General features: G+C 71.3%; 54 protein-coding genes, 2 pseudogenes and 1 riboswitch (1 of these 57 running past the window's edge). Of the genes and pseudogenes, 11 read left to right on the top strand and 45 right to left on the bottom strand.

Annotated elements, in window-relative coordinates:
* From nuoL to paaA, 22 genes and pseudogenes are all read right to left on the bottom strand, one after another.
* On the bottom strand, nt 1-1,522 hold the 5' portion of the coding sequence (gene nuoL / locus HAV39_RS16470; RefSeq protein WP_191840102.1) for an NADH-quinone oxidoreductase subunit L. It extends 443 nt beyond the left edge of the window; only the first 1,522 of its 1,965 coding nucleotides appear in the window; its start codon is at nt 1,520-1,522; its stop codon lies off the left edge, out of view.
* A 7-nt stretch (nt 1,523-1,529) separates the two neighbouring features.
* On the bottom strand, nt 1,530-1,829 hold the full coding sequence (nuoK, locus tag HAV39_RS16465) for an NADH-quinone oxidoreductase subunit NuoK (protein WP_120317851.1): 300 nt from the start codon (nt 1,827-1,829) through the stop codon (nt 1,530-1,532).
* A gap of 4 nt (nt 1,830-1,833) precedes the next feature.
* Nucleotides 1,834-2,622 carry an NADH-quinone oxidoreductase subunit J gene (locus HAV39_RS16460; RefSeq protein ID WP_191840101.1) on the bottom strand — a complete coding sequence of 263 codons (789 nt, stop codon included), beginning with the start codon at nt 2,620-2,622 and terminating at the stop codon, nt 1,834-1,836.
* A gap of 5 nt (nt 2,623-2,627) precedes the next feature.
* Nucleotides 2,628-3,146 (bottom strand): annotated as a pseudogene (nuoI, locus tag HAV39_RS16455) (NADH-quinone oxidoreductase subunit NuoI); the annotation flags it as partial.
* A 10-nt stretch (nt 3,147-3,156) separates the two neighbouring features.
* Nucleotides 3,157-4,539, bottom strand: coding sequence for an NADH-quinone oxidoreductase subunit NuoH (gene nuoH, locus HAV39_RS16450; RefSeq protein ID WP_120317848.1), 1,383 nt, complete (start codon nt 4,537-4,539; stop codon nt 3,157-3,159).
* Nucleotides 4,536-7,007, bottom strand: a complete 2,472-nt coding sequence (locus HAV39_RS16445; protein WP_191840100.1) for an NADH-quinone oxidoreductase subunit G — start codon at nt 7,005-7,007, stop codon at nt 4,536-4,538. The genes nuoH and HAV39_RS16445 overlap by 4 nt, the downstream gene beginning before the upstream one ends.
* 2 nt (nt 7,008-7,009) lie before the next feature.
* Nucleotides 7,010-8,326: an NADH-quinone oxidoreductase subunit NuoF gene (gene nuoF, locus HAV39_RS16440; protein WP_191840099.1), complete on the bottom strand. Its 1,317-nt coding sequence runs from the start codon at nt 8,324-8,326 to the stop codon at nt 7,010-7,012.
* 26 nt (nt 8,327-8,352) lie between these two features.
* Nucleotides 8,353-9,024 (bottom strand): annotated as a pseudogene (nuoE, locus tag HAV39_RS16435) (NADH-quinone oxidoreductase subunit NuoE); the annotation flags it as partial.
* 17 nt (nt 9,025-9,041) lie between these two features.
* Nucleotides 9,042-10,367, bottom strand: a complete 1,326-nt coding sequence (locus HAV39_RS16430) for an NADH-quinone oxidoreductase subunit D (RefSeq protein WP_191840098.1) — start codon at nt 10,365-10,367, stop codon at nt 9,042-9,044.
* Entirely contained in the window at nt 10,364-11,005 is a 642-nt protein-coding gene (locus HAV39_RS16425) for an NADH-quinone oxidoreductase subunit C (protein WP_191840097.1), read from the bottom strand. Before HAV39_RS16425 ends, HAV39_RS16430 begins: the two co-directional genes overlap by 4 nt.
* Before the next feature lie 73 nt (nt 11,006-11,078).
* Nucleotides 11,079-11,735: a NuoB/complex I 20 kDa subunit family protein gene (locus tag HAV39_RS16420; RefSeq protein ID WP_120317843.1), complete on the bottom strand. Its 657-nt coding sequence runs from the start codon at nt 11,733-11,735 to the stop codon at nt 11,079-11,081.
* Nucleotide 11,736: 1 nt separating this feature from the next.
* Entirely contained in the window at nt 11,737-12,105 is a 369-nt protein-coding gene (locus tag HAV39_RS16415; protein ID WP_120317842.1) for an NADH-quinone oxidoreductase subunit A, read from the bottom strand.
* A 79-nt stretch (nt 12,106-12,184) separates the two neighbouring features.
* Nucleotides 12,185-13,453: a geranylgeranyl reductase family protein gene (locus tag HAV39_RS16410; protein ID WP_191840096.1), complete on the bottom strand. Its 1,269-nt coding sequence runs from the start codon at nt 13,451-13,453 to the stop codon at nt 12,185-12,187.
* Between the two features lie 187 nt (nt 13,454-13,640).
* Nucleotides 13,641-13,862, bottom strand: a complete 222-nt coding sequence (locus tag HAV39_RS16405; RefSeq protein ID WP_191840095.1) for a hypothetical protein — start codon at nt 13,860-13,862, stop codon at nt 13,641-13,643.
* Nucleotides 13,863-13,911: 49 nt separating this feature from the next.
* Nucleotides 13,912-14,607, bottom strand: coding sequence for a demethylmenaquinone methyltransferase (locus HAV39_RS16400; protein ID WP_191840094.1), 696 nt, complete (start codon nt 14,605-14,607; stop codon nt 13,912-13,914).
* A gap of 54 nt (nt 14,608-14,661) precedes the next feature.
* Nucleotides 14,662-15,477, bottom strand: a complete 816-nt coding sequence (locus tag HAV39_RS16395; protein WP_191840093.1) for a hypothetical protein — start codon at nt 15,475-15,477, stop codon at nt 14,662-14,664.
* A gap of 162 nt (nt 15,478-15,639) precedes the next feature.
* A complete protein-coding gene (gene mqnC, locus HAV39_RS16390) occupies nt 15,640-16,830 on the bottom strand; it encodes a cyclic dehypoxanthinyl futalosine synthase (protein WP_120317838.1) in 1,191 nt (396 codons plus the stop codon).
* Between the two features lie 187 nt (nt 16,831-17,017).
* Nucleotides 17,018-18,067, bottom strand: a complete 1,050-nt coding sequence (locus tag HAV39_RS16385; protein WP_191840092.1) for a 2Fe-2S iron-sulfur cluster-binding protein — start codon at nt 18,065-18,067, stop codon at nt 17,018-17,020.
* 10 nt (nt 18,068-18,077) lie between these two features.
* Nucleotides 18,078-18,554 (bottom strand): 1,2-phenylacetyl-CoA epoxidase subunit PaaD, encoded by a 477-nt coding sequence (gene paaD, locus HAV39_RS16380; protein WP_191840091.1) that lies wholly within the window; start codon nt 18,552-18,554, stop codon nt 18,078-18,080.
* 28 nt (nt 18,555-18,582) lie between these two features.
* The gene (gene paaC, locus HAV39_RS16375) at nt 18,583-19,287 is read right to left on the bottom strand and encodes a 1,2-phenylacetyl-CoA epoxidase subunit PaaC (RefSeq protein ID WP_191840090.1); all 705 of its coding nucleotides are present in this window, start codon (nt 19,285-19,287) and stop codon (nt 18,583-18,585) included.
* A gap of 64 nt (nt 19,288-19,351) precedes the next feature.
* Entirely contained in the window at nt 19,352-19,636 is a 285-nt protein-coding gene (gene paaB / locus HAV39_RS16370) for a 1,2-phenylacetyl-CoA epoxidase subunit PaaB (RefSeq protein ID WP_155388353.1), read from the bottom strand.
* A 64-nt stretch (nt 19,637-19,700) separates the two neighbouring features.
* Entirely contained in the window at nt 19,701-20,723 is a 1,023-nt protein-coding gene (gene paaA, locus HAV39_RS16365) for a 1,2-phenylacetyl-CoA epoxidase subunit PaaA (RefSeq protein ID WP_191840089.1), read from the bottom strand.
* Between the two features lie 223 nt (nt 20,724-20,946).
* Here paaA and HAV39_RS16360 point away from each other — a divergent pair, with 223 nt between their 5' ends.
* A complete protein-coding gene (locus HAV39_RS16360) occupies nt 20,947-21,963 on the top strand; it encodes a hypothetical protein (RefSeq protein ID WP_191840088.1) in 1,017 nt (338 codons plus the stop codon).
* 51 nt (nt 21,964-22,014) lie between these two features.
* Nucleotides 22,015-22,959, top strand: coding sequence for a serine hydrolase (locus tag HAV39_RS16355; RefSeq protein ID WP_191840087.1), 945 nt, complete (start codon nt 22,015-22,017; stop codon nt 22,957-22,959).
* A gap of 1 nt (nt 22,960) precedes the next feature.
* On the opposite strand, the gene HAV39_RS16350 is transcribed toward HAV39_RS16355, so the two are convergent.
* Together HAV39_RS16350 and HAV39_RS16345 are read right to left on the bottom strand one after the other, a co-directional pair.
* On the bottom strand, nt 22,961-23,809 hold the full coding sequence (locus tag HAV39_RS16350; RefSeq protein WP_373311789.1) for a menaquinone biosynthetic enzyme MqnA/MqnD family protein: 849 nt from the start codon (nt 23,807-23,809) through the stop codon (nt 22,961-22,963).
* A 75-nt stretch (nt 23,810-23,884) separates the two neighbouring features.
* Nucleotides 23,885-24,454: an ArsR/SmtB family transcription factor gene (locus HAV39_RS16345; protein WP_239120655.1), complete on the bottom strand. Its 570-nt coding sequence runs from the start codon at nt 24,452-24,454 to the stop codon at nt 23,885-23,887.
* Between the two features lie 133 nt (nt 24,455-24,587).
* Here HAV39_RS16345 and HAV39_RS16340 point away from each other — a divergent pair, with 133 nt between their 5' ends.
* The gene (locus HAV39_RS16340) at nt 24,588-26,687 is read left to right on the top strand and encodes a HelD family protein (RefSeq protein WP_191840086.1); all 2,100 of its coding nucleotides are present in this window, start codon (nt 24,588-24,590) and stop codon (nt 26,685-26,687) included.
* Between the two features lie 62 nt (nt 26,688-26,749).
* Here the strand turns inward: HAV39_RS16340 and HAV39_RS16335 are convergent, their stop codons facing one another.
* Nucleotides 26,750-26,947: a hypothetical protein gene (locus HAV39_RS16335; protein ID WP_191840085.1), complete on the bottom strand. Its 198-nt coding sequence runs from the start codon at nt 26,945-26,947 to the stop codon at nt 26,750-26,752.
* A complete protein-coding gene (locus HAV39_RS16330; protein ID WP_191840084.1) occupies nt 26,944-27,120 on the bottom strand; it encodes a hypothetical protein in 177 nt (58 codons plus the stop codon). Before HAV39_RS16330 ends, HAV39_RS16335 begins: the two co-directional genes overlap by 4 nt.
* A gap of 124 nt (nt 27,121-27,244) precedes the next feature.
* On the opposite strand from HAV39_RS16330, the gene HAV39_RS16325 reads away from it, so the two are divergent.
* Nucleotides 27,245-28,564: an aminotransferase class V-fold PLP-dependent enzyme gene (locus tag HAV39_RS16325; protein WP_191840083.1), complete on the top strand. Its 1,320-nt coding sequence runs from the start codon at nt 27,245-27,247 to the stop codon at nt 28,562-28,564.
* Here the strand turns inward: HAV39_RS16325 and HAV39_RS16320 are convergent.
* The 6 genes from HAV39_RS16320 to mqnE form a co-directional block, all read right to left on the bottom strand.
* Entirely contained in the window at nt 28,557-29,324 is a 768-nt protein-coding gene (locus tag HAV39_RS16320; protein WP_191840082.1) for an ABC transporter ATP-binding protein, read from the bottom strand. The genes HAV39_RS16325 and HAV39_RS16320 overlap by 8 nt on opposite strands.
* Nucleotides 29,324-30,352 (bottom strand): FecCD family ABC transporter permease, encoded by a 1,029-nt coding sequence (locus HAV39_RS16315; protein WP_191840081.1) that lies wholly within the window; start codon nt 30,350-30,352, stop codon nt 29,324-29,326. Before HAV39_RS16315 ends, HAV39_RS16320 begins: the two co-directional genes overlap by 1 nt.
* A gap of 1 nt (nt 30,353) precedes the next feature.
* Nucleotides 30,354-31,271: an ABC transporter substrate-binding protein gene (locus tag HAV39_RS16310; protein WP_191840259.1), complete on the bottom strand. Its 918-nt coding sequence runs from the start codon at nt 31,269-31,271 to the stop codon at nt 30,354-30,356.
* 129 nt (nt 31,272-31,400) lie between these two features.
* Nucleotides 31,401-31,465, bottom strand: a riboswitch (cobalamin riboswitch).
* Nucleotides 31,466-31,549: 84 nt separating this feature from the next.
* On the bottom strand, nt 31,550-31,852 hold the full coding sequence (locus HAV39_RS16305; RefSeq protein WP_191840080.1) for a DUF4229 domain-containing protein: 303 nt from the start codon (nt 31,850-31,852) through the stop codon (nt 31,550-31,552).
* Nucleotides 31,853-31,910: 58 nt separating this feature from the next.
* Nucleotides 31,911-32,342, bottom strand: a complete 432-nt coding sequence (locus tag HAV39_RS16300; RefSeq protein ID WP_191840079.1) for a hypothetical protein — start codon at nt 32,340-32,342, stop codon at nt 31,911-31,913.
* Between the two features lie 3 nt (nt 32,343-32,345).
* Nucleotides 32,346-33,515, bottom strand: a complete 1,170-nt coding sequence (gene mqnE, locus HAV39_RS16295; RefSeq protein WP_191840078.1) for an aminofutalosine synthase MqnE — start codon at nt 33,513-33,515, stop codon at nt 32,346-32,348.
* A gap of 149 nt (nt 33,516-33,664) precedes the next feature.
* Between mqnE and HAV39_RS16290 the strand changes: the two genes are divergently transcribed.
* Together HAV39_RS16290 and HAV39_RS16285 are read left to right on the top strand one after the other, a co-directional pair.
* Nucleotides 33,665-35,059 (top strand): C40 family peptidase, encoded by a 1,395-nt coding sequence (locus HAV39_RS16290; RefSeq protein ID WP_191840077.1) that lies wholly within the window; start codon nt 33,665-33,667, stop codon nt 35,057-35,059.
* 432 nt (nt 35,060-35,491) lie between these two features.
* Entirely contained in the window at nt 35,492-37,147 is a 1,656-nt protein-coding gene (locus HAV39_RS16285; RefSeq protein ID WP_191840258.1) for a DEAD/DEAH box helicase, read from the top strand.
* Nucleotides 37,148-37,257: 110 nt separating this feature from the next.
* Here the strand turns inward: HAV39_RS16285 and cds1 are convergent, their stop codons facing one another.
* Nucleotides 37,258-38,349 carry an L-cysteine desulfhydrase Cds1 gene (gene cds1 / locus HAV39_RS16280; protein ID WP_191840076.1) on the bottom strand — a complete coding sequence of 364 codons (1,092 nt, stop codon included), beginning with the start codon at nt 38,347-38,349 and terminating at the stop codon, nt 37,258-37,260.
* Between the two features lie 30 nt (nt 38,350-38,379).
* Entirely contained in the window at nt 38,380-38,829 is a 450-nt protein-coding gene (locus HAV39_RS16275) for an Lrp/AsnC family transcriptional regulator (protein ID WP_120317818.1), read from the bottom strand.
* Between the two features lie 224 nt (nt 38,830-39,053).
* On the opposite strand from HAV39_RS16275, the gene HAV39_RS43515 reads away from it, so the two are divergent.
* Together HAV39_RS43515 and HAV39_RS16265 are read left to right on the top strand one after the other, a co-directional pair.
* Nucleotides 39,054-39,329, top strand: a complete 276-nt coding sequence (locus tag HAV39_RS43515; RefSeq protein WP_120317817.1) for a BldC family transcriptional regulator — start codon at nt 39,054-39,056, stop codon at nt 39,327-39,329.
* Nucleotides 39,330-39,506: 177 nt separating this feature from the next.
* On the top strand, nt 39,507-40,823 hold the full coding sequence (locus HAV39_RS16265; protein ID WP_191840075.1) for a hypothetical protein: 1,317 nt from the start codon (nt 39,507-39,509) through the stop codon (nt 40,821-40,823).
* 18 nt (nt 40,824-40,841) lie between these two features.
* Here HAV39_RS16265 and HAV39_RS16260 read toward each other — a convergent pair whose 3' ends face one another.
* Nucleotides 40,842-41,303: an SRPBCC family protein gene (locus HAV39_RS16260; protein WP_191840074.1), complete on the bottom strand. Its 462-nt coding sequence runs from the start codon at nt 41,301-41,303 to the stop codon at nt 40,842-40,844.
* A 72-nt stretch (nt 41,304-41,375) separates the two neighbouring features.
* On the opposite strand from HAV39_RS16260, the gene HAV39_RS16255 reads away from it, so the two are divergent.
* On the top strand, nt 41,376-42,002 hold the full coding sequence (locus HAV39_RS16255) for a UbiX family flavin prenyltransferase (protein WP_191840257.1): 627 nt from the start codon (nt 41,376-41,378) through the stop codon (nt 42,000-42,002).
* Nucleotides 42,003-42,016: 14 nt separating this feature from the next.
* Here the strand turns inward: HAV39_RS16255 and mqnP are convergent, their stop codons facing one another.
* Both mqnP and HAV39_RS16245 read right to left on the bottom strand, forming a co-directional pair.
* Nucleotides 42,017-42,985 (bottom strand): menaquinone biosynthesis prenyltransferase MqnP, encoded by a 969-nt coding sequence (gene mqnP / locus HAV39_RS16250; protein ID WP_373311788.1) that lies wholly within the window; start codon nt 42,983-42,985, stop codon nt 42,017-42,019.
* Complete coding sequence (locus HAV39_RS16245) at nt 42,931-44,424, bottom strand: menaquinone biosynthesis decarboxylase (protein WP_191840072.1); 1,494 nt, start codon at nt 44,422-44,424, stop codon at nt 42,931-42,933. The genes mqnP and HAV39_RS16245 overlap by 55 nt, the downstream gene beginning before the upstream one ends.
* A 102-nt stretch (nt 44,425-44,526) precedes the next feature.
* On the opposite strand from HAV39_RS16245, the gene HAV39_RS16240 reads away from it, so the two are divergent.
* Nucleotides 44,527-45,372, top strand: coding sequence for a hypothetical protein (locus HAV39_RS16240; protein WP_191840071.1), 846 nt, complete (start codon nt 44,527-44,529; stop codon nt 45,370-45,372).
* A 144-nt stretch (nt 45,373-45,516) separates the two neighbouring features.
* Here the strand turns inward: HAV39_RS16240 and HAV39_RS16235 are convergent, their stop codons facing one another.
* The 8 genes from HAV39_RS16235 to HAV39_RS16200 form a co-directional block, all read right to left on the bottom strand.
* Entirely contained in the window at nt 45,517-46,116 is a 600-nt protein-coding gene (locus HAV39_RS16235) for a GNAT family N-acetyltransferase (protein WP_191840070.1), read from the bottom strand.
* A 293-nt stretch (nt 46,117-46,409) separates the two neighbouring features.
* Complete coding sequence (gene ccsB, locus HAV39_RS16230) at nt 46,410-47,411, bottom strand: c-type cytochrome biogenesis protein CcsB (RefSeq protein WP_191840069.1); 1,002 nt, start codon at nt 47,409-47,411, stop codon at nt 46,410-46,412.
* A complete protein-coding gene (resB, locus tag HAV39_RS16225) occupies nt 47,411-48,964 on the bottom strand; it encodes a cytochrome c biogenesis protein ResB (RefSeq protein ID WP_191840068.1) in 1,554 nt (517 codons plus the stop codon). Before resB ends, ccsB begins: the two co-directional genes overlap by 1 nt.
* A 16-nt stretch (nt 48,965-48,980) precedes the next feature.
* Entirely contained in the window at nt 48,981-49,760 is a 780-nt protein-coding gene (locus HAV39_RS16220; protein WP_191840067.1) for a cytochrome c biogenesis CcdA family protein, read from the bottom strand.
* On the bottom strand, nt 49,760-50,326 hold the full coding sequence (locus HAV39_RS16215; RefSeq protein ID WP_239120653.1) for a TlpA family protein disulfide reductase: 567 nt from the start codon (nt 50,324-50,326) through the stop codon (nt 49,760-49,762). The genes HAV39_RS16220 and HAV39_RS16215 overlap by 1 nt, the downstream gene beginning before the upstream one ends.
* An 8-nt stretch (nt 50,327-50,334) precedes the next feature.
* Entirely contained in the window at nt 50,335-50,964 is a 630-nt protein-coding gene (locus HAV39_RS16210; RefSeq protein WP_120317806.1) for a histidine phosphatase family protein, read from the bottom strand.
* A 68-nt stretch (nt 50,965-51,032) separates the two neighbouring features.
* A complete protein-coding gene (gene hemL / locus HAV39_RS16205; protein WP_191840066.1) occupies nt 51,033-52,358 on the bottom strand; it encodes a glutamate-1-semialdehyde 2,1-aminomutase in 1,326 nt (441 codons plus the stop codon).
* Nucleotides 52,359-52,368: 10 nt separating this feature from the next.
* Complete coding sequence (locus HAV39_RS16200) at nt 52,369-53,553, bottom strand: FAD-binding oxidoreductase (RefSeq protein WP_191840065.1); 1,185 nt, start codon at nt 53,551-53,553, stop codon at nt 52,369-52,371.
* 206 nt (nt 53,554-53,759) lie between these two features.
* On the opposite strand from HAV39_RS16200, the gene HAV39_RS16195 reads away from it, so the two are divergent.
* Complete coding sequence (locus tag HAV39_RS16195) at nt 53,760-55,883, top strand: S9 family peptidase (RefSeq protein WP_191840064.1); 2,124 nt, start codon at nt 53,760-53,762, stop codon at nt 55,881-55,883.
* The last annotated feature ends 618 nt before the right edge of the window (nt 55,884-56,501 follow it).

The raw sequence follows: 56,501 nt of genomic DNA, 5'->3' as shown, positions 1-56,501 counted from the left end.
CGACCGGCGAGGCCATGAGCCAACCGGCGAAGATCGAGCCGAGCGCCAGGAAGATGAGCGGGATCGTCATCACCAGCGGGGACTCGTGCGGGTGCTGGTCGACCGAGCCCTCCTTGGCGGTGGTCCAGCGCTTCGGGCCGTGGAAGGTGAGGATGAACAGGCGGGTCATGTAGAACGCGGTCAGACCCGCACCGATCAGCGCCGCCAGGCCGAAGAGCCAGCCGGTCCAGCCGGGGCGCGCGAACGCGGCCACGATGATCGGCTCCTTGGTGAAGAAGCCGCTCAGCGGCGGGATACCGATGATCGCCAGCCAGCCCATCATGAACGTGAGCCAGGTGATCTTCATGTACTTCCACAGCCCGCCGAAGCGGCGGATGTCCACCTGGTCGTTCATGCCGTGCATGACCGAACCGGCGCCGAGGAACATGTTGGCCTTGAAGAAGCCGTGCGCCAGCAGGTGGATGATGGCCAGCGCGTACGCGCCGCCGCCCAGCCCGACGCCGAGGAACATGTAGCCGATCTGCGACACGGTCGACCAGGCCAGCACGCGCTTGATGTCGTCCTTGGCCGAGCCGATGACGCAGCCCAGCAGCAGGGTGAGCGCGCCGACGCTGACCACGACCGTCTGCAGCGTCAGGTTCGCGGAGAAGATCGGGTTGGAGCGGGCGATCAGGTAGACACCGGCGGTCACCATCGTCGCGGCGTGGATCAGGGCCGAGACCGGGGTCGGGCCCTCCATCGCGTCGGGCAACCACGCCTGCAGCGGGAACTGGCCGGACTTGCCGCACGCGCCGAGCAGCAGCAGCAGGCCGAGCACGAGCACCGTGGTGCTCGGCAGCAGGCCGGCGTTGCTGAACACGACGTCGTAATTGACCGAGCCGAGCTGCGCGAACATCAGGAAGATGCCGAGCACCAGACCCGCGTCACCGATGCGGTTCATGATGAACGCCTTCTTGCCGGCGGTGGCCGCGGACGGCCGGCCGTACCAGAAGGAGATCAGCAGGTAGGACGCGAGACCCACGCCTTCCCAGCCGAAGTAGAGCATCACGTAGTTGTTGCCGAGCACCAGCAGCAGCATCGCCGCGATGAACAGGTTGAAGTATCCGAAGAAGCGGCGGCGGCCCTCGTCGTGGGCCATGTAGCCGGTCGCGTACACGTGGATCAGGAAACCCACGCCCGTGATCAGCAGGACGAAGCAGGCGGTCAGCGGGTCGAACAGGAAACCGAAGTCGACCTGCAGGTTCCCGACCGGGATGAAGCTGTAGAGCTCCTGCTGCACCGCCCGGTTGGGCAGGTCGCGCAGTTCGAAGAACATCCCCGCGCCCAGCAGGAAGGAGAACAGCACCGACGCGCAGCCGAGCCAGTGTCCCCACTTGTCGGCCCAGCGCCCGGTCACCAGCAGGATCAGCGCGCTGACGGCCGGGACGGCGATCAGGAGCCACATGTAGGACAGCAGGCCAGTGGCAGAGGCGAAGACGACAGGCGCCGGTGCCCCTTCGGCGAGCATCAGAGTTGGTTGCATCTCCGCCTCAGTACTTCAGCAGGTTCGCGTCGTCGACGCTCGCCGAGCGTCGCGTGCGGAAGATCGACATGATGATGGCCAGACCGACGACAACCTCGGCTGCCGCGACCACCATCGAGAAGAACGCCATGACCTGGCCGTCCAGCGTCCCGTTCATCCGGGCGAAGGTGACCAGTGCGAGGTTCGCGGCGTTGAGCATCAGCTCGACGCACATGAACAGCACGATGGCGTTGCGGCGGATCAGCACGCCGACGGCGCCGATGCTGAACAGCACAGCCGACAGCACGATGTAGTACATGGGGGTCATCGCTTCACTTCCCCTCGGTGTGCTTGTTGGCGATCTCCGCCGAGGTGAGCTCGCGCGTCGGCAGGATCGGCGAGATGCTCCGCTCGGCGGGGGTGCCGTCCGGCAGCTTCGCCGGGGTGGCCACCGAGGTGGAGTTCGCGAAGACACCCGGGCCGGGCTTGGGGCCGGGGTAGTTGCCCGGCTCGAAGCGCGCCTTCATCGCCGCGACCTGACCGACCCGCTCGCCCTTGGCGCGCTCGCGGTGGGCCAGCAGCATCGCGCCGACCGCCGCGGTGATGAGCAGCGCGGAGGTGACCTCGAAGACGTAGACGTACCGGGTGAACAGCAGCGAGGCGATGCCCTGCACGTTGCCGTTGGCGTTGGCCAGCTCCAGGCCGACCACCGGCATGTCCCGGGTGGCCTGGTAGACGCCGGTGCCGAGCAGGCCGGCCAGGCCGAGGCCGAGCAGGACCGCGACGACCTTCTGCCCGCGCAGCGTCTCGATCACCGAGTCGGACGCGTCGCGCCCGACCAGCATCAGCACGAACAGGAAGAGCATCATGATCGCGCCGGTGTAGACGATGATCTGCACCATGCCGATGAACGGCCCGGCCTGCACGATGTAGAAGACGCCCAGGCTGAGCATGGTCAGCACCAGCCACAGCGCGGAGTGCACCGCGTTGCGCGCGGCCACCATGCCCAGCGCGCCGATGACCGCGAGCGGGGCCAGCAGGAAGAAGACCCACTTCTCCCCGCCGGACACCTGGCCCGCCGTCTCGGCCGCCGCGGCGAGCACCTGAGTCGAAAGGGTCATCGGGTCTCAGCTCCCGCCGACGTCCCCGGGTTGGCCGGAGCCCCCAGGTAGTAGTCCTTCTCGGTGTCGCCGAGCCGCATCGGGTGCGGCGGCTGCTCCATGCCGGGCAGCAGCGGCGCGAGCAGCTGCTCCTTCGTGAAGATCAGATCCTGCCGGTTGTCCCGGGCCAGCTCGTACTCGTTGCTCATGGTGAGCGAACGGGTCGGGCAGGCCTCGATGCACAGGCCGCAGAAGATGCACCGGGCGTAGTTGATCTGGTAGTTGGCCGCGTACCGCTCACCGGGCGAGAAGCGCTCGGTGTCGGTGTTGTCGCCGCCCTCGACGAAGATCGCGTCCGCCGGGCAGGCCCAGGCGCACAGCTCGCAGCCGATGCACTTCTCCAGGCCGTCCGGGTAGCGGTTGAGGATGTGCCGGCCGTGGTAACGCGGGGCCGTCGGGTCCGGCTTCTCCGGGTAGTGCGTGGTGACGGTCTTCTTGAACATGTGAGAGAACGTCACGCCGAAGCCTTTGACGGCATCCGTCATCGAACCCACGTCACACCTCCTTGTATACGTCGTCGGTGGCGGGCACGGTCTCGCGCTCGGCGGTCAGCCGCTTGGCGCGCGGGCTCACCGGCACCTGCAGGTCCATCGGCGGCAGCGGGAAGCTGCCCTCAGGACGCCGGGCCACCTGCTCCTCGACGGGCAGGGCCGGCTCCTCCTTCTTCTGCGGCCACAGCAGGGCCAGCAGCAGGATCACGACCAGCGGCACGGCCACGAACCAGACCTTGGTCCAGCCGTCCATCTGCTGCTTCTGCATGGTCTTGATGAAGGCCAGGGCCAGGATCCACACCAGGTTGACCGGGATGAGGACCTTCCAGCCGAAGCGCATGAACTGGTCGTAGCGCAGCCGGGGCAGCGTGCCCCGCAGCCAGATGAAGACGAACAGCAGCAGCAGCACCTTGATGGTGAACCACAGCAGCGGCCACCAGCCCGAGTTGATGCCCGGCCAGAAGCTCTCGAACGAGGTCGGCGCGCGCCAGCCGCCCAGGAACAGGGTGGCGCACAGACCGGAGACGGTCACCATGTTGATGTACTCGGCCAGGAAGAACAGCGCGAACTTCAGCGACGAGTACTCGGTGTGGAAACCGCCGACCAGCTCCGACTCGGCCTCGGGGAGGTCGAACGGGGCCCGGTTGGTCTCGCCGACCGCCGAGATCGCGTAGATGACGAAGCTCGGCAGCAGCAGCAGGAAGAACCAGCTCGGCGCGGTGAACTCGAACCCGCCCAGCTTGACCGGCGCGCCCTGCGCCTGCGCGTTGACGATCTCCGAGGTGCTCATCGTGCCCGCGGTCATGAAGACGGCCACGAACGACAGGCCCATCGCGACCTCGTACGAGATCAGCTGGGCGCTGGAGCGCAGGCCGCCGAGCAGCGGGTAGGTCGAGCCCGAGGCCCAGCCGCCCAGCACGATGCCGTAGATGCCCATGCCGGAGCAGGCCAGCACCAGCAGCACCGCCACCGAGATGTCGGTCAGCTGCAGCGGCGTGCGCACGCCGAACATCGACACGAACGGGCCGAACGGCATGATCGAGAACGCGGTGAACGCGCACACGGTCGAGATCACCGGCGCCAGGAAGAAGACCACCTTGTCCGCCTTGAGCGGCATGATGTCTTCCTTGAACGCCAGCTTCAGACCATCGGCCAGCGACTGCAGCAGACCGAAGGGACCGTGCCGGTTCGGGCCGGGACGCACCTGCATCCGGGCCACCACGCGGCGCTCGTACCAGATGGTGAACAGGGTCATCACCACGAGGAAGACGAAGACGCCGACCACCTTGATGAGGACGATCCACCACGGGTCATGCCCGAAGTCGACCAGCGTCGGATCGCCGGTCGCCGGGTCCTCGGCGAGGAACCCGATGGGGGCGAGGATCATTTGCTTCCTCCGCTCACGGTCACGACCGCACCCGGGTTCGCGCCGAGCGTGCGGCGCAGCGTGGAACCCGGCGAGTTGGTCGGCACCCAGACGACGTCATCGGAGATCTCGGTGACGGCGGCCGGCAGGGTGATCGCACCCCGCGCGGTCCCGACGGTCACCGGGTCGCCGTCGGCGACACCCAGCGCGGTGGCGCGGGCCTTCGACAGGCGCACCACCGGCGGGCGCGCGGTGCCGGCCAGCACCTCGTCGCCGTCGGTGAGGCTGCCCAGGTCGATCAGCTGCGCCCAGCTGGCCAGGATCGCCTCGTTCTGCTTGAGCGCGGGCGCGGCCGCGCCCACCTCGGCCGGCGCGGCCGGGCGCTGGGCGCCGGTCGCGGGCAGGCTGCCCAGCTCGCGGCGCACCGTGAGCACGTCGCCGGTGCCCAGCGTGACGCCCAGGCGGGCGGCCAGCGCGTCGAGCACCCGGGCGTCGGTCAGCTTCGCACCCGTGTTCGGGGTGTCCAGCGCCTGCTCGTAGGTGCGCAGGCGGCCCTCCCAGTTCACGTACGAGCCAGCCTTCTCGGCCGGCGCGGCGACCGGGAACACCACGTTCGCGCGCCGGGACACGGCGCTCATCCGCAGCTCCAGCGAGACCAGGAAGCCGACCTTGTCCAGTGCCTCCTCAGCGGCCTTCGGGTCGCTCAGGTCGGCCGGGTCGACGCCCGCCACGACCAGCGCACCCAGCTTGCCGGAGGCGGCCGCGGCCAGGATCGCGTCGGTGTCCCGGCCGGTCTGGCTCGGGATCACGCCCGCCGCGACGCCCCAGGCCGCCGACAGCTCCGCCCGCGCCGCCGCGTCGGCGACCGAGCGGCCACCCGGCAGCAGCGTGGGCAGGCAGCCCGCGTCGACCGCGCCGCGGTCACCCGCGCGCCGCGGCACCCAGGCCAGCTTCGCGCCGGTGCGCGCGGCCAGGCTCGCCGCCGCGGAGAAGCCGCCGCGGACCGTGGCCAGGCGCTCGCCGACCAGCACGATCGTGCCGGGCTCGACGCCCTCCAGGTTGGACAGCACCGCCGGCTCCTGGCCGGGCACGCACTGGGCCAGCGTCGCGCCGGCCTTCTCCGCGCCGCGGGTCAGGAACGGGGCCACCGAGGTGACCTTGAGCTTGCCCTTGGCCGCCGCCTTGCGCAGGCGGAGCAGGATGATCGGGCTCTCCTCCTCCGGCTCGAAGCCGACCAGCACCACGTGCTTGGCCTGCTCCAGGTCGGTGTAGGTGACCGACTGCTCGCCGACGACCGACGAGGCCAGGAACTCGGCCTCCTCCGCCGACAGCGGGCGGGCCCGGAAGTCGATGTCGTTGCTGCCCAGCACGATGCGGCTGAACTTCGCGTACGCGTACGCGTCCTCGACGGTCAGCCGGCCGCCGGTCAGCACGCCGACGCCGTACGCGCCGTCCCGCGCCGCCCGCAGGCCCTCGGCGGCCACGGTGATCGCCTCGGTCCACGAGGCCTCGCGCAGCTCGCCGGTCTCCTTGTCGCGCACCAGCGGGGTGGTGAGCCGGTCGAAGGCGGTGGCGTAGCGGAAGCCCCACCGGCCCTTGTCGCAGTTCCACTCCTCGTTGACCTGCGGGTCGTTACCGGCCAGCCGGCGCAGCACCTTGCCGCGGCGGTGGTCGGTGCGCATGTCGCAGCCCGACGCGCAGTGCTCGCACTTGCTCGGCGAGGAGACCAGGTCGAACGGCCGGGCGCGGAAGCGGTACTGCTCGCTGGTGAGCGCGCCGACCGGGCAGATCTGGATCGTGTTGCCCGAGAAGTACGAGTTGAACGGGACGTCGCCCGACTCCGGGTCGTCCTGGTCGTAGGCCAGCTCGTCGATCGTGCCGTGCTCGTGCGAGTGCCCGAACGAGGCGTCGCGGTAGATGCCGATCTGCTCGGCCGACGACCGGTCCATCAGGTCGATGAACTTGTCGCCCGCGATCTCGTCGGAGAACCGGGTGCAGCGCTGGCAGAGCACGCAGCGCTCGCGGTCCAGCAGCACCTGCGAGGAGATGTTGATCGGCTTCTCGTACTCGCGCTTGTGCTCGTGGAAGCGCGACTCCGGCCGGCCGACCTGCATGGCCTGGTTCTGCAGCGGGCACTCGCCGCCCTTGTCGCACATGGGGCAGTCCAGCGGGTGGTTGATGAGCAGCAGCTCCATCACACCCTCCTGCGCCTTGCGGGCGACCTCGGAGGTCAGCTGCGTGCGCACCACCATGCCGTCGGCCACCGTCTGGGTGCACGAGGCGACCGGCTTGCGCTGGCCCTCCACGTCCACCAGGCACTGGCGGCAGGCGCCGGCCGGGGCGAGCAGCGGGTGGTCGCAGAACCGCGGGATGTCGATGCCCAGCCGCTCGGCGGTGCGGATGACCAGCTCGCCCTTGGGCGCGGTCACCTCGATGCCGTCGATCGTGAGCGTGACGGTGTCGGTGTGCTTCTGTACTTCCTGGCTCATTGTCAGTGCGCTCCTGCCAGGGCGTGGGCGCTGAGCTTCGGCGCCTTGCGACCCTCGATGTAGTCCAGGTAGTCCTGCTTGAAGTACTGCAGGGAGGAGGTCACCGGGCTGGTCGCGCCGTCGCCGAGACCGCAGAAGGAACGGCCCAGGATGTTGGCAGCGGTGTCCAGCAGGGTGTCCAGGTCCTCGAGCGTGCCCTCGCCGGAGAGGATGCGCCGGTAGACCCGCACCATCCAGTAGTTGCCCTCACGGCACGGGGTGCACTTGCCGCACGACTCGTGGTGGTAGAACTCCAGCCACCGGTAGGTCGCGTAGACCGGGCAGTCCTGGTCGCTGAAGAGCTGGACGGCGGTGGTGCCGAGGATGGAACCGGCCGCGGCCACGGACTCGAAGTCCATCGCGGTGTCGATGTGGTCGCCGGTCAGCAGCGGCGTCGACGAACCACCCGGGGTCCAGAAGCGCAGCTGGTGGCCGTCCTGCATGCCGCCGGCCAGCTCGATCAGCTCGCGCAGCGTGATGCCCATCGAGCACTCGTACTGGCCCGGGTTCTTCACCCGGCCGGACAGCGAGTAGATCATCGGGCCGGACGACTTCTCCGTGCCCATCGTCTTCCACCAGGCGGCCCCGCCCAGCACGATGTACGGCACGCTGGCGATGGTGCCCACGTTGTTGACGACGGTGGGGCTGGCGTAGAGGCCGTGCGTCGCCGGGAACGGCGGGCGCAGCCGCGGCTGGCCGCGGAAGCCCTCCAGCGAGTCCAGCAGCGCCGTCTCCTCGCCGCAGATGTACGCGCCCGCGCCGGAATGCACCACCAGGTCGAGGTCGTACCCGCTGCCCAGGATGTTCTTGCCGAGGTAGCCGGCCTTGTAGGCCTCGGCCACCGCGTGGCGCAGCCGCCGCGCGGCGTGCACCGCCTCACCGCGGATGTAGATGTAGGCGCGGTTGGCGCGGATCGCGTACGAGGCGATGATGACGCCCTCGACCAGCGAGTGCGGGTCGTGCGCCATCAGCGGCAGGTCCTTGCAGGTGCCCGGCTCGCCCTCGTCGGCGTTGACGACCAGGTAGTGCGGCTTGCCGTCGTTCTGCGGGATGAAGCCCCACTTGAGCCCGGTCGGGAAGCCCGCGCCGCCGCGACCGCGCAGGCCGGAGTCCTTGATCAGGGCGATCAGGTCGTCCGGGTGCACGGCCAGCGCCTTGCGCAGGGCGGCGTAACCGTCCAGGCGCTCGTAGACGTCGAGGCGCCAGGCGTCGGGGGACAGCCAGCGCTTGGTGAGGACCGGGGTGAGCTTGGCCAGGGTGGCCGCGCTGGGCGTGCTCACTTCGCCGCCTCCTTCGAGGGAGTCGGGATGGGCGTGTTGATGTCGAAACCGGCCGGGCTGATCCCGTGCTGTTGCGCCAGACGCACGCCGCGCAGCGTCGAGTCGCCCGCCGGGCCGTCGGCGACCGCGCCCTCGCGCTCGTCGGCGAAGCCCGCCAGCTGCAACGCCGTCTCCTTCAACGAGCACAGCCGGGCGCCGCGGGACGGCATCGGCCGCTGCCCGGACTTGAGCTTGCCGACCACGTCAAGCGCGCTGGCCGGGGTCACGTTGTCGAAGAAGTCGTAGTTGACGGTGAGCACCGGGCCGTAGTCGCACGCGGCGAGGCACTCGGCGTGCTCCAGCGTGATCTTGCCGTCCTCGGTGGTCTCGTCGTGGCCGACGCCCAGGGTCTCCGACAGCGTGTCGTAGACCTCCTGCCCGCCGAGCACGTTGCACAGGGTGTTGGTGCAGACGCTGACCAGGTACTCGCCGGTCGGGCGGCGCTTGTACATGGTGTAGAAGGTCGCGACCGCGCCGACCTGGGCCTTGGTCAGGTTGAGCTGCTCGGCGCAGAACGCGACCCCGGCCGGGGACACGTAGCCCTCGACCGACTGGACCAGGTGCAGCATCGGCAGCAGTGCCGAGCGCTCCTTGCCCTCCGGGAAGCGCGCGACGATCTCACGCGCCAGCTCCCGGGTCTTCTCGTCGAACACGTCCACCGACTTCTGCGGCGCTGTCATCGGTCACACCCACCCATCACCGGGTCGAGGCTGGCCCCGCCCGCGATCACATCTGCCAGCAGGCCACCCTCGGCCATGGCCGGGATTGCCTGCAGGTTCACGAAGCTCGGCTCCCGCATGTGCACCCGGAACGGCCGGGTGCCCCCATCCGAGATCACGTGCGCGCCCAGCTCGCCGCGCGGACCCTCGATCGGCACGTACACCTGGCCGGCCGGGACCCGGAAGCCCTCGGTGACCAGCTTGAAGTGGTGGATCAGGGACTCCATGGACTGGCCCATGATGTGCGCGACGTGCTCCAGCGAGTTGCCCAGGCCGTCGTTGCCGAGCGCGAGCTGCGCGGGCCAGGCGATCTTCCGGTCCTCGACCATGACCGGGCCGGGCTTGAGCCGGTCCAGCGCCTGCTCGATGATCTTCAGCGACTCCCGGATCTCGGCCAGGCGCACCAGGTAACGCGCGAACACGTCGCCCTCGGGCTGGGTCGGCACCTCGAAGTCGTAGGTCTCGTAACCGCAGTACGGCATGGTCTTGCGCAGGTCCCAGGCCAGGCCCGAGCTGCGCAGCACCGGGCCGGTGACGCCGAGCGCCACGCAGCCGGTCACGTCCAGCACCGCGACGCCCTTGGTGCGCGCGGTCCAGATCGGCTGGCCGGACAGCAGGTCCTCGTACTCCTTGAGCCGCTTGGGCATGAAGTCGAGGAACTCGCGGATCTTCACGATCGCCGTGTCCGGCACGTCCTGCGACACGCCGCCCGGGCGCACGTAGGCCATGTTCATCCGCAGACCGGTGATCATCTCGAAGATGTCGAGGATGAACTCACGCTCGCGGAAGCCGTAGATCATCATCGACAGCGCGCCGAGCTCCATGCCGGTGGTCGCCAGCCACACCAGGTGCGAGGAGATCCGGTTGAGCTCCATCATCAGCACGCGGATGGTGTTGGCGCGCTCGGTGACCTGGTCCTCGATGCCCAGCAGCTTCTCCACCGCGAGGCTGTACGCCGTCTCGTTGAAGATCGGGGCGAGGTAGTCCATCCGGGTCACGAACGTGGAGCCCTGCGTCCAGGTGCGGTACTCCATGTTCTTCTCGATGCCCGTGTGCAGGTAGCCGACGACGAGGCGGGCCTCGGTGACGGTCTCGCCCTCCATCTCCAGCACCAGGCGCAGCACGCCGTGCGTGGACGGGTGCTGGGGACCCATGTTGACGACGATGCGCTCGTCGTGCAGCGGGTCGACGCCCGAGACGATGCTGTCCCAGTCGCCGCCGGTGACCGTGAAGACCTTGCCCTCGGTCGTCTCGCGCTCCTGCGCGTAACCAGCGTTGCTCATCGGTATGCCCTCCGGCTGTCGGGCGGCGGGATCTCGGCGCCCTTGTACTCGACCGGCACGCCGCCCAGCGGGTAGTCCTTGCGCTGCGGGTGGCCGTCCCAGTCGTCCGGCATGAGGATGCGGGTCAGGTTCGGGTGGCCGTCGAAGATCACGCCGAACATGTCGTACGCCTCGCGCTCCTGCCAGTCCGCGGTCGGGTAGACCGTGGTCACACTGGGCAGGTGCGGGTCGGCCGCGGTGACCGCGCACTCCAGGCGGATGCGGCGGCGGTAGGTCATCGAGGTGAGGTGGTACACCACGTGCAGGCGGCGCTCCTCGGCGATGTAGTCCACGCCGGACACCGACGAGCACAGCTCGTAGCGCAGCGACAGGTCGTCGCGCAGGATCTGGCACACCTCGGCGATCTTCGCCGGGACGATGTGCAGGGTCAGCTCCCCGCGGTCGATGACGACCCGCTCGATCGCGTCGGAGAAGCCCGGGTAGGCCTCCTCCAGCGCGTCGACGACCTCGTCGTACCAGCCGCCGTACGGCCGCTGCGCGTCGAGCTGCACCGGCCGCTTGCGGACCAGGCCGCCCATGCCGGAGGTGTCACCGGTGCCGGTGACGCCAAAGAGTCCTTCAGGCTGAGTGGCGCTCATGCTGCCACCTCGCTTCGCTCGCCGGCAGCCTGAGCGCCTGCGCACTGCAACATGGTTCGCTCGCTCCGCTCACTCACCGGTGGTTCCCCCGCTCCATCCACTTCGTGATCCGCAGCTGCTCCTCGCGGCCCTCGGCGACGGCCTGCTCCCACTCGGCGCGCAGCGCCTTGTTGTAGCGGTAGCTCGACGGCATCGCACCCGGGGCGACCACGGGCTTGCCCTCGCGGGCCTCCTTGGCGGCCAGCATCTTGCGGCCGCCGGCGCCCAGCGGCTCAGCGAGGATCTTGTCGTGCAGCTTGAGGATCGCGTCGAGCAGCATCTCCGGCCGCGGCGGGCAGCCCGGCAGGTACATGTCTACGGGCACGATGTGGTCCACACCCTGCACGATCGCGTAGTTGTTGAACATGCCGCCCGACGAGGCGCAGACGCCCATCGACAGCACCCACTTGGGGTCGGGCATCTGGTCGTAGATCTGGCGCAGCACCGGGGCCATCTTCTGGCTCACCCGGCCGGCCACGATCATCAGGTCGGCCTGGCGGGGCGACGCCCGGAAGACCTCCATGCCGAAGCGGCCCGAGTCGAATCGGGCCGCACCGGTGGCCATCATCTCGATGGCGCAGCAGGCCAGGCCGAAGGTGGCCGGCCAGAAGCTGGCCTTACGGGTCCAGTTGACGAGCCCCTGAACGGTGGTGAGCAGCACCCCGGAGGGGAGCTTCTCTTCGAGTCCCATGTCAGTCCCAATCCAGGCCACCGCGACGCCACACATAGGCGTACGCGATGAACACCGTGCCGATGAACAGAAGCATCTCGACGAAGACGAACCACCCCTGGAAGTTGTCGAAGGTGACGGCCCAGGGGTAGAGGAAGATGATCTCGATGTCGAAGACGATGAAGAGCATCGCGGTCAAGTAGAACTTGATCGGGAAGCGCCCGCCGCCGATCGGCTGCGGGGTCGGCTCGATGCCGCACTCGTAGGCGTCGAGCTTCGCCTTGTTGAAGCGGCGGGGTCCGATGAAGGGCGCGGCCGTGACCGAGAAAAGCCCGAAGGCCGCGGCCAGCGCGAAGAGCCCAACGATGGGCACGTACGCGGAGAGCGACACCTGCCTACGTCCTTTCTTCCCGGTTGATTAGTGTTTCGCCTGCTTGCAGCTCGGATTATGATCCTCGCCCCGCGGCCCGCTACACCGCGGGTGCCACGCGGGACATGGCATTGATGATCCGGTCCATGGAGTCGCCGCCCCGCGGATCGGTGAGGTTCGCCAGCAGCTTGAGCACGAACCGCATGAGCGTGGGATGCGGCATCCCGTGCTTCGTCGCCACCTTCATGATCTGCGGATTGCCGATCAGCTTCACGAAGATCCCGCCGATTCGGTAATAACCGCCGAATCGGCGCTTGAGCTCGCTCGCGTACGCCTGCAGCGCCAGCTCCCGGGCCGGGCCCGCCGGGCGGGCCAGGGCCTGGATCAGGACCTCGGCGGCCAGCTGGCCGGACTCCATCGCGTACGCGATGCCCTCGCCGTTGAAGGGGTTGACCATGCCGCCCGAGTCGCCCACCAGCATCATGCCCCGCGTGTAGTGGGGCGTGCGGTTGAACCCCATCGGCAGGGCCGCGCCGAGGATCTTGCCGTCGGCGTTGGCCTCGGTCAGACCCCACTCCTCGGGGGTGCTGCCGATCCAGTCGGTGAGCATGGTGCGGTAGTTCGTCGCCTGGTAGGCCTTGGAGGAGTTCAGCACGCCCAGGCCGACGTTGACCCGGCCGTCGCCGAGCCCGAAGATCCAGCCGTAGCCGGGCAGCTGCGCGGCGCCGGCCTCGCGGCTGCGCAGTTCGAGCCAGGACTCCAGGTAGTCGTCGTTGGCCTTGACCGGACAGTGGTAGTAGCGGCGCACCGCGACGCCCATCGGCCGGTCCTCGCGCTTGGCCATGCCCAGCGCGAGGGCGAACCGGCCGGACACGCCGTCGGCGGCCACCACGAGGTGCGAGCGCAGCGTCTTGTCGCCGTCGGGCGTGCGCACTTCGACGCCGACCACGCGGCCGTCGGTGTCCAGCACCGGGCCGGTGACGTTGTGGCCGGTGCGCAGGTCGGCACCTGCGGCGACGGCGCGCTGGGCGAGCATGTCGTCGAAGTCCATGCGCGTGCGCACCAGGCCGAAGTCGGGGAAGCTCGCCAGGTCGGGCCAGTCCAGCTCCAGCCGGACGCCGCCGCCGATGACCCGCAGGCCCTTGTTGTGCAGCCAGCCGGCCTCGGGGCTCACGTCGACGCCCATGTCGATCAGCTGCTTGACCGCGCGCGGGGTCAGTCCGTCGCCGCAGACCTTCTCCCGCGGGAACTCGGTCTTCTCCAGCAGCAGCACCTTCGCACCATGCTTGGCAAGGTGATAGGCGGCGGCGGAGCCACCGGGACCGGCTCCAACGACGATCACATCCGCATCGACATCGGTCGGTGTCATGCTCACCTCCACCTCGGCCTTAACGCTCGTTCGGGGCTCGTGAAAGTCTTCACAAGCAAGTCCGGCGAGCAGTCTAGAACTGCGTCAAGGACCCGTAGTGGTTAGGTGAACCTAACTGCACATTCGGCCCGGCCGCGCTCCCAGAGCGCGAGCAGGACCGAGGCGAGCCGGACCGACCGCGGCGGCGTCAGGGCGGGCCGGGCTGGGGGTCCGGGGTCGGCTCAGGAGCCCCGTCGGGATCCGGGTCCGGGGGCACGCCGGGATCCGGGGCGGGCGGCGGCACGGGATGCGTCGCCCGGCGGGCGGCCGACCTGCGCCGGGCCGCCTCCTCCAGCTCGGCGACGCGCACCGGCGGCTCGCCGTAACCGCCGCCGAGGACGCCGATGACCGCGCTCTCGTCGTACCGCATGGTTCGATCCTGCGGCGGCGGGGCGCGCCGTGTCCGGCGAACGCGTGGATCAGGCGGGCTTGACGGCCCGGTGCAGCGCCACGATCCCGCCGGTCAGGTTGCGGTACTTCACCTGGGCCCAGGAGTTCTCACCAATGATCTTCGCGAACTCGTTCTGGTTGGGCCAGGCCCGGATGGACTCGGCGAGGTAGACGTACGCCTCGGGGTTGCTGGAGACCTTGCGGGCCACCGCGGGCAGCGAGCGCATCAGGTACTGCAGGTACACCGTGCGGAACGCGCCGTTCACGGGGTGCGAGAACTCGCAGATCACCAGGCGGCCGCCCGGCTTGGTGACCCGGGCCAGCTCGCGCAGCGCGGCCGGGGTGTTCGCCACGTTGCGGATGACGAACGACGTGGTCACCGCGTCGAAGGTGTGATCGGGGAACGGCAGCGCGAGCGCGTCGCCGGCGACCAGCGGCACGTGCGGCCGGTCGCGGCGGCCCACCGCCAGCATGCCCAGGGACAGGTCGACGCCGACCACGTACGCGCCCGAGCGGGCCAGCTCCTCGGTGGAGACACCGGTGCCCGCGCCCAGGTCGAGCACCTTCTCGCCGCGCTTGAGGCCCAGCGCGGCCCGGGTGGCGCGGCGCCAGCCCTTGTCCTGGCCGAACGACAGCACGGAGTTGGTCTTGTCGTACTTCTCCGCGACGCCGTCGAACATGGCGGCGATCTCGTACGGCTCTTTATCCAGGTCTGCGCGGCTCACAGCGCCACTCTGCCAAACGCGGTCCGGGCGCGCTGCGGCGGCCGCCACACTGCGCTAGCGGATCACCTGTGTGGCGTCCATGTCGTAACCGTCGCCGTCGCCGTCGTCATCGTCGCGACCGGCGCGCATGCGCCACAGGTACACCGCGCCGCCCAGCCCGACCAGGCCGAGCAGCACGATGCCGAAGCCGACCAGCATCAGCCCGCTCAGCGTGGCGCTGCCGGACGCCGGCGGCTCCGACGGCTCGGCCACGGCCGGTTCCGTCGACTCCTCGGCGGACGGTTCCTCCGTGGCCTCAGGCGTCTCGCTCGGCGTCGCCGAGGGCTCGGGCGACGGCGACGCGGAGGCCGACGGCTTCGAGGACGGCTTGGGCGACGTGCTCGGCATCGGCTTGGTGACGCCGTTGAGCACGATGTTCGTCGCGTTGTTCGACTTCTTCGAATCGCACCCGCAGCTCACGCTGACCGCACCGGGAGCGGTGATCTTGCGGTCGACCCGCAGGTCGAGGTCGCGGTTGACGAACTCGCCGGGCTTGAGGGTGAGGGCAGCCCGCCAATCGGCCCCGAGCTGGCAGCGCGCCGTGGTGCGGGCGACGTTGAACACGCAGTTCGTCGCGCCGTTCGCCCGGACGATCACCGAACCCGCCGGAGCCCGGTAGGACACCGTCACCGGCTTCGCCCCGATCGGGTCCGGGCCCCTGTTGGCGAGGCCGATCGGCACGCTCACGATCTGCCCGACGTCGCCCTCGCGGCCGTCCGCCGACTGCACCGCGAGATCCGATCCGGCGGCCCACGCGGGAGAAGCGGCGAGCCCGAGCCCCGCCAGCAGTGCCGTCAGCACCGCCGCGAGCCTGATCACGTGCCGTTCCATCGCCGTCCTCCCACGAATCGCCAACCCTGGACGGTAACCGCGAATCCAGGGGGCGGCCCATAGGCCGATCAGTCACGCACTGCGTGGGATTGATCACGAGTTCGGGTCAGAAAGTGGGATACGGCCGCACTTTCTGACCCGAAACGGCGATCTTGCCGCCGGTCAGCGAGCGTCGACCAGCGGGAGCTGCTTGCCGACGCCGCCGCCGGCAATGGCGATGGAGGAGAAGTGCGAGGTGACCCGCTCGTCGGTGGGGTCGTCGGCGGGGGTCCAGTGGACCTGCAGGTGCCGGTAGAGCGTGTCGCGCTGCGCCGGGATGCGGCCCGCGGTGCGGATGAGCTGGACCAGGTCGTGCAGGTTGGAGCGGTGCTTGGCGCCCGCCGAGGAGATGACGTTCTCCTCCAGCATGATCGAGCCCAGGTCGTCCACGCCCATGTGCAGCGCGACCTGGCCCACGTCCTTGCCGGTGGTCAGCCAGGACGCCTGCAGGTGCGCCACGTTGTCGAAGAAGAGCCGGGCCACCGCGATCAGGCGCAGGTACTCCAGCGAGGTCGCCTGCGTGCGCCCCTTGAGGTGGTTGTTCTCGGGCTGGTAGGTCCACGGGATGAAGGCCCGGAAGCCCCCGGTGCGGTCCTGCACGTCGCGGATCATGGTGAGGTGCTCGATGCGCTCGGCGTTGGTCTCGCCGGTGCCCATCATCATGGTCGCGGTGGACTCGACGCCGTGCCGGTGCGCCACCTCCATGACCTCCAGCCAGCGCGCGCCCGACTCCTTGAGCGGGGCGATCGCCTTGCGCGGGCGGTCGGGCAGCATCTCCGCGCCGGCCCCCGCGATGGAGTCGAGCCCGGCCGCCTTGATGCGGACCACGGCCTCCTCGATGGAGACGCCGGAGACCTTGGCCATGTGCAGGATCTCGCTGGGCCCGATCGAGTGGATCATGAGCTGCGGGTACGCCTGCTTCACCGAGGCGAACAGCGTCTCGTAGTAGTCCACGCCGTACTCGGGGTGGTGGCCGCCCTGCAGCATCACCTGGGTCGCGCCGAGCTCGACCGCCTCACCGCAGCGGCGCAGGATCTCGGCGGTGTCGTGGGTCCAGCCCTCGCTGTGCTTGGGGGCCCGGTAGAAGGCGCAGAACTTGCACGCCGTCACGCAGACGTTGGTGTAGTTGATGTTGCGATCGATCAGGTACGTGACGACGCCGTCCGGGTAGCGGCGACGGCGCACCGCGTCCGCGGCCTCACCGAGCGCGTGGAACGGCGCGTCGGTGTACAGCAGCAGCGCCTCCTCGGAGCTGATCCGGCCGCCGTCCGCGGCCCGCTGCACGATGCTGTCGATCTCCCGGTTCGCAGTCACGCCCCCGAGACTATCGGGTCGCCGCCGTGCCGGATGTGGCTGGTCCGTCACAGGCCCCGTCGTCCCCGGCCGTGACCGGGGATGACGGGCCGCACACCACCACCGCAGGCGTTGCGCGATCGCCCTCGCGGCCACGACTCATGCGTCTGTTGCGCATGGTCTGATCCGGAAACGACAGCTTTGCCCGTCACGCGTCGAAGTCGAGCACCAGCTCCTCGCTCGTGGGGCTCGACTGGCACGTCAGCACGTATCCCGCGGCCAGTTCGTCGGGCTCCAGCGCCCAGTTCGCGGCCATCTGCACCGCGCCGGAGACCACCTTCGCGCGGCAGGTCGAGCAGACCCCTCCCTTGCACGCGTACGGCAGCTCGCCGCGGTGGCGCAGCGCGGCGTCCAGCACCCGCTCGGAGCGGTCCATGGTGAAGTCGGTCGACCGTCCGTCCAGGACGATGGAGACCTCCACGTCGCCGCCCGCCACGTCGACGACCGGGGGCGCGACCTCCTCGGCGTGGAACAGCTCGACGTGCACCTTGCCGGTCGCGTCCACCGCGGCCAGCGCCTCACGGGCCGCGCGCACCACGCCCAGCGGGCCGCACAGGAACCACTCCTGCACCTGCGCCAGCTCGAACTCCTTGAGCAGCGCGGTCACCCGGTCCGCATCCAGCCGGCCGGAGAGCAGCTCGCTGGGCTGCATCTCCCGCGACAGCACGTGCACCAGCTGCAGGCGCCCGGGGAAGCGGTCCTTCAGGTCGGCCAGCACGTCGGCGAACATCACCTCGGCGCCGCTGCGGTTGCCGCAGAGCACCGCGAAGGTGCTGCCCGGCTCGGTCTCCAGCGCCGCCGACACCAGCGACAGCACCGGCGTGATCCCCGACCCCGCCACGATCGCGCCGTAGCGGCGGGTGCGGGCCGGGTCCAGCTCGGTGGTGAAGCGGCCCAGCGGCGGCAGCACCGGCAGCGTCTCGCCCGCCGCGAGTGCCTGTGCCCGGGTCGAGAAGACCCCGCCCGGCACCCGCTTCACGCCGATCGTCAGCGTGCCCCGCTCACGCAGCTGCGCGGGCGTCGAGCAGATGGAGTACGAGCGGCGCAGCTCGTCGTCCAGGCGTACGGTGACGTGCTGTCCCGGCCGGAAGGCGAACGCCTGCCGCAGCTCGGCGGGGACCGCGAAGGTCAGCGCCACCGCGGACGGGGTCAGCTGCTCCACCGCGGTGACGGTCAGCTCGTGGAAAGTCGTGCTCACAGCGGCGTGCTCACAGTTTCTTGATCGCGTTGAAGGGTTCCAGGCAGGAGCGGCAGCTCCACAGGCTCTGGCAGGGCGTCGAGGCGTACCGGCTGATCTGCAGCACCGGCGTGGGCTGCCCGCCGTGCGCGTGCGCGCAGCGCGGGCAGGCCGGCGTGCCGGACGCCCCCGGCGCCGCGATACCGGTGCGCTCCAGCGCCGCCCAGCCCGACTCGGTGATCATGTCGGTGGACCAGGCCGGGCTGAGCACGGTCCTGACCTCGACGTCGGCGAACCCGGCCCCGGCCAGCGCGGCCCGGATGTCGTCACGGATCGCGTCCATCGCCGGGCAGCCGGAGTACGTCGGCGTGATCGTCACGACCACCCGGCCGTCCTCGGCCGTCTCGGCCCCGCGCACGATGCCCAGCTCGCCGATGGTCACCACGCGCAGCTCCGGATCGGGCACCGCACCGGCGATCTCCGCGATCTCCGTCCGCGTCGTCGTCATCACGGCCGCCCTCCCGCGCCGAGGCTGCTCACCACTGCGCTCCGGGGTGTGCCCGGTGCAGCGACTGCATCTCGGCCAGCAGATAGCTCAGGTGCTCGGTGTGCCGCCCGGCACGGCCGCCGTCGGGCCGCCAGCGGTCGGCGGGCCTGGTCAGCCCCGCCTCGGCCAGCACCGGCTCGACGATCGCCAGCCAGCGGTCGCGGATGCCCTCGGTCAGCTCGTGGCCGTACGGCCAGAGCCCGTCCACGGCCTCCTCCACCCGGCGGTGCGACTGCTCGGTGCCGCCGCCCAGCCGCAGCATCCACTGCGTGGCGTGGTCGAGGTGGTAGGTCGACTCCTTGACCGCCTTCGCCCCGATGCCCGCCGCCTGCTCGTCGGCGCCCGCCGCGAGGTCGGTGTAGCGCAGCAGCTGCGCCGCCGACAGCATGAGCAGCCAGGTCATCGTCCAGCCGAAGTCCAGGTCGCCGCGGGCCGGCCCGAGCGGCAGTTCGGCCAGCAGGCAGTTGCGGAACCCGTGGTCGTCCCGCCGGTAGGCCAGCTCGTCCTCGTCGCCCGCGGTGGCCAGCAGCATCCGGGCCGCGCCGAGCTGGTCGAGGGCGATGTTGGCCAGCGCCACGTCCTCCTCCAGCGTGGGCGCGCGCGACACCCACTCGGCCAGCCGCTGCGCCGCGATCAGGGCGTCGTCCCCAAGGGCCAGCAGCTCGACGCCAGTGTGCTCGGCAAGCTCGCTCACGCCCGCTCCTCGCTTCGCTCGTCACCGGCGGGCACCGCGCCCATCGTTCGCTCGCTGCGCTCGCTCACAGGTGGGCCACCCCCTCGGGCAGCTCGTAGAACGTCGGGTGCCGGTAGATCTTGTCGGCGGCCGGGTCGAAGAAGGAGTCCTTCTCGTCCGGGCTCGACGCGGTGATCTCCGTGGCGGGCACCACCCAGATGGAGACGCCCTCCTGGCGGCGGGTGTAGAGGTCACGCGCGTGGCGCAGGGCCATGTCCGCGTCCGGCGCGTGCAGGCTGCCGGCGTGGGTGTGGGACAGCCCGCGCCGAGGCCGGACGAACACCTCCCACAGAGGAACGTCGCTGGTCACGCCCACTCCTCGCTTCGCTCGTCGCGGGCGGTCGCCGCGCTCATGGTTCGCTCGCTGCGCTCGCTCACGCCACTGCCTTCCTGTTCTTAGCCGCGTATGCCGCGGCCGCCTCGCGCACCCAGGCGCCGTCCTCGTGCGCCCGGTTGCGGTGCGCCAGCCGCTGGCGGTTGCAGGGGCCGTCGCCCTTGACCACGCGCATCAGCTCGTCGAAATCGGGCGAGGTGTAGTCGTAGTGGCCGCGCTCCTCGTTCCACTTCAGGTCCGGGTCGGGCAGCGTCAGGCCGAGGATCTCCGCCTGCGGCACGCACATGTCGACGAAGCGCTGGCGCAGCTCGTCGTTGGAGAAGCGCTTGACCTTCCACGCCATCGACTGCGCGGAGTGCGTGGAGTCCGCGTCCGGCGGGCCGAACATCGCCAGCGACGGGTACCACCACCGGTCCACCGCGTCCTGCGCCATGGCCCGCTGCTCCGGCGTGCCCTGCGCCAGCACGTACAGCGACTGGTAGCCCTGGCGCTGGTGGAAGGACTCCTCCTTGCACACCCGGATCATGGCGCGCGCGTACGGTCCGTACGAGCAGCGGCACAGCGGCACCTGGTTCACGATCGCGGCCCCGTCCACCAGCCAGCCGATCGCGCCCACGTCGGCCCAGCCGAGCGTGGGGTAGTTGAAGATCGAGCTGTACTTCTGCTTACCAGTCAGCAGCGCCGTGTCGAGTTCCTGGCGGCTGACGCCGAGCGTCTCGGCGGCGGCGTAGAGGTAGAGCCCATGCCCGGCCTCGTCCTGCACCTTGGCCAGCAGGATCGCCTTGCGCCGCAGCGAGGGGGCGCGGCTGATCCAGTTGCCCTCGGGCTGCATGCCGATGATCTCGGAGTGCGCGTGCTGGGCGATCTGACGGATCAGCCCCGCCCGGTACGCGTCGGGCATGGCGTCGCGCGGCTCGATCTTCTGATCGGCGGCGATCACCGCGTCGAACGACGCCTCGCCGTCCAGCGCCCGCTCGGCGGCCTCACGCAGCGCGGCCTCGGCCTCCTCGACCTCGCCGAGCAGCCTCTCCGCGCCAGCAACCCCTGGCATACCGGTCTCCATGCGGCCAGTGTTACAGCTTTGCGCGTATCGGCGCAACAACTGTCACAACCAGCCGCCCCGCGGCCGCCCCGCCGTGACCTGCATCACTGCCGGCACTCGGAATGAGCGTGAGCAAGACTCGGAAATGGCAGCCCCCGCAGGTACGACCTACCGTTGCTGCCAATCCGGGACCACCCCATACCCGGGCGACCCACGACAATGCCGTCAACGGGAGCACCCCCATATGCGCCGCCGCACACCTCTCACCGCCGCGACGACCGCGCTCGGCGTACTGGTCCTCGCGCTGGTGGCCCCTACCGCCGCCACGGCCCTCACCGGCTCGCAGAATGTCCAGGTGAGCGCAGAAGCCGCGGGCACCCCGCCGACCCCGGCCCCGACCGCCGTGCCCGGCGCGGTCCCCCAGGCCGCCGCCGCGCCCGTCCCGAACACGAAAGCCGCGTCGCCGACCGCCGACGCCGCGAGCCGGCACGCCGCCTCGCGGGCGGCGGACCGGCCGACCCGCTCGCTCACCGCGGGCCGGGTCAACCTGGCCTTCACCGGCGACTTCATCGGCTACGCCATGCTCGACCGGCGTACCGGCGAGATCGTCGCGTCCCGCAACGCCACGCAGACCAGCAGCACCGAGTCGATGATCAAGGTGTGGCTGGTCGCCGACCACCTGCGCCGCGCCGCCGAGTCCGCGCAGACGGTGACCCCGCAGGAGCTGGCCCAGGCCAGTGCCGCGATCAGGCACTCCGATGACGGCGCCGCGCAGGCCCTCTACCTGGCCGGCGGCGGCAACGAGGTCGTGCAGCGGATGATCGACATCTGCGGACTGACCGAGACCACACTGTTCGACCAGTGGTGGAGCCGCACCCAGATGTCGCCCCGGGACGCGGTCCGGCTGGCGCAGTGCGTCGCCGACGGCACGGCGGCCGGCCCGTCGTGGACCTCGTGGGTGCTCTCCGAGATGCGCCAGGTCACCGGTTCCACCGCCCCCGCGGAGCAGTTCGCGACGACGGGCGGCGGCCGGTGGGGCATCATCGACGGCGTACCCGACACCCTCGCTCGCACCCTCGCCATCAAGAACGGCTGGACGGCCATCGGCGCCGACGGCAACTGGCACCTGAACTGCCTCGCCATCAGCGACGACTGGATCATGAACGTGATGACCCGCTACCCCGTCGAGAACGGCCTGCAGTACGGGGCCGACGTGTGCGCCGACGTGGCGCGACAGCTGGTGACGCCACCGGCGACCTGACCTTCCGGCGGACCACCCCTCCGCGCCCCGCTACCCCCGGAGCTCCCCCTCATGACAGAGCTGTTCACCCGTCGCCGCGCCCTGCTGACCGGCGCCGCTGGACTGGCCGCGCTGGCCGGCGGCGGTTTCTGGCTGGCCGGTCGCGGCAGCGGCGACCCTGCCGTCGCCGCCAGCTGGCAGGATCCCGCCGCGTCGCCCAGCGCCGCCGCGAGCCCGGAGTCCGCGGTCGCGCGCAGCATGCCGGTCCAGCCCGGCCCGCCGGGCGTGGAGCAGGGCGCCGTGGACGTGCTGGCCGCCCCCAACCCGGGGGCATTGGTCAGCGTGCAGACCAGCGCCTGGTGGAGCTGGGCGCTGATGGACCGGAAGACCGGCAAGATCGTCGGTTCGTCGAACTTCAACCAGACCAACATGACCGCCTCGATGATCAAGGCGTGGCTGGCCGCGGACTACCTGCGCCGCGCGGCCGAGGCCGGGCAGACCCCGAGCACGACGCGGATGAACGAGATCCGCACGATGATCCGCGACAGCGCCAACGGCCCCGCCTCCACGCTGTACGAGGAGCTGGGCCGCTCGGCGACGATCGCGCGCCTGATCGACGTCTGCGGGCTGACCGACTCCAAGGCGGGCGACGGCTGGAGCACCACCCGGCTGTCCGCCCGCGACACCTGCCGCATCGCGCACGCCATCGGCAGCGGCAAGGCGGCCGGGCCCACGTGGACCAGCTACCTCGTCGGCGAGATGCGGGCGGTGCGCGGCACCGGCAACTTCGGCATCCGCAAGGCGTTCCCGGCCGCGGAGCAGTCCCGCATCGCCATCAAGAACGGCTGGGTCGACCGCCAGGCCACCAAGGAGTGGAACGTCAACTGCATGGCCCTGGGCGACGACTGGACCATGGCCGTGCTGACGCGGTTCCCGCTGAGCACCGCCTGGACGCACGGCGGCGAGATCGCCAAGTCCGTCGCCACCCAGCTGCGCACCAAGACCGAGCTGGTCTGAGCTACAACTCCATGAACTCCGGGCCGCCCTCGGGCAGGGCCGGGGCCCGGCCCGCCAGCGCGGCCCGGCGGGCGAACTCGCGCAGGCCGTTGATCTGCCGGCCGCCCAGCGAGAAGTCCAGCACGCGGAAGTACGAGGCGAGCGTGGCGGCGTCGAAGGGCTCCCAGCGGGCCGCCGACGCGGCGACCTCGTCCAGGTTGTCCACGCACAGGTCGCGCGAGCGCAGGAACGCCTGGTGCACGTCCTTGACCAGGCCGGGGTGCGCGGCGGCGAAATCGCGCCGGACCGCCCACACCGCGAACACCATCGGCAGGCCGGTCCACTCGCGCCACGCCTGGCCCAGGTCGGTGACGGCGAGCCCGCGCTTGGGCGCCTCGAACAGCGCACGCAGCGCCGTGTCGCCGATGAGCACGGCCGCGTCGGCCTCCAGCAGCATCTGCGTCAGGTCGGGCGGGCAGGTGAAGTAGTCGGGGCGCGCGCCGTAGCGCTCCAGCAGCAGCATCTGCGCCAGCAGCACGCTGGTGCGCGAGGTGCTGCCCAGCGCGACCTTCGTGCCGTCGAGCTCGTCCAGCGGCTTGGTGGAGACGACGTTGACCGACAGCACCGGGCCGTCCGAGCCGACCGCGAGGTCGGGCAGCAGCAGCAGCTCGTCCGCATGGCGCAGGTATTCCACCAGCGAGATCGGACCGATGTCCAGGTCGCCGGCGACGAGCGCCTCGCTGAGCCGGTCGGGCGTGTCCTTGTGCAACTCGACGTCGATCAGGGCGCCTGAGCGCATCAGTCCCCAGTAGATCGGGAGACAGTTCAGGAACTGGATGTGCCCTACCCGGGGACGCTGCACCGCGTTCATGATCAGGGAGCCTACCTGCCGCGGGCGACGGTTCGGGCGATGCCCGCGGAAGGTGTGACCTGTGAGGCTCGCCGGTCAGTCCACCGGCACCGCACGTATCTGACAGGTGACGCGCCGTGCGTCGGCGGGCACCTCCTGGCGCTTGCTCACCTTATACGGCTCCAGCAGCCCGGCCATCTGGTGGGTGAGCGCGGTCAGCTCGTCGGCGGTGATGACGATGCCGAACTCGCTCATCAGCGCGGCGTCGAACCACTGCGTCGTCTCCTCGTGCGAACGCGACAGCCAGCGCCGCACGCGTTCGTCGCCCTGGGCCAGGAAGACCCCGGCCACGGCGCTCTCGGCCGCGCGGGCGTCGGAGCCACCGTCCGGCCCGATCTCCAGTGACCAGCCGCGGGTGCGGGCCCGCCACACCCGTTCCCGGCCGTCGCCCCTGCTCGGCGCATCCTCGATCAGCCCCGCCTTGGCCAGCGCCCGAAGGTGGTAGCTGGTCGCGCTGGGGGACAGACCGACCATCTCCGCGCACTCGGTGGCCGTCGCGTCCTCACCGGTGGCGGAGAGATGATCCATGATCGCAATACGGGCTGGGTGCGCCAGCGCCCGCATCACCGACGGGTCGGTGATCTTCAGCAGTCCCTCGGAGCTCACCGGTAAAGAAAATCACGTGACCGCCCGTCGATGACAGCTACCATGGTCGGTCGATTGCGAAGGGCACTGCCGACAGCGCTTATCTTCGAGCGCAGCGCCGGGCGGCCGATCTTTCTCACCCGAGAGGACGGCCATGACCGCCGTAACTCCGACCGCCCACGAGACCCCCGCCGCACCGACCGCCGACGAGCTGACCGCCGAACGCGCCCACCTCACCACCTCGCGCGCCGCGTTGAAGGCCATGCGCGAGCGGGCCGAGCAGCTGTTCACCGTCGGCGACCAGGTCGCCGGCGACGCGTACACCGCCGAGCAGCTGGGCCGGCAGATGGCGCAGCGCATCAAGGAACTGTCCGACGACCCCGCCGTGCCGCTGTTCTTCGGCAAACTGACCATGGCCACCGCCGGCGGGGAACCGTCGGCGGGCCGCCGTCCAGCAGCCCCGCCGGGCCGGGCCGCCGGCGAGGCCGAGCGCTGGCACATCGGCCGCCGCCACGTCTCCGACGCCGTCGGCGAGCCGCTGGTGCTCGACTGGCGCGCGCCCATGTCGCGCCGGTTCTACCAGGCCAGCGCCCGCGACCCGCAGGATGTGGCGGTGCGCCGACGGTTCGGCTGGTCGCCCGCCGCGGCCGGTGGCAGCACGGTGCTGACCAGCTTCGAGGACGAGCACCTCGACCACGGCCAGGAGCTGGGCACCGGCAGCGCCATCCTCACCGCCGAGATCGAACGCCCCCGCGTCGGCCCGATGCGCGACATCGTCGCGACCATCCAGCCCGAGCAGGACGAACTGGTCCGCGCCGACCTGGAGGACACCATCTGCGTACAGGGCGCGCCCGGCACCGGCAAGACCGCGGTCGGCCTGCACCGCGCCGCGTACCTGGTCTACCTGCACCGCGAGCGGCTGCGCCGGTCCGGCGTGCTGATCATCGGGCCGAACCGGGCGTTCCTGCACTACATCTCCGCGGTGCTGCCCGCGCTCGGCGAGCTGGAGGTGTCCCAGGCGACCGTGGCCGAACTGCTCGACCAGCTGCCGGTGCGCGCCGAGGACGGCGTCGCGGCCGCCACCCTCAAGCACGACCAGCGCATGGCACAGGTGCTGCACCGCGCGCTGTGGGCCCGGATCGCCCGACCCACCGGCCCGATCACCGTCTCGGACGGCTCCTACCGCTGGCGCGTCGACGAGGGCGTGCTGCGCCGGGTCGTCGACGAGGTGCGCCGCGAGCAGCCGCCGTACGCGCTGGGCCGGGAGCGGGTGCGCGCCCGCGTGGTGGGGCTGCTGCAGCGGCAGTCCGAGGCCCGCCGCGGCGACTCCCCGCCGGACTCCTGGCTGCGCAAGATGGGCAAGGTCAAGGCCGTGGCGGAGCTGCTGGACCACTGCTGGCCCGCGGTCACCCCGCAGCAGCTGCTGGCCGACCTCTACACCGACGCCGAGGCGCGCGGCCGCGCGGCCGACGGGCTGCTGACCCCCGAGGAGCAGGAGCTGCTGCACTGGGCCAAGCCGCCGCGCAGCCTGCGCAGCGCGCCGTGGACCGCGGCCGACGCGGTGCTCGCCGACGAGGTCGCCGGCCTGCTCGACCGGCCGGCGGGCTTCGGGCACATCGTCATCGACGAGGCGCAGGACCTGTCCCCGATGCAGGCGCGGGCGCTGGCCCGGCGCACCGGCCACGGCTCGCTGACCGTGCTCGGCGACCTCGCCCAGGGCACCACCCCGTGGGCCGCCCGCGACTGGCGCGACCTGCTCGGCCACCTGGGCCGCCCTGACGGCCGCATCGTGCCGCTGAGCACCGGCTTCCGGGTCCCCGCCGCGGTCGTGGCACTGGCCAACCGGCTGCTGCCCGCCCTCGACGTGGCGGTGCCGCCGGCCCGCTCGCTGCGCCGCGACGGCTCGCTGGAGATCACCGAGTCCGCCGACGTGGTCGCCGCGGCTCGGACCGCGCTGACCCGCGAGGGCTCGGTCGGCGTCATCGCCGCCGACGCGGCGGCGCGCGCGGTGCTCGACGCCCTGCTCGCGGCCGGCCTCGAACCGTCCGACCTGGACGGCGACGGCCGCCTCACCGTCGTGCCCGCGACGATGGTCAAGGGCCTGGAGTACGACCACGTGATCGTCTGCGAACCCGCCGCCATCGTCGCCGCCGAGCCCCGCGGCCTGCATCGCCTCTACGTCGCCCTCACCCGCGCCGTCACCAGCCTCATCGTCCTGCACACCGAACCCCTCCCGGAACCCCTGCGCGCCTGACGACAGACAAGTGCCCCGCACGATCGACCGTGCGGGGCACTCGTCATCACGTCATGCGGCCGCTAAGCGGGGCGAGGACTGGCCTCCCATGGCTTGTCCATGGCCTCCAGCCTGCCGACATGCGCCCGGTGCTGCCGGGCGGCGGCGACATGTCCATCTGCTTCAGCGCTCTCCGCCCAGCCACGGACCTGGGCGATGTACTCCTCGTGATCAGCACGCATGAACGCATGAAGCGCCGCGATGTGCTCATCCACGGTCATTGCTCGACCTCCAGCCTCTCGTCAAGCTTGCCCAGCTCGTATTGGTCATCCCCTACTCGCCCACGACGAAATTCCAGTCCAATCTCATACTGCTTGATCATTTCGCGATCGCGGTGCATGCGTGCGACCAGTTCGATGCGCGCGAACTCGTCTTTCACGCGGTTCTCGTCCAAGCCATCACCTCCCCAGGAACAGCGCAAGCCTAGCGACTTCATCGACCAGGTGGTCCGCTCCGCGCGTTAGGGACCCGCCCTGTTTCCGATAGCGGACTGACGGCGGGCGTGGTCCGATAGGTCGATGGGTGAGCTTTCTGTCAGCCGTCGGGGGCTGCTGGGTGGATTGACCGCCACCGCCGCGCTGGGCGCACTGTCGGCATGCGACGCCGACCCCGTCGTGGAGGCGCCGAAACCCTCTCCCGGCCCGCTGGACCCCGGCGACTGGGACAGCGTGCGGCACCAGTTCCTGCTGGACACGGCCAAGGCGCAGTTCGCCGCGTTCGTGTTCGCCAGTCCGCCGGCCGACGTGCGGTCGGCGATCGCAAGGCACCGCGAGGGCCTGGACCGGGACACGGTCGGCTACCTGCACGCCCAGGAGGAGAACGCGCGGCAGCGGCTGCACCTGGCGGCCGGCAAGTACCTCGGCGGGTCCGGCGACCAGGTGTACTTCACCGACTCGACCACGATGGGGCTCGGCCTGCTCTACGGCGGGATCGCGCTGCGGCCCGGCGACGAGGTGCTGACCACCGAGCACGACTTCTACTCCACGCACGAGTCGCTGCGGCTGCGCGCGGCCCGCGACGGCGTGACGGTGCGCAAGGTGCGGCTGTTCGCCGAGCCCGCCACGGCGAGCGCCGACCAGATCGCGCAGACCCTTGCCAAGTCGCTCACCCCGGCCACCCGGGTGGTCGCGGTGACCTGGGTGCACTCCAGCACCGGGTTGCGGATGCCGATCCGGGCGATCGCCGACGCACTCGCCGCGCACAACCGTGACCTGCCCCCGGACCGCCGGGCGCTACTGTGCGTGGACGGCGTGCACGGCTTCGGCGCGGTCGACGCGAGCGCCGTCGACCTGGGCTGCGACTTCCTCGTCTCGGGATGCCACAAGTGGCTGTTCGGGCCGCGTGGCACGGGCCTGGTCTGGGGCCGCCCCGACGCCTGGGCCAGGTTCCGGCCCGCCATCCCCACGTTCGAGCAGGCCGGTTTCGCGCACTGGCTGGGTTTCGACCCGGCGCTGCCCGCGCCGTCGGCGTCGCCGGGCGGCTATCACAACTTCGAGCACCAGTGGGCGGTGGAGCAGGCGTTCGACTTCCACGCCGCGCTGACCCGCAGCCGTGTCGCGCGGCGCACCACCGAGCTGGCGACCCGGCTCAAGGAAGGCCTGTCCGGGATCGACGGCGTCAAGGTGATCACGCCGAAGGCTCCCGAACTGAGCGCGGGACTGGTCTGCTGCGAGCTGAAGTCGATGAGCCCGGCGGCAGCGGTGTCCATGCTGGCGGCCAAGGACATCATCACCAGCACCACCCCGTACAACCCGTCCTACCTGCGGTTCGGGACGAGCATCGTCACGAACGAGGCGGACGTGGACCGGGCGGTCGCGGCGGTACGCGAGATCAGTTGACCCGCACGGGGACGACGATCGGGCCGAACTCGCCCGCGATGACCCGGACCCGGGCGCGGTAGTGCCGCGCGAGCAGCTCCTCGGTCAGCACCTGCGCGGGCGGGCCGTCGGCGGCGATCCGGCCCTCGGCCAGCAGCACCAGCCGGTCGGCGTACTCGCCAGCCACGGACAGGTCGTGCATGGTGGCCAGCACGGTCAGCGCGCGTTCCCGGCGCAGCCGGTCGACCAGCTCCAGCACCTCCTGCTGGTGGCCGATGTCCAGGGCCGAGGTGGGCTCGTCGAGCAGCAGCAGCGGCGCACCTTGGGCCAGCGCACGGGCCAGGAACACCCGCTGGCGCTCGCCGCCGGACAGCGTCTCCAGCTCGCGCCCGGTGAAGCGGCGCAGTTCGAGGGAGTCGAGCACCTGCTCCACGATGGACAGATCCTGCGCCGACTCGCGGCCCAGCGGGGCGATGTAGGGCGTGCGCCCGAGCAGCACGTAGTCCAGGACCCGCATGCCGGGCGGCACCACGGGCTGCTGGGCGACCGTGGCGACCAGCTGGGCGCGGCGACGGCGCGGCAGCGCGCCGGTCGGCGTACCGTCGATGATGATCTTTCCGTGGCTCGGCACCGCGCCGCCCACGGCCCGCAGCAGGGTCGACTTGCCCGCGCCGTTGGGACCGATCACGGTGACCCACTCGCCGGAGGCCACGGTCAGGTCCACGCCGTGCAGGACCGCGGCGTCGCCCAGCCGCACCCGGAGGCCCTCGACGGCCAGCATCAGACGCTCACCCGCCGGGTCGTACGCAGCACCAGGATGAAGAACGGCGCGCCGAAGAACGCCGTGACCACCCCGATCGGCAGCTCGCCCGGGGCGATCAATGTGCGCGCGGCGAGATCCGCCAGGGCCAGGAAAGCCGCGCCGAACAGCAGCGACAGCGGCAGGATCGACCGGTACGAGCCGCCGGCCAGCAGCCGCACCACGTGCGGCACGATGATGCCGACGAAGCCGATCAGGCCGGACACGGCGACCGCGGCGGCGGTGCCCAGCGAGGCCGCGGCCAGCAGGATCATCCGGGACCGCTGCGGGTGCAGGCCCAGGCTCGCCGCCTCGGTGTCGCCGACGCTGAGCACGTCGAGCTCCCGGCGCAGGGCCAGCACCACGATCGTGGTGACCACCGCGTACGGCAGCAGCAGCGTCACCTCGTGCCAGCCGTTGGTGGCCAGCCGCCCGAGCAGCCAGGAGTACACCTCACGGATGGTGTCGACGTTGCGTTGCAGCAGGTAGGTCTGGATCGCGGCGAGGAAACTCGACACGGCCACCCCGGCCAGGATCAGCGTCGCCGACGAGCGGTCCCGGCCACCGGCCACCCCGAGCAGGTAGGTGACCACGACCGCGATCCCGGCCCCGGCGAACGCGGCCAGCGGCAGGAACGGTCCGGCCCGGAACGCGATCGCCATGGTCGCGCCGAGCCCGGCGCCCGCGGCGACGCCCAGCAGGTAGGGGTCGGCCAGCGGGTTGCGGAAGACGCCCTGGTAGCAGCCGCCGGCCAGGGACAGCATCGCGCCGACCAGCAGGCCCAGCACCACCCGCGGCAGCCGCAGCTCGGTGATGATGGCGATCTCGCGCTCGTTCAGCCCCGACGGCAGGTCCACGCCGGGGATCAGGTTGAGCAGTTCCGCCGCGACCGAGCCGGGCGGCAGCGTCACCGGGCCCAGGGCGACCCCGGCGACGAGCGCGACCAGCACGGCCCCGAACCCGGCGGCGAGCCACCCGGGACGCAGCCGTGCCGGTCGCAGCGTCGTCACGTCAGGCCGGGACCTTGTTCGCGGCGTCGACGATCGCCCGGATCAGGTCGACGACACGCGGGCCCCAGCGCGAGGCGATGTCGTCGTCCAGCGCGATGACCTGGCCCTTGCTGACGGCGGTCATCCCGGCCCAGCCGGCCCGCGCCTGCACCGCGGCCAGGTCCTGCTTGCAGCACTTGGTGTCGGCCAGGAAGATCAGGTCGGGGTTCGACTTGACCAGCGACTCGGCGGTGAGCTGCGGGTATCCGCTGCCCTTGGTGTCGGCGGCGTCGGCCACGTTCTTCAGGCCGGCCAGCTCGAACAGCGAGCCGATGAAGGTCTTCGAGGTCACCGAGTACAGCGTCGGGTCCAGCTCGTAGTAGTAGGACAGCGGCGTCGCGCGCTTCGGCAGGTCCTTGACCAGCTTGGCGATGTCGTCCTTCGTCTGCCCGGCGAGCGCGGTGGCCTCGGCCTTGTGCCCGGTCAGCTCACCCAGCTCGGCGAGCTGCTGGTAGGTGTCCTCCAGGGTGACCGCGGCCGGGGCCACGTACACCGGGATCTTCAGGGTGGTCAGCTGAGCCACCACGTTGTTGCTGTCGGTGCTGAGCACGACCAGGTCGGGGCTCTTGGCCGCGACGGCCTCGGCGTTGGGCTGGAAGCCGGACAGCTCGGTCTTCGGCGCGTTCGCCGGGAAGTTCGAGTTGTCGTCGACGGCCACGACCTGGCCGCCGGCGCCGATCGCGAAGAGCATCTCGGTGGTGGTCGGCGACAGCGACACGATCTTCACCGGCTGCGCGGGCAGGGTCACCGAGCCGACGGTCACCGGGTACGCCGCGGCGGCGCCGGACGGGGCAGGGGTCGCCGGATCGTTGGTCGCGCAGGCCGCGAGCGCGGCCACGAGGCCGGCGGCGGCGAGCACGCCGACGGCGCGGCGGGACAGGAAACGGGTACGCACTGATCCTCCTATCGGTCGAGGCAGGTCCTTCGCCGACAGGGCCCGATCAGGTGGGGCAGCCCGGTCCGCGAGACGCCCTTCCTCGAGAGCGTTGTTCGCGACTGCCGCAGGCGACCTGGCTCGCCCACCCGAGAACGGGTGGGATCACAGTTGCGGGACAGCGCCGGGTTCGCACCGGCTTCGCTGCGGGACAGTCAGGCGACACGCTAATACACACCCGGGCCGATGCTCGCGACGCGGAGTGGAGGATGTGCGCAGGCTCATCACGCCTGGGTCTTGTGAACCTCTTCGACGGCGGCGGGCGCGTCTTCGGCGGGCTCGGTCTCGCCGGCCAGGGCGGCGCGCAGCCGGTCCTTCTCGGCCTTGCGGCGGTCCACCGCGCTCTCGACCTGGGCGGTCACGTCGTCACGGAGGTTGCGCAGGAGGAACCAGCTAGCCGCGGCCGAGACCAGAATCGCGATCATCAGCTTGAGCAGCAGGCTCAGGTTCGGCACGAACCACAGGGCGGCGAAGACGGCCAGGAAGAGGACCAGCCTGGCGAGCGTGTACTTGACAGCAGGACTCACCGGTCCAGGGTAGCCGCCGAAGCCGCCGGTGCTCGGTCAGCCCCGCTCGGGCAGCGGGTCAGCCCCGGTCGGCGACCGCCAGCCCGAGGTGCCAGAGCACCGCGTACACCACCGTGGTGACCAGCGCGCCCAGCCCGCCGGACACCAGCGGCGGGAAACCGGACGCGACGCCCACGGCGAGCACACCCAGCACCACCGCGAGCAGGCCGGCGGCCGGGGCCACCGCGATCCGCCCGCGATGGGCCGCCGCCGCCTTGAACTGCTCCACGAAGATGATCGCCGGGAAGATCACCGCGAGCCAGCCGGTGAGGTCGCCGAACTCGCCCATGCCCAGCAGCGCGAACAGGCCGTCGAAGGCGACCATGCCGAGCACGCTGATGACGTACCCGGCCAGCGCGTAGGCCACCAGGTCGGTCAGCGAGACGATGCGCCCGGACGCGTCACGCCGCGGGCCCTTGCGCTGCTCGTCGGCCGGGCTGGAGTCGGCCACCCGTCAGGCCCAGACCTGCTGCGGCTCGCTGCGCCGCTCGGCCATGCTGACCGGCGCGCCGTACTCCTTGACGACCTGGTAGCGGGTGTCCCGCTCGACCGGGGTGAACCCCGCGTCCCAGATCAGGTGGAGCAGGTCGTCACGGTGCATGGTGTTCGGGGTGCCGTAGGAGTCGGCGTCGTGCGTGATCTTGTATTCGACGACCGAGCCGTCGAGGTCGTCCACGCCGAAGTTCAGCGACAGCTGGGCCAGCGACAGGCCGTGCATGACCCAGAAGCACTTGATGTGGTCGAAGTTGTCCAGCATCAGCCGGGACACCGCGAACGTCTTCAGCGACTCGGCCGGGCTCGCCATCTTGGTCTGCGCCTGGATCCGGTTGCGGATCTTGCCGTCCGCGCTGTCGTGGAAGTCGTGCTGGTAGCGCAGCGGAATGAAGACGGTGAAGCCGCCGGTCTCGTCCTGCAGCTCGCGCAGGCGCAGCACGTGGTCGACGCGGTGCCGCGGCTCCTCGATGTGGCCGTAGAGCATCGTCGAGGGGGTGCGCAGGCCCTTGCTGTGCGCCAGCCGGTGGATGCGCGACCAGTCCTCCCAGTGGCAGGCGTGGTCGACGATGTGCTGGCGGACCTCCCAGTCGAAGATCTCGGCGCCACCGCCGGTCAGCGACTCCAGGCCGGCCTCCATCAGCTCGTCGAGGATCGCGTCGGCGGTCAGGCCGGAGATCTTCTCGAACCACTGCACCTCGGTCGCGGTGAACGCCTTCAGCTTGACGTTCGGCAGCGCCTGCTTGAGCTCCTTGAGCACGCGCGGGTAGTAGCGCCACGGCAGCGTCGGGTGCAGACCGTTGACGATGTGCAGCTCGGTGAGCTGCTCGTCCTTCATCTCCAGCGCCTTGGCGACGGCCTGCTCCACCCGCATGGTGTAGGCGTCCTTCTCACCCGGCTTGCGCTGGAACGAGCAGTACGCACAGCTGGCCGAGCAGACGTTCGTCAGGTTCAGGTGCCGGTTGACGTTGAACATCACCCGGTCGCCGTTCTTCTCCGTCCGGACGTGGTGCGCGAGACGCCCCAGCCAGGCCAGATCGTCACTCGCGTAGAGCGCCTCGCCGTCCTCGCGGCTGAGCCGCTCCCCGGCATAGACCTTCTGCTCCAGCTCACGCTTCAAACCCACGTCCATGGCAGTGAGCCTACGACGTGCCGCCGACGTGCCTGTTGCGGCCCTTGACAGCGGTTGTTCAAGCAGACGCCACCGGGACAGAAGGGTCGACATCGAACCTGATTTCCGGTAGGAACTCTGTGGGACCAACGGGGAGGGCGGGGCCACTGATGTCCAAGCGTCGAAGCGGGCAAGCGCGTCGGCAGAGCCAGGTTGCGGTCGGCTCAGCCGTCCTCAGCGCGCTCATCGCCGGCGGCATCGCCGTGCCCGCCGCCGCGGACCCGCCCGTCGGCTCTAAGATCACCGCCATTCCGGACGCGGGCCTGCGCCCCCAGGCCGACGGGCTGCCGACCCTGCCGTTCGGCTCGCTCAGCCTGCCGCGCACCCAGCCGCTGACGGCGCAGGCCGCGCTGCTGGCGCAGTACAGCGCCGCCGAGTTGGAGCTGTCCGTGCTCGGCGCCCGCCGCAGCGACCTCTACCAGGCCTACACCAACACGGTCGTGGCCAAGGCGATGGCCGACTACGCGTGGCGAGCCAAGGCCGACACCCTGCGCACGGCCAAGGAGGCCGCCGAGGCCGCCGCCGTCGCGGAGTACCAGGCCGCCGTGAAGGCGCCGCCGCACCTGGGCGAATCGCTCGGCGAGCTGGGCCGGCTGATCCCGCGCACCGCCGCGACGCCGGAGACCGAGGCCGTGCTCAACGACCTCGCCACCGCGCAGCAGGAGGAGCGCCAGGCCTACACGGTGCTCACCACGGCCATCACCGCCGAACAGCAGGCGTCCACGGCGTATTCGGCCGTGGAGAAGGAGTTCAAGCGCAAGGAGACCGCCTTCCTGGAGCTGAAGCGGCGGCTCGCCGAGCTCCAGTCCGAAGCGGACCGGCTGCGCGAGATCCAGGAGCAGAACCTCGGTTCCGCCTACAGCCCCGGCAAGAGCAACGCGGGCCTGGTCGCGGCCGCCAAGGCGCAGCAGGCCGTCATGTTCGCGCTGAGCCAGCGCGGCAAGCCCTACCGCTGGGGCGACGAGGGCCCGAACACCTATGACTGCTCCGGTCTGATGCTGGCGTCGTACAAGTCGGCCGGGATCACCCTCAACCGCGTCGCCAAGGACCAGTACTACGGCACCCGCGCCAAGACCGTGAGCAAGTACGCGCTGCTCCCCGGCGATCTGGTGTTCTTCGCCACCGACCCGAACGACTGGCGCACCATCCACCACGTCGGCATGTACCTGGGCGACGGCAAGATGGTCCACGCGCCCCGCACCGGCGACGTGGTGCGACCCGCGACGGTGAGCTTGAGCAGCATCGACTTCGCCACCCGGGTGGTGGACGCGCTGCCGGCGCCGAACCTGCCCACCCCGACGCAGACCGTGCGCCCGTCGCCCACGAGGACCACCTCGCCGAGCCCGACGATCGGCGCCTCGCCGTCGAGCAGCAGCTCGCCGAGCGCTCCGGCCAGCCCGACGCCGTCGCCGACGCCGGAACCGGAAGAGTCGCCGGAGTCGCCCGCGGCGGAGGACCCGCAGGCCAGCTCCTCGCCGACCCCCACCGCGACGCCCGCGGAGTGACCCGGGTCACCCCGCCGAAACAGGGCTGCGGGGTGACCCCCACTACACCACCGTGTTATTCGCGGGGCGGTGGCGATGAAGACCGGTACACTCAACGGGTTGTTCTGGGCGCGCTCGACGCGCCCTCGAGCGTTCCTGCGGGTGACTTGCAGCGGCACGAGGCCGCGCGGCGCGGGGATGCGCCACCCGAGAGGTTTCGCTTTGACTCAGCACGACCCTGCCCTGTTCCCGTCCGTCTTCGAGATCAACATCGATGTCGAAGGCAAGGCCGCGGCCGCGAAGGCCGCCGCCGAGGACGCCGCAGCGGCGACCACCACCCCGGATGTCGTTGACGTCGTGGCCGTCGTGGAGGCCGCGGACACCGCCGCCACCACCGATGAGGACACCACCGAGCGCATCCCGAGCTTCGCCGAGCTCGGCCTGCCGCGCGCCATGGTGCGCGAGCTGACCCGGGCCGGCATCACCCAGCCGTTCGAGATCCAGGCCGCCACGCTGCCGGACGCGCTGGCCGGACGCGACGTGCTCGGCCGCGGCCAGACCGGCTCCGGCAAGACCCTCGCTTTCGGACTGCCGTTGCTGGCGCGCATCGCCGAGGGCAAGCCGGCCCGCCCGCACCACCCCAAGGCCCTGATCCTGGTGCCCACCCGTGAGCTGGCCATGCAGGTCGCGGACGCGCTCCGCCCGCTGGCCAAGGCGATGGACCTCTACACCGGCACCGCGGTCGGCGGCGTGCCGTACGACCGGCAGATCCTCGGCCTGCAGCGCGGTCTCGACCTGATGATCGCCACCCCCGGCCGGCTCGGCGACCTGATCCAGCGCGGCGCCTGCGCGCTGGACGACATCGAGGTCACCGTCCTGGACGAGGCCGACCAGATGGCCGACATGGGCTTCCTGCCCGACGTCACCGAGCTGATGGCCAAGACCCCGGCCGGCGGCCAGCGCCTGCTGTTCTCGGCCACTCTCGACGGTGACGTGGACACGCTGGTCAAGCGCTTCCTGAACAACCCGGTGACGCACTCGACCGCTCCGGCGGAGGCGTCAGTGTCCACCATGGACCACATGATGCTGCTGATCCCGCCGCAGGAGAAGTTCAAGGTCACCGCGGCGATCGCGAACCGTCCGGGTCGGACGATCATGTTCGCGCGCACCCAGATGGGCGTGGACCGCCTGGTGGACCAGCTGCGCGAGGTCGGCGTGCGGGCCGGTGGCCTGCACGGCGGCAAGACCCAGAGCGTCCGTACGCGGACCCTGGCGCAGTTCAAGGAGGGCCGGATGAGCGTCCTCGTCGCCACCGACGTCGCCGCGCGCGGCATCCACGTCGACGGCGTCTCGCTCGTCGTGCACATCGACCCGCCGAAGGACCCCAAGGACTACCTGCACCGGGCCGGCCGCACCGCCCGTGCCGGCGAGTCCGGCGCGGTGGCCACCCTGGTGCTGCCCAAGCAGCGCCGCTCCACCATCTCGATGATGGAGAAGGCCGGCGTGGCCAAGCCCGCCGAGCACCGGCTGCGCGTCGACGACCCGAAGCTGGTCGAGCTGACCGGCGCCGTGGAGCCGTCGGGCCAGCCCGTGGTCGACGAGCCGGAGCCCCGGTTCCAGCGCGGCCAGCGCCGCGACTCGGGCCGTGGCGGCTACGGCGACCGTGGCGGTTACGGCGACCGCGCCCCGCGCCAGTACGGCGACCGCCCGTTCCGCGGCGACCGCCCCCAGGGCGACCGGCCCTTCCGGGGTGACCGCCCGCAGGGCGACCGGCCGTTCCGCGAGCGCAGCTACGGCGACCGCCCCCAGGGCGGCGACCGGCCGCCGTTCCGGGGCGAGCGCACCTTCGGCGAGCGCCCCCAGGGTGACCGGCCGTTCCGCGAGCGCACGTACGGCGACCGGCCGCAGGGCGACCGCCCGCCGTTCCGCGGCGAGCGCACCTTCGGTGACCGCCCCCAGGGCGACCGGCCCTTCCGTGGCGAGCGCCCGCAGGGCGACCGCCCGGTCCGTGGCGACCGCCCGCAGGGTGACCGCCCGTTCCGCGAGCGTTCGTACGGCGACCGCCCGCAGGGCGACCGCTCCTACGGAGACCGCCGCAGCGCGAGCTGAGCGACAACTGAAACGAGGGCGTCGCGCCTGCCGTCACCACGGCGGGGCGCGGCGCCTTCGCCGTATCGGGGCGGCAGGGCGCTCCCGCCCCGGCGGGGCGGGAGCGGCGCTCAGTCGTGCCAGGTGCCGGTGGCCAGGAAGTGGCGCACCGTCGTCAGCGGTTCGGCCAGGTCGAGGCCCTGCCCGGCCAGCCAGCCGTCGTCGTAGTAGGTGTGCGCGTAGCGCTCGCCGCCGTCGCAGAGCAGGGTGACCACCGAACCGGTCTCCCCCCGCGACAGCATGTCGGCGATCAGGCCGAACGCGCCCCACAGGTTGGTGCCCGTCGAGCCGCCCACCCGGCGGCCCAGCACCTCGGAAGCGACCCGCATCGCGGCCAGCGAGCCCGCGTCGGGCACCCGCACCATCCGGTCGACGACGTGGGGCTGGAAGGACGCCTCCACCCGCTGCCGGCCGATGCCCTCGATCCGGGAACCCTTGGCGGTGGTCAGCGTCGGATCGCCCGACTCGTAGGACGGGTAGAAGGCGGAGTTCTCCGGGTCGACGACCAGGATCTTCGTGCAGTGCCGCTGGTAGCGGACGTACCGGCCGATGGTGGCCGAGGTGCCGCCGGTGCCCGCCCCGATCACGATCCAGGACGGCACCGGGTGCCGCTCCAGCTCCAGCTGCTGGTAGATCGACTCCGCGATGTTGTTGTTGCCACGCCAGTCGGTCGCCCGCTCGGCGTAGGTGAACTGGTCCATGAAGTGGCCGCCGCGGTCCTCGGCCAGCCACTTCGCCTCGACGACCACCTGCGCCGGATCGTTGACCAGGTGGCACTCGCCGCCCTGGAACTCGATCAGCTCGATCTTCTCCGTGCTGGTGGACGCGGGCATGACCGCGATGAACGGCAGCCCCAGCATGCGCGCGAAGTAGGCCTCGGAGACCGCGGTCGAGCCTGACGACGCCTCGACGACCGTCGTGCCGGCCCGGATCCAGCCGTTGCACAGCGCGTAGAGGAACAGCGAGCGGGCCAGCCGGTGCTTGAGCGAGCCGGTGGGGTGGACCGACTCGTCCTTGAGATAGAGATCGACGCCCCAGGACGCCGGCAGCGGGAACGGCAGCAGGTGGGTGTCCGCGCTGCGGTTGGCGTCCGCCGCGACCTTGCCGATCGCCTCGGTCACCCACGCCCGGTCGTCGTCACAACACCTGTCCAGCTGCTCCATGCCCGGACCGTAGCATTCCGCGAATGAGCTTCAGCTGAGCAGCGGCCTCGGCCGGCCCTCGAAGGTCGTGGACAGCGCGATGGCGGTGCGGGTGCGGGCCACCCCGCGGGTGCGCGAGAGCTGCACGATGAGCTGCTCCAGCTCCGCGATGGTGCCGACCCTGGCCTTGACCAGGTATGACTCCTCGCCGGCCATGAAGTAGCAGGACTCGATCTCCGACAGGCCCTGCAGCGCCGCGGAGACGTCCTCCATGTCGACGGCGGGGTCGGCGACGATGCCGATCAGGGCGGTGACGCCGAGGTCGATGGAGCTGGGCTCCACGTCCGCGTGGTAGCCGCGGATCACGCCCGACGACTCCAGTTTGCCGACCCGGTCGTGCACTGCCGGCGCGGAGAGGCCGACCTGTCGCGCCAGCTCCGCGTACGACAGGCGGGCATTGTTGCGCAGCAGGTCAAGCAGGTTGCGGTCGATCGCGTCCACACAGAGCACCTTAGAGGCAGTTTCTTCCAGAGTGGGCACGGAGGGGCGCATCTTCGGGCAATATACGAATGAGGTTCGCAACATATGGATGCGAACCCCCCAAAAGGTGCATACGACCATTTTAGGGACATCAGCAAATGATGGTGCTCTAATTGGGCGTACGTCCCAGCGGAGGCGGCAACCGGGTGCGCCCGAACCAACTCCGTCGACGCAAGGAGGTGGGCGTGGACACAGGAGATCGCCTGTTGACACCTGGCGAGGTGGCCGCGCTGTTCCGGGTCGACCCAAAGACGGTGACCAGGTGGGCAGCGGCCGGACGCATCGGCAGCATTCGCACGCCGGGCGGCCACCGCCGGTTCCGCGAGTCGGAGGTGCGGGCACTGCTCGAGGGCGAGGGCGAGTTCGACGAGGACAACCCGCCGGGCAGCCCCAGCCCCGCGTCGCCACCCGGCGCGGGCGCGACACCACGGGCGGCGGGCAGCCGGCCGGGCGGATACTGACCGCAGCGGCCCAACCAGGAGCTCTACCGAGCGGTACGACACGGCGGTCGTTATGGTCGTACCCTCATCAGCGGCGCTGACCCGGCGCCAGGAACACGGCACGTCCCGGCGCCGCCGTTCCTTGAACGGGCCACCGAACCGTGTGGCCCGTGCCGGACCCGAGGATCGAGTCGCCGCATGCCAACCAACCGGCGCGCCGCCCAGCTGCTGGCCGCGACGTGCTCGGCGCTGACCGAGACCACCCGGCGGCACATGCCCGCCGGCCCCTACCGGGACTTCACCGTGTGGGCCTACTCGGCGGACAATCCCCGGCGGCACGAATACCTCCAGAGCACCGGCGTCGTCCAGCTCGTCACCATGAACATCAGGATGCTCAGCGGCCTGGTCGAGGAGGACGACTGGCCCGCCATGCTGCAGCACGCCGGCCAGATGAACGCCTACCAGGTGTTCGAGGTCGTCTCCGACGACCTGGCCATCGGCCTGGGACACCCCGTGCTCGACGCCGCCCAGACCCGCCGGCTCGAACTCATCGGCGCGCTCAACCGGTCCATGCTCCAGGCGCTGGCCCCCGGCCGGAACACCCCCGCCATGCTGCTGCTGTCCGGACCGGCCCGCGAAGCCGCCCGGCACGCCTCCGGCTTCGAGCAGAGCCTGGTCAAGGGCAAACGCGCCGGCATGGCCGAGGACTACGCCCGCCACGTCGGCGCCGACGCGCCGCTGCTGCAGGACGTCGAGTACGGCCTGTGGGCCGCGCTCGTCGCCAACGTGGAGAGCTGCCGCGACCTGGTCGACGACATCGCCGACGCACCCACCGCCTCGCTCGTGCGGCAGGGCCTGGCCGACCGCTACCGGGCCGTCGAGCGCACCCTGCGCGCGGAGCACCTGTCCCGGCTCGACCTGGCCGCGCTCGGCGGGCAGAGCATCCTCGTGTCGCCGACGCTGGGCTACTTCGTCTGCGTGCTGAACGACCTGCTGGCGCCGGTGCCCGGGCAGCGCGCGGTGCTGGCCGACGGCACCCTCAGCGACCTGCTGTCCGACGCCGCGCTGCTGGTGCGGCTGCAGAACGACCTGGGCACCCGGCTGCTGCGGATGCCCGCGGTGCAGCAGCACGCGCTGATCAACCGCATCGTGCGGGCCGGCGACGCCGGTGGGCCCGACACCGCCGAGGGCGCCCTCGACCGGCTCGCCGCCGACCCGGACACCGCGTTCAACCGTCTGCGGAAGGACATCGCCAACGGCGAGGCCAACGTCGCGCTCTGGCACGCCCGCCGGGCCGCCGACGCCACCAGCGCGCTCACGGCTCTGGCCGACAGCCTCGCCTACTACTCCGGCCTGTACGCGCTGCACAGCGCACGCCTGGCCGCCGGCCTGGCCGCGCTCGACGCCCGCCTCGACGACCGCCGCGCCACCACCCTGATCGACCGCTTCGTCCGCTTCCACGAGCGCATGTACTCCCACGCCCACACCGACCCGCTGGGCGAGTACGCCATCTGACCCGCGCCCGGGCGGCGGTCAGGCGGCGGTGGCGGCTTCGATGATCGCGGGGACGCGGCGGAAGTAGCGGCGGGCGAGCAGGGAGAGCAACGGGTTGAGCAGGGGGCCGAACCAGGTCCACGGGCGGACGGCGGCGATCTCGGCGACCAGGCGGAAACGGGTGCGGGCCGGGGCCAGTTCCGTCCACTCGTAGTGGGCGGTGTAGGGCAGCGGGCCGCTGCGCACCGCGATCGACTGGCTGCGCTGCGGCTCCTGCGCCGTCACCTCGATCCGGGTCTGGTGCCGCACCCTCAGCAGCGTCGCGTCCAGCTCGTACACCGTGCCGACGCCGCCGTCACCGGCGACCCGGCGGGCCGAGTGGATGCCTCTCCACCACTGCTGATCGTTGCGCACATCGGACAGGTAGGCGAAGACCTGGGCCACGGGCCGGTCGACCACGATCTCGACCGCGATCCTGACTTCGGCTGACGGGGCTGACATGCGCTGAGGCTAGGCAGCCGTGTCCAGCCGGTCAACCAGCCCGGCTAGGGTCAGGGTGTGCCTGCCGACGAAATGCCGCGTACGCCCTGGATCCTCGGGGTCTCGGGCGCGTCCGGGACCCCGTACGCCGCGGCGGTGCTGCGGGCGCTGTGCGCGGCGGGCGAGGCGGTCGACCTCGTCGTGTCGCGCGCGGCCCGGCTGACCATCCTCGACGAGACCGGGCTCGCGTTCCGGGACGCGCACTGGCGCGAAGACCTCGCCACGTGGCTCGACGCGCCGCTCGACGACGCCGACCTGCGCTACTGGCCCGCCGGTGACCTCGCGGCGGGACCGAGCAGCGGCTCGTACCGGGCCAAGGGCATGATCGTCGTCCCGGCCTCGACGGCGGCGTGCGCCGGCATCGCGCTGGGCCTGTCCAAGGACCTGTTGCAGCGGGCGGCCGAGGTGAACCTCAAGGAGCGCCGCCCGGTCGTGATCGTGCCCCGGGAGACCCCGGTGACCCGCAGCCACCTGCTGCACCTGGTCGAGCTGATCGACTCCGGCGCGGTGGTGCTGCCGGCCAGCCCCGGCTTCTACGGCAGCGGCGCGAACGCCCAGGCCCAGCAGCTCGTCGACTTCGTCGCCGGCAAGGTCCTCGACGCCGCCGCCGTCCCCCACACCCTGCTCACCCGCTGGACCGGCCACCTCGGCCACCGCTGACCCGCGCCACCGGGTCAGACCAGGAGGGCGATCACCGCGAAGACGAACAACCCGATGGCGACGAAGCCGTTGGCGGTGAAGAAGGCGCGGTTGACCTTGGACAGGTCGCTCGGGGTCACGATGACGTGCTGGTAGCCGAAGGCCGCCGCGGTCAGCGCCAGGCCGATCCACCACGGCCAACCCAGGCCGACCCAGGCGCCGAACCACACGAACAGCGCGAACGTCACCACGTGGGTGAGCGTCGAGATCAGCAGCGCGTTGCGCACGCCGTAGCGCGCGGGCACGCTGCGCACGCCGATCTGCCGGTCGACCTCGGCGTCCTGGCAGGCGTAGATCAGGTCGAAGCCGCCGATCCACAGCCCCACCGCGAGCCCGAGCAGCCAGGCCGGGCCGGACCCGGCGAAGGTGCCGGTGACGGCGAGCCAGGCCCCGATCGGGCCGACCGCCTGCGCCAGCGCGAGGATCGCGTGCGGCCAGTCGGTGAAGCGCTTGCCGTACGGGTACAGCACCAGCGGCACCACCGCCAGCGGCGCCAGCAGCGCGCACAGCGGGTTGAGCGCGAGCGCCGCGCCCATGAACACGACCAGGGCGACCGCCGCGCCGAGCCAGGCCGTGCGCACGCTCACCGCACCGGTGACCAGCTCACGCTGGGCGGTACGCGGGTTGCGCGCGTCGATGTGCCGGTCGATGATCCGGTTCGCGGCCATGGCGAAGGTGCGCGCCCCGACCATCGCGACCGTGATCAGCAGCAGCGTGAGCCAGTCGACGCGGCCGAGGGTCCGGTCCATCGCGACCAGCGCGGACAGGTACGCGAACGGCAGCGCGAACACCGAGTGCTCGATCGCCACCAGCTTCAGGAACGCCTTGACCCGGCCCGGCTCCTTGAGTTCAGGGCCGCCGGAAGCGGTGACGTCGCGCGAGGCCGTGCTCACTTGCCCCATCCCTTCCGCGACGGGTTCTCGGGGAACCCGTACTCCTTCCATCGCTTGTCGACCTTCGCGACGATCTCGGGGGCCATCCGCATCTCCTCCGGCCAGCCGCGCGTGTAGCCCTCGGTGGGCAGCTTGCGGGTGGCGTCCACGCCGGCCTTGCCGCCCCAGAACTGCTGGTAGGACGCGTGGTCGAGGTGGTCGACGGGCCCCTGCGTCAGCACCAGGTCGTGCGCGTAGTCGACGTTGCCGAAGGCGCGGAACGCGACCTCCTGCAGATCACGCGGGTCGCAGTCGTCGTCCACCACCACGATCAGCTTGGTGAGGCTGAGCAGGTGCGCGCCCCAGACCGCGCTCATCACCTTCTGCGCGTGCTTCGGGTAGCGCTTGTTGATCGCCACGACCAGGCAGTTGTGGAACACGCCCGCCTCGGGCATGTGGTAGTCCACGATGTCCGGCACGAGGATCTTGATCAGCGGCAGGAAGATGCGCTCGGTGGCCAGGCCGATCGGCCCGTCCTCCTGCGGCGGCTTGCTGGTGATGATCGAGTGGTAGATCGGGTCGCGGCGCATCGTCATGCACTCGACGTGCAGCACCGGGAACGGCTCGACCGGCGTGTAGAAGCCGGTGTGGTCGCCGAACGGACCCTCGGGCAGGCGCTCGCCGGGCTCGACCCAGCCTTCGAGGATCACGTTCGCGGTCGCGGGCACCTGCAACGGCACGGTCAGGCAGTCGACCAGCTCGACCCGCTCCCCGCGCAGGAACCCGGCGAACAGGTATTCGTCGATGTCACCCGGCAGCGGCGCGCTCGCCGAGTAGGACACCACCGGGTCCGCGCCGAACGCGATCGCGACCGGCAGCCGCTCGCCGCGGCGCTCGGCGACGGCGTGGTGCGCGGTCGAGTCCTTGTGGATCTGCCAGTGCATGCCCACGCTGTTGTGCGAGTGCTGCTGCAGCCGGTAGAGACCCAGATTGCGCTTGCCGGTTTCCGGGTGCTTGGTATGGGTCAACCCGTAGTTGTGGTAGATGCCGCCGTCGCCGGGCCACATGACGAGGCCGGGCAGCATGTTGAGGTCGACCTCGTCGCCCTTGAGCACGACTTCCTGGCAGGGCGCGCTCCGGACCTTCTTCGGCGGCAGCGACTTCAGCTGCATGATCTTGCCGAGCCCGTCCATCATGCCGCTGAACCCCTGCGGCAGCTCCGGCTTGGCCAGCTCGCCGATCCGGGCCCCGATCTCGTCGAAGTCCTGCACGCCGAGCGCCATCGCCATGCGGCGGTCGCTGCCGAAGATGTTGATCGCGAGCGGCATCATGCCGCGGGTCGGCTTCTCGAACAGCAGCGCCGGGCCCTTGGCCCGCACGGTGCGGGTGACGATCTCGCTGATCTCCAGCGTCGGATCGACGGGGGTGGTGACGCGGTGCAGCTCACCGGCCCGCTCCAGCGCGCCGAGGAAGCCCTGCAGGTCGTCGAACGGGAAACGCGGTGCCGCCATGCTGGCATCCTCGCATCTGCCCCGTCACTCCGCCGGGGAGGGGCGACGCGCTGCGGCGTACGCCATCGTCACCCGCGTCCGGCTCGACCGGTTGACCCGGATGTGAACCCCCGCCCCACCGACGTCCTGAGAAGGACGCTGCTCGCCGCGGCGCTGCTGGCGCTGGCCGCCGGGTGCGCCCCCGGGACAGCCTCCGGTGCCATGCCCGCGTGCCCCACCGGCCGTCCGGCCTCCACCACCGCGCCCACCGGGCCGCCCAGCCTGACCGCGCCGAACGCGTGCCGCTCGTACGCCACCGTCGTGCAGCCGGTCGCGCACGCCGTGCCCAGCCCCGGTTACCACCACCTGGGTGCGACGACGCGGGGCCGCTGGTCCGGCGTGCTCGGCCGGGTCGAGGTCGGCGACACCGGGGTGCGGCAGGGCACCTACGACTTCGTCGCCGCCCGGTTCATGGCCAAGGCCGGCCAGGGCGCCGAGCAGGCCTGGCTCGAAGTCGGCTGGACCGAGACCGGCTGGTCCGGCAACGCCCGCCAGCGCGTCTACACCTACGACACCGCCACCCGCGCCTGGGCCTTCTACGACCAGTACGCGGTGGCCCCCGGCGACCGACTGTGGCTGCACCTGCAGACCGAGGCCACCGGCGAGCGGCCGTCCTGGCAGGCGTGGCTGTGGTGGGGCGACCGGTGGAACCTGCTCACCAGCCGCCCGCTGCCGCTCACCGGCCAGGCCGAGATCGAGCAGTACGTCGAGGTGCATGGCGACCCCGCCGACCCCGGCACGGTCACCATCCCCCGGCTCGCGATCGACAACGTCCAGCTGAAAGCCGCCCCCGACGGCTCGCTCCGCCCCTGGAACGCCGAGGTCCCCACCGCCCCCGGAGCCGACTTCGCCACCTACTGCCTGGACTGGCTACGCCCCTACACCTCCTGGTCCGCCACCACCTGCTGAGGGGCGAAGGAAGGGCACCTTCTTAACGCTCCGCGTTGTGGAAGGTGCCCTTCTTAACATCCCGAGGTCGTGAGCAGCGTATCCGCGGCGATCGGACGTGTGCGCCATGCGGTACGACGGCGGTGCAATTCACCGTCGGCCGCGTCACCATAGACGATCGATCAGGCCCGAATGGAGCGCGATACGAGCGCCGGTGAAGGAACCGGCGTGCCGCTGTGCGGCCGGGGAGAAGAAGCCCGCCATGGTCACCTTGTCGAACCGGTCGCTGGGGAGAGGGTCGTCGGGGGTGCCGCCGACGAGCACCGCACCGGGCACCAGCTGCCAGCCGGCGCTCTCGTAGAAACCCCGCAAGTCCCGATCGCAGGTGAACAGGCCCAGGTCCGCGCCGCTGCCGCGGATCTCCTCGCGGGCCTGCGCGACCAGGCGGCGGCCGTGGCCCCGGCCGCGATACGCCGCATCGGTGACCACCCGGCTGAGGCCGCGGGCACGGTAGACGCGGCCGCCGTGCGTGATCGCCTTGGACAGCACGTCGAGGCTGGCGAGCACCGTGTCGCCGTCGTCGAGCAGCAGCATCGCCATCGGGTCGAGCGCCGGATCGTGCCAGTCGCCGTCCGCGTCACCGCCGTCCGCGCCGCCCGCGCCAGGGTCATCGGCAGCGGGCGGCCAGGCCTGTGCCTGCAGCGCCAGCACCTGAGCGCGCAGCGCGACAGGCGTCTCCCGCTCCGCAAAGATCGCAATCCGCACCGCCGAACGCTAACCCGACCTGCCCCGACGGTGTCTCGCAGTTTCGGGGAAAGTGCGGCAATGCGCGGGCCGATTGCCGCACTTCCCCCGAAACTGCAGCCGCATCATGACCAGGACGCCGGCGGAGGGGCGACCGGCAGGTCGCGTTCGGGAGCGTCGCGGTGGTGGCGGGGTGGTCCGCCGGGCACCGGCGGGCCTGACCCCACAACCCAGCTGGTCAGGGGCTTGCCGCGTGAAGAAGGGCACCTTCTTTAACGCGGAGCGTTAAGAAGGTGCCCTTCCTTTGTCCGTGGCTAGACGCCGCCGTAGGAGTGCAGGCCGGTGAAGAAGATGTTGACGCCGAACAGGTTCATCATCATCGTCAGGAAGCCGATCACCGCGATCCAGGCCGCGGTGGAGCGCTTGATGCTCGGCGTGGCCCGCGCGTGCAGGTAACCCGCGTAGACGACCCAGGAGATGAACGCCCAGACCTCCTTCGGGTCCCAGCCCCAGTACCGGCCCCAGGCGACCTCGGCCCAGATCGCGCCCGCGGTGACGCCGAAGGTCCAGATCGGGAACGCGAACGCGTGCAGCCGGAAGGAGAGCCGCTCGACGGCCTCGGCGTTGGCCAGGCGGCCGCCGAAGGCGTACAGGAAGCCGCGCTTGCCGTCGTCGTAGCCGGTCCGCACCAGGTACATGATCGACGCGGCCCCCGCGACCATGAACAGGCTCGACGAGGTGATCACCGCACCGATGTGGATGCCGAACCAGTACGAGTCCAGCGCCGGGACCAGCGGCCCGACCGGCGTGTAGAGGATCATGCCGGCCACGCCGACGAGCAGCACCTCGAACAGCATCACGAACAGGCCGAGGTGGCGCACCTGCCGCTGGAAGAACAGCGTGCCCAGCCAGATGACGCTGCCGAGCGCCGTGATCGACAGCACGAACTCGTACATGTTGCCGAACGGCAGCCGCTCGGCGGCCAGCCCGCGGGTCGCCACGGTGGTCACGTGCGCGACCGCGCCGAGGATCGTCGCGCCGACCGCGGCCGGTCCGAGCCACCCGGCTCGCGACCGCGTGCCGCCGGCGGCCGAGCCGGTCTCGCTGACGCTCGGGGCCGCGTAGGGGTGCGGCGCCTCGGTGACGACCGGGGCACCGGCCCCGACCAGCTCCCGGGCCGGCGCAGCGGCGGGCGCGGCGGCCGCGTTCGCGATGCGCCCGCGGGTGCCGAACGCGTACTCGCCCGCGTGCAGCAGCATCGCGGCCAGGTACGAAAGCAGGGTGACGACCAGAAGGCCGTCGGACAGTTCTGCCACTACCGTTGCCACCTCTCGACCAGGGAACGGAACTCGTCTTCGAAACCGGGGTACTCGGTGCGGGGCAGGCCGCCCGCCTCGGCGGTGCCGTCGGGGCGCAGCCGCAGCCAGACCCGGCGGCGCTTGCCGTACAGCGACAGCGGCAGTCCGACCAGCAGCAGCACCGCGCCGGTGAGCACGATCGGCTCGCCCGGGTCGTGCCGGATGGACACCGTGATCCACTGCCGGGTGCCGACGAACTCGACCTTGCTGCCGTCCTCCAGCGTCCAGGTCTCGCCGACCCGCATCAACTTGGGCTCGCCGTACTTCTTCAGCCGGCCGGCGTCGAGCTGGCGCTGGTCGAGGTCGTAGACCGAGCTCGGGATGCCCGCGTCCAGCCCCAGATCCCCGCGGTAGGCGGTGAGCATCAGCGCCGGGTTGCGCTCCTCGGGGTGGTCCGAGCGCAGGTACGGCGGGCCGTCCTTGGTCGGCAGGTAGGTGCCGGAGAACGCCATCTGCTTCGTCTTGTCGCTGCCGTTGGCGTCGGGGAACGCGGCCACGCCCTGGCTGGTCAGCGTCGGATCGGTGTACGGGAACGGCGCGACGGTCTCCTGGGTGACCCCGGCCGCGTCGGTGTAGCGCAGCACGGGGGCGTACCCGTGGCCGAGCAGGTAGACGTTGGCGCCGTCGAGCCGCAGCGGGTGGTTGACCATGAACGTGTGCCGGCCCAGGTCACCGTGTGCCGAGTCGGTGGCGGTCACGTCGGCCGCGAACGAGACCGGCATGCCGTCCGGGCGGTACTCGGCGCGGAAGTCGGTCAGCTCCAGGCAGAAGTCGGGCAGGTCGCCGGCGCCGACGCGCGGGCCGAGCCCGAAGTCGTCGTACTGCTGCACGGTGTTGCAGAAGACCTGTTCCGGACCGGCGACGATGAGCCGCCCGGCGTGCCAGCCCCACAGCGAGCCGAGGCCGACGCCGCTCAGGATGATCAGCAGCGAGCTGTGGAACAGCAGGTTGCCGGCCTCCTTGAGGTAGCCCTTCTCGGCGGCCAGGGTGATCGTGCCGTCGGCGTGCTCGCGGCGCACGGTGCGCCAGCCGCGCAGCGCGGCCTTCGCCGCCGCCTCGTCCACCGCGGCGTCCAGCACGGCCGACTGCGGCAGCCGTGCCAGCCGCTTGGGCGCGTCCGGCGGGGCGGTGCGCAGCGCCCGCACGTGGTCGCGCAGGCGCGGGGTGATGCAGCCGATCAGCGAGGTGAACAGCAGCAGGTAGATCGCGGCGAACCAGGGTGAGGCGTACACCTCGAAGCCCCACAGCCGGTCCAGCACCGGGGCCAGTCGCGGGTTGGCGGTGTAGAACCGCTGCACGTCCTCGACCTTCACCGAGCGCTGCGGCAGGACCGACCCGGGGATCGCCGCGACGGCCAGCAGGAACAGCAGCATCAGCGCGGTGCGCATGCTGGTGAGCTGCCGCCACCCGTTGCGCGCCGCGGCCCATACGGCCGCGACGAAGCGGGGGGTACGCCGACCCGACGGCCCGCTCGCGGGCGGGTTCTCGACGGCGGTCTCGGTGACGCTCATGCCGTCACGCGCCCGCTCATATGGAGATCTCCCCGGCGCCGAAGGTGCCCCGCAGCCAGATCACGAAGTCGCCCCACGCGCCGGTGATCAGGGCGAGGCCGACGAGGATCAGCAGCGCGCCGCCGAAGCGGGTGACCCAGCGCGAGTTGCGCCGGATGAAGCCGACCACGCCGGTGAGCTTGCGCATGCCCAGCCCGAGCACCAGGAACGGAATGCCGATGCCCAGGCAGTAGGCCAGACCCAGCACCACGGCGCGGCCGGTGTCGCCGTACGCGCCGGCCAGCGCGCCGACCGCGGCGAGCGTCGGGGACAGGCACGGCACCCAGCTCAGCGCGAACACCGCGCCGAAGACCGGCGCACCCCACAGCCCGGCCTGGGGCAGCCGCTGGATGCGCTTCTCGTTGTCCAGACCCGGGATGATCCCGAGGAAGGCCAGGCCGAACAGCACGATCAGCACGCCGATGCCGACCTGCAGCGCCCGCTCGTAGGTCAGCAGCAGGCGGCCGATCTGGGCCGCGACGATCGTGGTGGTCAGGAAGACGGCGGCGAACCCGGCGATGAACAGCAGCACCCCGGCCGTCACCCGGCCACGGCGGGCCCGGCCCAGGCCGGTGCGGTCGTCGCCGAGGGTGGCGTCGAGATCCGCGCCGACCAGGCCGGTCACGTACGACAGGTAGCCCGGCACCAGCGGCAGCACGCACGGCGACAGGAAGCTGGCCAGCCCGGCGAGCGCGGCGACGGCGACCGCCAGCACCAGCGGCCCGCCGCTGACCACGGCGGCGAAGTCCGCACCCATCAGCCGGCCTGCTCGGCGGCGATCTCGCGCACGATCGGGCCCAGCTCGGCGGCGTTGGTCGCCTTGCGCAGCACGGCGGCGACCCGGCCCTGCCGGTCGATGATCAGCGTGGAGGGCGTGGACACCGGGGGCACATCCACGAAGCGCAGCGACAGTCGGCCGCCCGGGTCGAAGATGCTCGGATACGAGTTGCGGGCGGCCACGAACGCCTTGGCCTTGTCCCGGTCGTCGCGGTTGTTGATGCCGAGGAAGGCCACGCCCGACGCGGTGGTGTCCTTGGCGACCTGCTCCAGGTCGGCGGCCTCCAGCCGGCAGGGCGCGCACCAGCTCGCCCAGAAGTTCACGACGACCACGCTGCCGCGCTTGTCCGCCATGTCGTAGGCGCCGCCGTCGAGCAGCTCGCCGGTGACCGCGGGGGCCGCCTTGCGTTCGGTCGGCGGGAAGCGCAGCACGTCACCGACGGCGGGCGGCCTCTCGTCGTCGCCGCAGGCCGCCAGCGCGGTCGTGGCCAGCCCGGCCACGGCGAGCGCCAGCACGGCACGGCGGGTGCGGGGGCGTGATGTCACGCGCCCCATCATGCCCCGCGCCCGGCTCCGGTCCCCAGGTGGGCTGCCGGCTCGGAGTATGTGATCTGCGCCAACTGATCACCTTCGAAGACGAACGAGGTGAGGCTGGCCAGCCCGCACTCGCGGCGGCGCGGGTCGTGCCACAGCCGCCTGCCCTCCATCGCCATGCGCAGCGTCCAGATCGGAAGCTGGTGCGACACGCACACGGCCTCGTGCCCGCGGGCGTGCTCGCGGGCGGCGTCCATGGCCAGGATCATGCGGGCCGCGATCAGCTGGTACGGCTCGCCCCAGCTGGGTTTCAGCGGGTTGCGCAGCACCCACCAGTGGCGCGGATCACGCAGCGCGCCGTCGCCGGCGCCGACCCGCATGCCCTCGAAGTAGTTGCCGCTCTCGATCAGGTTCGGGTCGAGGTGCACGTCGAGCCCGAGCTGCTCGGCGAAGGGCAGCGCGGTCTGCTGGGCCCGCTCCAGCGGGCTGGACACCAGGTAGGTGATGTCCCGGTCGGCCAGCGCCGTGGCGGCCGCCTTCGCCATCTGCTGGCCCAGGCCGCTGAGCTGGAAGCCGGGCAGCCGCCCGTACAGAATCTTGGCGGGGTTCTGCACCTCACCGTGCCGCAGCAGGTGGACGATCGTCCGCATCGTCGATCACGCTCCGCGCGATCGACGGTGCGGAGCCGACGGCGGCATGATGCTCTCGCTGCGCTCGGTCATGACGTCGCTGCCGCCGCCGCCCGTGCCGCGCCCGGCAGGGCGGCGGCGATGTGGTCGAGCGCGTCGTCGTCGATGGCGCCCGAGACGAACCACGACTCGAACGCGCTCGGCGGCAGGTAGACGCCCTGCGACAGCATGCTGTGGAAGAACGCCTTGAAGGCGGCGGTGTTCTGCCGCCGGGCGTCGTCGTAGTCGCGCACCTCGGCGTCCGTGAAGAAGATCGAGAACATGCTGCCCGCGGTGGCCAGCCGGTGCGGCACACCGGCCCCGGCCAGCGCCTTGGCGGCCAGCTGGCCGATGGTCGCGGCGGTGGCGTCGAGCCTGGCGTACAGCGCGTCGTCGGCCAGCCGCAGCGTGGCCAGCCCGGCGGCGCAGGCCAGCGGGTTACCGGACAGGGTGCCGGCCTGGTAGACCGGGCCGGCCGGGGCCAGCTTCGACATCACGTCGGCGCGCCCGCCGAACGCGGCGGCGGGCAGGCCGCCGCCCATCACCTTGCCGAACGTCCACAGGTCGGCGTCGACCGGGTCGAGGCCCTGCCAGCCGCCGCGCGACACCCGGAACCCGGTCATCACCTCGTCCATGATGAGCAGCGCGCCGTGCCGGTGCGCGATCTCGGCGAGGCCTGCGTTGTAGCCGGGCAGCGGCGCGACCACGCCCATGTTGCCCGCGGCGGCCTCGGTGATGACCGCGGCGATGTCCTCGCCGTGCGTCTCGAACGCCTGCGCCACCGCGTCCAGGTCGTTGTACTTGAGCACGATCGTCTCGGACGCGCCCGCGCCGGTCACGCCGGGCGAGTCGGGCAGCGCCAGGGTCGCGACGCCGGAGCCGGCCGCGGCCAGCAGCGCGTCGACGTGCCCGTGGTAGCAGCCGGCGAACTTGACGATCTTCGAGCGGCCGGTGAACCCGCGGGCCAGCCGGATCGCCGACATGGTCGCCTCGGTGCCCGAGTTGACCAGCCGGACCTGCTCGGCGGCGGTGCGCGAGACCAGCTCCTCGGCCAGCTCGACCTCGCCCGGGGTGGGCGTGCCGAAGCTGGTGCCCCGGGCGGCGGCGGCCTGGATCGCGGCGACGACCTCGGGGTGGGCGTGGCCGAGCAGCAGTGGGCCCCACGAGCAGACGAGGTCCACGTAGCGGCGGCCGTCCGCGTCGAAGAGCCAGGGGCCCTCGCCGCGAACCATGAAGCGCGGGGTGCCGCCGACGGCGCGGAACGCCCGGACGGGCGAGTTCACACCGCCGGGCACGATCGCCGCCGCCCGGTCGAAAAGCTCCTGGGAGGCGGGTGCGTCTGCCGGATAACCCACCGGCTCGTTGAAGTCGATCACAGCGTACGAATTATGGCACGCGGTACGGCGCCAGCAGCTCACGCAGGTGCGGTGGGGCGGCCTGCACCACAGCGGAGCCGCTGCGCGCCAGCAGCACCTCCCGCAACGTCTCCAGCACCGACACCAGCCGTCCCGCGGGCAGCTCGCCGGGCACCGCGGCCCACGCCTGCCCGACGCCGATGCTGCCGCGCACCGGAACCGGCGACCCGATCGCGTCGACCAGGGTGTAGCAGACCGAGTGCAGGTCGCCTTCGGGCGCGTAGAGCCGCACCGCGACCTCGTCGGGACGGAACGGGTACTTGCCCCACCACAGGGGGGCCTGGGTGGTCAGGTAGGCGTGCCCGCCGAGGCGGCGCACCAGCAGGCGGCCGCGGTCGGCCAGGCCCACCGACGAGCCCTCCAGCAGCACCGCCATCACCCCGGTGGCGTCGCGCCGGCCGCCCGCCTGGGGGGTGCGGCGCACACCGGGCATGTCCAGCTCGATGGCGGCCGGGGCCAGGTTGGCGGCCAGCACGTCGTCGCGCAGCGTCGCGACCTGCAGTGGCTGCAGCACCGGGCAGACCACCCAGGCCGCGGCGGGCGCGAGCGGGAAGGTCCGCAGCGTCACCTCGACGATCAGGCTGGCCGGGTGCAGCCCGCCGGGGTGCGTCCAGCGCAGGTCGAAGATGCTGGACCCGAGCAGGCGGGCCCGGTCGGCGACGGTGGTCACCGTGCCGTCGGGCAGCACCACGGTCGCGTCCACCACCTGCACCGCGGGCGGCCCGTAGAGGTGGGTCAGCGGGCCGAACTCGGCCGCCGCCAGCACCCCGCCGAACGTCGCCCGCGCCGACGGCGGATCGAGCGCCAGCCGGCGGCCCGACCGGGCGAGCACGTCCTGCGCTGCCGCGACGCCCACCCCCGCGCCGACCGTGAGCTGCTCGGTCGTGGCGTCGTAGCGCAGCTCGGCGAGGTCGGACAGGTCGACCAGCAGATCGACGACCGGCGGCGGATCGAGCCAGCAGGCCTTCGACCCGTTGCCCCGGGCCAGCACGGTCAGGCCCAGCTCGTGGGCGCGGCGCATCAGGGCGGCGGCCTCGGCGAGGTCACGCGGCGCGGCGACCCAGCGCACCAGCGCGCCGTCGACCGCGTCCAGCCTGCTCGCCGGGCGCACGGGACAACCCAGACGCAACCCGTCCAGCTCGGATTCCTCACGCACCGGTGCCGTCATCCCTCGCTCCAACCGAATTGAAGGTGCCGCTCCTGACAGTTCACCCCGCCGGAGGCGGGCTGGCGACACGTGAGACGGAAATCTTCACGCAGCGCACAAAGCTCATTCGTACGTATGTTCGATACTAGTCATCCGACGCCGGTTCCGGCAATCACCGCTGCCTTCGCACCCGGCGTGCCGGTAGCGTTACCGCCATGACTTCCGATCTCCCCAACGGGCCGGGCACGGCCCCCGTCGCACCGCGGATCGCGAGCACGCGCAGCCATCACGGCGACGACGTCATCGACGAATATGCCTGGCTGGAGACGAAGGACGACCCGGCGGTCACCGCATACCTGGAGGCCGAGAACGCCTGGACCGAGCGCGCCACCGCGCACCTGAGCGGGCTGCGCGAGACGCTGTTCGGCGAGATCAAGGGCCGCACCCAGGAGACCGACCTGTCGGTGCCCGTCCGCAAGGGCGCGTACTGGTACTACGCCCGCACCGAGGCCGGCAAGCAGTACGGCATCCAGTGCCGCCGCCCGGTCGCCGCGGGCGAGACCGCCCCGCCGACCCCCGCCGCCGACGGCACGGCGCCGGCCGACGAGGAGATCCTGCTCGACGGCAACGAGCTGGCCGCCGGGCACGACTTCTTCGCCCTCGGCACGCTCGACGTGAGCCCGGACGGGCGGCTGCTGGCGTACTCCACCGACTACACCGGCGAGGAGCGCTTCACGCTCCAGATCAAGGATCTGACCACGGGCGAGATCCTGCCCGACCGGATCGAGGGCGCGTTCTACGGCAGCGCCTGGTCGGTCGACGGCTCGCAGCTGTTCTACCTGACCGTGGACGACGCCTGGCGCCCGCACCGGGTGTGGCGGCACGCGGTCGGCTCGACCGGCGACGACACGCTGGTGCTGGAGGAGGCGGACGAGCGCTTCTGGATCGGCGTCGAGCTGACCCGCTCGCAGCGCTTCATCCAGCTCGACATCCACAGCAAGATCACCAGCGAGGTGTGGCTGATCCCGGCCGACGAGCCCACCGCCGCGCCGACCGTGGTCACCCCGCGCGTGCAGGGCCTGGAGTACTCCGTCGAGCCGCAGGGCGACCGGCTGCTGATCCTGCACAACCGCGACGCCGCCGACTTCACCCTCGCCCAGGCCCCGGTGTCCGACCCGGCCGACTGGCAGGAGCTGATCGGCCACACCCAGGGTGTACGCCTCGAAGGTGTGGACGCCTTCGCCGACCAGTACGTGGTGTCGCTGCGCCGCGAGGGCCTCACCGGCCTCCGGCTGTTCCCGACCGCCGGGGAGCCGACCTCGAAGCCGCGGGACATCACCTTCCCGGAGCCGCTCTACACGGTCGGGTTGTCCGGCAATCCCGACTACCAGACCGACCAGCTGCGCCTGACCTACACCTCGATGGTCACCCCCGACTCGGTCTTCGACTACGTGGTGGCCACCGGCGAGCTGCTGCTGCGCAAGCGCAAGCCCGTGCTGCCCGGCCCGGACGGCGAGCCGTTCGACCCGGCCCGCTATGAGCAGCACCGGGTCTGGGCGACCGCCGACGACAACACCGGCGTGCCGATCTCACTGGTCTGCAAGGCCGGCACGCCGACCGACGGCTCGGCGCCGCTGGTGCTCTACGGTTACGGGTCGTACGAGTCCAGCATGGACCCGTGGTTCTCCATCCCGCGGCTGTCGCTGCTCGACCGGGGCGTGGTGTTCGCGGTCGCGCACGTGCGCGGCGGCGGCGAGCTGGGCCGGCACTGGTACGACGACGGCAAGCTGCTGGCCAAGCGCAACACGTTCACCGACTTCGTGGCGTGCGCCCGGCACCTGGCCAAGAGCGGGTGGACCAGCCCCGACCGCATCATCGCGCGCGGTGGTTCGGCCGGCGGCCTGCTGATGGGCGCGGTCGCCAACATCGCGCCGGAGGCGTTCGCGGGCATCGTGGCACAGGTGCCGTTCGTCGACCCGCTGTCGTCGATCCTCGACCCGTCGCTGCCGCTGACCGTCACCGAGTGGGAGGAGTGGGGCAACCCGCTGGAGTCCCCCGAGGTGTACGCGTACATGAAGGCCTACTCGCCGTACGAGAACGTCGCCGACCTCGACTACCCGGCGATCCTCGCGGTGACCAGCCTGAACGACACGCGCGTGCGCTACAGCGAGCCGGCCAAGTGGATCGCGGCGCTGCGGCACACCGCTCCCCGCGGCGAATACCTGCTCAAGACCGAGATGGGTGCCGGGCACGGCGGCCCGTCGGGACGCTACGACGCCTGGAAGGAAGAGGCGTTCGTGACGGCCTGGATCCTGGACCGGGTCGGCCTGGCCGGCTGACCGGTTCATCGCCTCCGCAGCGGCGGCGTCGCGCACACCAGCGCGACGCCGCCGCTTCTTCATGCCCGCCCCGCGGACAACGTTCGGCCACATTGGAACGCCGTCTCAGCCTGTCCGATTTGCAGCTTCTGCAGATCTTGTCTCCGACTTACGCGCTATCTGTAGAGTTGCGACGGTCAGCAGCTCGATGCGCGCCTCGTCCGGATCGCCGACGCCATCGGAGATCTCCAAGGCTCCTGGATGGACGCTCGGACACGCCGACCGGCGATTGGTCGATCATCCTATAGGTACCTTTTCACCACACTTCACGTTGGACGTTAGCTATGTCCGATTTAGTGATGGCAGCGATACATGGCAAAACTTGCCATCACGCATGCCCGAGAGGTCGACGGCCGTCGACTCGTGCCGGTTCCGGAAACAAGGAGGGGCGTCCTCCGCGCGACTTGTCGCGCGGAGGACGCCCCTTGGCGGGATCGCCGGAACTATCCGTCGCCGGTCAGGAGAGCGGCGGGTAGGCGTTGGCCATCAGTTCGGCGAACTGGGCCGGGAACCACGCGCCCGAGATCGGGGCGTTGGCCAGGGCGCCGGTCAGGTTGTTGCCGTTGAGCTGGTTACCGG

This window comes from Catellatospora chokoriensis, from assembly GCF_011297315.1.
In the GTDB taxonomy this organism is placed as follows: domain Bacteria; phylum Actinomycetota; class Actinomycetes; order Mycobacteriales; family Micromonosporaceae; genus Catellatospora; species Catellatospora citrea.
This window is presented reverse-complemented; position numbering and strand designations above follow the sequence as displayed.

What these genes read in the sequence shown, in the direction of transcription:
- HAV39_RS16335 (WP_191840085.1), bottom strand. Translation starts at nt 26,947, where the DNA reads ATGACCGTGGATGAGCACATCGCGGCGCTTCATGCGTTCATGCGTGCT.
- HAV39_RS16260 (WP_191840074.1), bottom strand. Translation starts at nt 41,303, where the DNA reads ATGTCAGCCCCGTCAGCCGAAGTCAGGATCGCGGTCGAGATCGTGGTC.
- HAV39_RS16320 (WP_191840082.1), bottom strand. Translation starts at nt 29,324, where the DNA reads ATGCTGGCCGTCGAGGGCCTCCGGGTGCGGCTGGGCGACGCCGCGGTC.
- HAV39_RS16285 (WP_191840258.1), top strand. Translation starts at nt 35,492, where the DNA reads ATGGTGCGCGAGCTGACCCGGGCCGGCATCACCCAGCCGTTCGAGATC.
- paaA (WP_191840089.1), bottom strand. Translation starts at nt 20,723, where the DNA reads ATGGAGACCGGTATGCCAGGGGTTGCTGGCGCGGAGAGGCTGCTCGGC.
- HAV39_RS16405 (WP_191840095.1), bottom strand. Translation starts at nt 13,862, where the DNA reads ATGCGGTACGACGAGAGCGCGGTCATCGGCGTCCTCGGCGGCGGTTAC.
- HAV39_RS16350 (WP_373311789.1), bottom strand. Translation starts at nt 23,809, where the DNA reads ATGAACGCGGTGCAGCGTCCCCGGGTAGGGCACATCCAGTTCCTGAAC.
- HAV39_RS16425 (WP_191840097.1), bottom strand. Translation starts at nt 11,005, where the DNA reads ATGAGCGCCACTCAGCCTGAAGGACTCTTTGGCGTCACCGGCACCGGT.
- resB (WP_191840068.1), bottom strand. Translation starts at nt 48,964, where the DNA reads ATGAGCGTCACCGAGACCGCCGTCGAGAACCCGCCCGCGAGCGGGCCG.
- HAV39_RS16265 (WP_191840075.1), top strand. Translation starts at nt 39,507, where the DNA reads ATGCCAACCAACCGGCGCGCCGCCCAGCTGCTGGCCGCGACGTGCTCG.
- paaD (WP_191840091.1), bottom strand. Translation starts at nt 18,554, where the DNA reads ATGACGACGACGCGGACGGAGATCGCGGAGATCGCCGGTGCGGTGCCC.
- HAV39_RS16255 (WP_191840257.1), top strand. Translation starts at nt 41,376, where the DNA reads ATGCCGCGTACGCCCTGGATCCTCGGGGTCTCGGGCGCGTCCGGGACC.
- cds1 (WP_191840076.1), bottom strand. Translation starts at nt 38,349, where the DNA reads ATGGAGCAGCTGGACAGGTGTTGTGACGACGACCGGGCGTGGGTGACC.
- HAV39_RS16245 (WP_191840072.1), bottom strand. Translation starts at nt 44,424, where the DNA reads ATGGCGGCACCGCGTTTCCCGTTCGACGACCTGCAGGGCTTCCTCGGC.
- HAV39_RS16220 (WP_191840067.1), bottom strand. Translation starts at nt 49,760, where the DNA reads ATGGGTGCGGACTTCGCCGCCGTGGTCAGCGGCGGGCCGCTGGTGCTG.
- HAV39_RS16460 (WP_191840101.1), bottom strand. Translation starts at nt 2,622, where the DNA reads ATGACCCTTTCGACTCAGGTGCTCGCCGCGGCGGCCGAGACGGCGGGC.
- HAV39_RS16430 (WP_191840098.1), bottom strand. Translation starts at nt 10,367, where the DNA reads ATGAGCAACGCTGGTTACGCGCAGGAGCGCGAGACGACCGAGGGCAAG.
- HAV39_RS16420 (WP_120317843.1), bottom strand. Translation starts at nt 11,735, where the DNA reads ATGGGACTCGAAGAGAAGCTCCCCTCCGGGGTGCTGCTCACCACCGTT.
- nuoK (WP_120317851.1), bottom strand. Translation starts at nt 1,829, where the DNA reads ATGACCCCCATGTACTACATCGTGCTGTCGGCTGTGCTGTTCAGCATC.
- HAV39_RS16360 (WP_191840088.1), top strand. Translation starts at nt 20,947, where the DNA reads ATGCGCCGCCGCACACCTCTCACCGCCGCGACGACCGCGCTCGGCGTA.
- HAV39_RS16210 (WP_120317806.1), bottom strand. Translation starts at nt 50,964, where the DNA reads ATGCGGACGATCGTCCACCTGCTGCGGCACGGTGAGGTGCAGAACCCC.
- HAV39_RS16195 (WP_191840064.1), top strand. Translation starts at nt 53,760, where the DNA reads ATGACTTCCGATCTCCCCAACGGGCCGGGCACGGCCCCCGTCGCACCG.
- HAV39_RS16290 (WP_191840077.1), top strand. Translation starts at nt 33,665, where the DNA reads ATGTCCAAGCGTCGAAGCGGGCAAGCGCGTCGGCAGAGCCAGGTTGCG.
- HAV39_RS16340 (WP_191840086.1), top strand. Translation starts at nt 24,588, where the DNA reads ATGACCGCCGTAACTCCGACCGCCCACGAGACCCCCGCCGCACCGACC.
- HAV39_RS16325 (WP_191840083.1), top strand. Translation starts at nt 27,245, where the DNA reads ATGGGTGAGCTTTCTGTCAGCCGTCGGGGGCTGCTGGGTGGATTGACC.
- mqnE (WP_191840078.1), bottom strand. Translation starts at nt 33,515, where the DNA reads ATGGACGTGGGTTTGAAGCGTGAGCTGGAGCAGAAGGTCTATGCCGGG.
- HAV39_RS16410 (WP_191840096.1), bottom strand. Translation starts at nt 13,453, where the DNA reads ATGACACCGACCGATGTCGATGCGGATGTGATCGTCGTTGGAGCCGGT.
- HAV39_RS16445 (WP_191840100.1), bottom strand. Translation starts at nt 7,007, where the DNA reads ATGAGCCAGGAAGTACAGAAGCACACCGACACCGTCACGCTCACGATC.
- HAV39_RS16395 (WP_191840093.1), bottom strand. Translation starts at nt 15,477, where the DNA reads ATGGAACGGCACGTGATCAGGCTCGCGGCGGTGCTGACGGCACTGCTG.
- mqnP (WP_373311788.1), bottom strand. Translation starts at nt 42,985, where the DNA reads ATGGAAGGAGTACGGGTTCCCCGAGAACCCGTCGCGGAAGGGATGGGG.
- nuoH (WP_120317848.1), bottom strand. Translation starts at nt 4,539, where the DNA reads ATGATCCTCGCCCCCATCGGGTTCCTCGCCGAGGACCCGGCGACCGGC.
- HAV39_RS16355 (WP_191840087.1), top strand. Translation starts at nt 22,015, where the DNA reads ATGACAGAGCTGTTCACCCGTCGCCGCGCCCTGCTGACCGGCGCCGCT.